Annotated in this window: 53 protein-coding genes (1 of these 53 only partly in view); 41 read left to right on the forward strand and 12 right to left on the reverse strand. The window is 60.3% G+C overall.

The window, feature by feature from the left end:
• Positions 1 to 253: 253 nt before the first annotated feature.
• The 14 genes from AEQ63_RS00845 to AEQ63_RS00910 all read left to right on the forward strand — a co-directional run bounded on the left by AEQ63_RS00845 (position 254) and on the right by AEQ63_RS00910 (position 14,787).
• A complete protein-coding gene (locus AEQ63_RS00845) occupies positions 254 to 892 on the forward strand; it encodes a TetR/AcrR family transcriptional regulator (RefSeq protein ID WP_016770981.1) in 639 nt (212 codons plus the stop codon).
• Between the two features lie 138 nt (positions 893 to 1,030).
• Positions 1,031 to 1,999 (forward strand): GTP 3',8-cyclase MoaA, encoded by a 969-nt coding sequence (locus AEQ63_RS00850; protein WP_041479439.1) that lies wholly within the window; start codon positions 1,031 to 1,033, stop codon positions 1,997 to 1,999.
• A 163-nt stretch (positions 2,000 to 2,162) separates the two neighbouring features.
• Positions 2,163 to 2,768: a DUF4823 domain-containing protein gene (locus AEQ63_RS00855; RefSeq protein ID WP_042610708.1), complete on the forward strand. Its 606-nt coding sequence runs from the start codon at positions 2,163 to 2,165 to the stop codon at positions 2,766 to 2,768.
• Between the two features lie 14 nt (positions 2,769 to 2,782).
• Positions 2,783 to 3,343 (forward strand): DUF1285 domain-containing protein, encoded by a 561-nt coding sequence (locus tag AEQ63_RS00860; protein WP_064361464.1) that lies wholly within the window; start codon positions 2,783 to 2,785, stop codon positions 3,341 to 3,343.
• A gap of 191 nt (positions 3,344 to 3,534) precedes the next feature.
• Positions 3,535 to 4,251 (forward strand): FadR/GntR family transcriptional regulator, encoded by a 717-nt coding sequence (locus AEQ63_RS00865; protein WP_039760144.1) that lies wholly within the window; start codon positions 3,535 to 3,537, stop codon positions 4,249 to 4,251.
• Between the two features lie 134 nt (positions 4,252 to 4,385).
• The gene (locus AEQ63_RS00870; RefSeq protein WP_064361465.1) at positions 4,386 to 5,261 is read left to right on the forward strand and encodes an SMP-30/gluconolactonase/LRE family protein; all 876 of its coding nucleotides are present in this window, start codon (positions 4,386 to 4,388) and stop codon (positions 5,259 to 5,261) included.
• A 270-nt stretch (positions 5,262 to 5,531) separates the two neighbouring features.
• A complete protein-coding gene (locus AEQ63_RS00875) occupies positions 5,532 to 6,350 on the forward strand; it encodes an SDR family oxidoreductase (RefSeq protein WP_064361466.1) in 819 nt (272 codons plus the stop codon).
• Positions 6,351 to 6,628: 278 nt separating this feature from the next.
• On the forward strand, positions 6,629 to 7,633 hold the full coding sequence (locus AEQ63_RS00880; RefSeq protein WP_064361467.1) for a substrate-binding domain-containing protein: 1,005 nt from the start codon (positions 6,629 to 6,631) through the stop codon (positions 7,631 to 7,633).
• Between the two features lie 53 nt (positions 7,634 to 7,686).
• Positions 7,687 to 9,237, forward strand: a complete 1,551-nt coding sequence (araG, locus tag AEQ63_RS00885; protein WP_042610712.1) for an L-arabinose ABC transporter ATP-binding protein AraG — start codon at positions 7,687 to 7,689, stop codon at positions 9,235 to 9,237.
• A gap of 12 nt (positions 9,238 to 9,249) precedes the next feature.
• Positions 9,250 to 10,218, forward strand: a complete 969-nt coding sequence (gene araH / locus AEQ63_RS00890; protein WP_039760239.1) for an L-arabinose ABC transporter permease AraH — start codon at positions 9,250 to 9,252, stop codon at positions 10,216 to 10,218.
• A gap of 268 nt (positions 10,219 to 10,486) precedes the next feature.
• Positions 10,487 to 11,200, forward strand: coding sequence for a GntR family transcriptional regulator (locus AEQ63_RS00895; protein ID WP_042610713.1), 714 nt, complete (start codon positions 10,487 to 10,489; stop codon positions 11,198 to 11,200).
• A complete protein-coding gene (locus AEQ63_RS00900; protein ID WP_064361468.1) occupies positions 11,197 to 12,195 on the forward strand; it encodes an ADP-ribosylglycohydrolase family protein in 999 nt (332 codons plus the stop codon). The genes AEQ63_RS00895 and AEQ63_RS00900 overlap by 4 nt, the downstream gene beginning before the upstream one ends.
• 203 nt (positions 12,196 to 12,398) lie before the next feature.
• Positions 12,399 to 13,865 (forward strand): purine-cytosine permease family protein, encoded by a 1,467-nt coding sequence (locus AEQ63_RS00905; protein WP_042610715.1) that lies wholly within the window; start codon positions 12,399 to 12,401, stop codon positions 13,863 to 13,865.
• Complete coding sequence (locus AEQ63_RS00910) at positions 13,858 to 14,787, forward strand: PfkB family carbohydrate kinase (RefSeq protein ID WP_064361469.1); 930 nt, start codon at positions 13,858 to 13,860, stop codon at positions 14,785 to 14,787. The genes AEQ63_RS00905 and AEQ63_RS00910 overlap by 8 nt, the downstream gene beginning before the upstream one ends.
• Positions 14,788 to 14,831: 44 nt before the next feature.
• On the opposite strand, the gene AEQ63_RS00915 is transcribed toward AEQ63_RS00910, so the two are convergent.
• The 4 genes from AEQ63_RS00915 to AEQ63_RS00930 form a co-directional block, all read right to left on the reverse strand.
• Positions 14,832 to 15,212: a Rho termination factor N-terminal domain-containing protein gene (locus AEQ63_RS00915; protein WP_064361470.1), complete on the reverse strand. Its 381-nt coding sequence runs from the start codon at positions 15,210 to 15,212 to the stop codon at positions 14,832 to 14,834.
• A 104-nt stretch (positions 15,213 to 15,316) separates the two neighbouring features.
• Positions 15,317 to 15,571 carry a hypothetical protein gene (locus AEQ63_RS00920; RefSeq protein ID WP_041479421.1) on the reverse strand — a complete coding sequence of 85 codons (255 nt, stop codon included), beginning with the start codon at positions 15,569 to 15,571 and terminating at the stop codon, positions 15,317 to 15,319.
• Positions 15,572 to 15,615: 44 nt separating this feature from the next.
• Positions 15,616 to 15,960, reverse strand: a complete 345-nt coding sequence (locus tag AEQ63_RS00925) for a hypothetical protein (protein ID WP_042610718.1) — start codon at positions 15,958 to 15,960, stop codon at positions 15,616 to 15,618.
• 107 nt (positions 15,961 to 16,067) lie between these two features.
• On the reverse strand, positions 16,068 to 16,721 hold the full coding sequence (locus AEQ63_RS00930; RefSeq protein ID WP_064361471.1) for an HD domain-containing protein: 654 nt from the start codon (positions 16,719 to 16,721) through the stop codon (positions 16,068 to 16,070).
• Positions 16,722 to 16,946: 225 nt separating this feature from the next.
• Here AEQ63_RS00930 and AEQ63_RS00935 point away from each other — a divergent pair, with 225 nt between their 5' ends.
• The 10 genes from AEQ63_RS00935 to AEQ63_RS00980 all read left to right on the forward strand — a co-directional run bounded on the left by AEQ63_RS00935 (position 16,947) and on the right by AEQ63_RS00980 (position 25,368).
• The gene (locus AEQ63_RS00935) at positions 16,947 to 17,426 is read left to right on the forward strand and encodes a GNAT family N-acetyltransferase (protein ID WP_064361472.1); all 480 of its coding nucleotides are present in this window, start codon (positions 16,947 to 16,949) and stop codon (positions 17,424 to 17,426) included.
• A 159-nt stretch (positions 17,427 to 17,585) separates the two neighbouring features.
• Positions 17,586 to 18,248 (forward strand): hypothetical protein, encoded by a 663-nt coding sequence (locus tag AEQ63_RS00940; protein WP_064361473.1) that lies wholly within the window; start codon positions 17,586 to 17,588, stop codon positions 18,246 to 18,248.
• Complete coding sequence (locus AEQ63_RS00945) at positions 18,245 to 18,739, forward strand: PAAR domain-containing protein (RefSeq protein ID WP_064361474.1); 495 nt, start codon at positions 18,245 to 18,247, stop codon at positions 18,737 to 18,739. Before AEQ63_RS00940 ends, AEQ63_RS00945 begins: the two co-directional genes overlap by 4 nt.
• Before the next feature lie 121 nt (positions 18,740 to 18,860).
• Complete coding sequence (locus tag AEQ63_RS00950; protein WP_236705227.1) at positions 18,861 to 19,484, forward strand: alpha/beta hydrolase; 624 nt, start codon at positions 18,861 to 18,863, stop codon at positions 19,482 to 19,484.
• Positions 19,477 to 19,971: a hypothetical protein gene (locus tag AEQ63_RS00955; RefSeq protein ID WP_133247420.1), complete on the forward strand. Its 495-nt coding sequence runs from the start codon at positions 19,477 to 19,479 to the stop codon at positions 19,969 to 19,971. Before AEQ63_RS00950 ends, AEQ63_RS00955 begins: the two co-directional genes overlap by 8 nt.
• A 209-nt stretch (positions 19,972 to 20,180) precedes the next feature.
• Positions 20,181 to 21,170, forward strand: a complete 990-nt coding sequence (locus AEQ63_RS00960; protein WP_064361476.1) for a 2-dehydro-3-deoxygalactonokinase — start codon at positions 20,181 to 20,183, stop codon at positions 21,168 to 21,170.
• Between the two features lie 19 nt (positions 21,171 to 21,189).
• Entirely contained in the window at positions 21,190 to 21,810 is a 621-nt protein-coding gene (locus AEQ63_RS00965) for a 2-dehydro-3-deoxy-6-phosphogalactonate aldolase (protein WP_064361477.1), read from the forward strand.
• Between the two features lie 62 nt (positions 21,811 to 21,872).
• A complete protein-coding gene (dgoD, locus tag AEQ63_RS00970; protein ID WP_016770960.1) occupies positions 21,873 to 23,021 on the forward strand; it encodes a galactonate dehydratase in 1,149 nt (382 codons plus the stop codon).
• A 171-nt stretch (positions 23,022 to 23,192) separates the two neighbouring features.
• Complete coding sequence (locus tag AEQ63_RS00975) at positions 23,193 to 24,503, forward strand: MFS transporter (RefSeq protein ID WP_064361478.1); 1,311 nt, start codon at positions 23,193 to 23,195, stop codon at positions 24,501 to 24,503.
• Positions 24,504 to 24,564: 61 nt separating this feature from the next.
• Positions 24,565 to 25,368, forward strand: a complete 804-nt coding sequence (locus AEQ63_RS00980; protein WP_042610724.1) for an IclR family transcriptional regulator — start codon at positions 24,565 to 24,567, stop codon at positions 25,366 to 25,368.
• An 11-nt stretch (positions 25,369 to 25,379) separates the two neighbouring features.
• Here AEQ63_RS00980 and AEQ63_RS00985 read toward each other — a convergent pair whose 3' ends face one another.
• Positions 25,380 to 26,432, reverse strand: coding sequence for an NAD(P)-dependent alcohol dehydrogenase (locus tag AEQ63_RS00985; RefSeq protein WP_039760107.1), 1,053 nt, complete (start codon positions 26,430 to 26,432; stop codon positions 25,380 to 25,382).
• Between the two features lie 191 nt (positions 26,433 to 26,623).
• On the opposite strand from AEQ63_RS00985, the gene AEQ63_RS00990 reads away from it, so the two are divergent.
• The gene (locus AEQ63_RS00990) at positions 26,624 to 27,514 is read left to right on the forward strand and encodes an AraC family transcriptional regulator (protein WP_016770956.1); all 891 of its coding nucleotides are present in this window, start codon (positions 26,624 to 26,626) and stop codon (positions 27,512 to 27,514) included.
• 184 nt (positions 27,515 to 27,698) lie between these two features.
• Here AEQ63_RS00990 and AEQ63_RS00995 read toward each other — a convergent pair whose 3' ends face one another.
• Complete coding sequence (locus tag AEQ63_RS00995; protein WP_064361479.1) at positions 27,699 to 29,363, reverse strand: electron transfer flavoprotein-ubiquinone oxidoreductase; 1,665 nt, start codon at positions 29,361 to 29,363, stop codon at positions 27,699 to 27,701.
• A 550-nt stretch (positions 29,364 to 29,913) separates the two neighbouring features.
• Between AEQ63_RS00995 and AEQ63_RS01000 the strand changes: the two genes are divergently transcribed.
• From AEQ63_RS01000 to AEQ63_RS01045, 10 genes are all read left to right on the forward strand, one after another.
• Positions 29,914 to 30,663: an electron transfer flavoprotein subunit beta/FixA family protein gene (locus AEQ63_RS01000; protein WP_007908338.1), complete on the forward strand. Its 750-nt coding sequence runs from the start codon at positions 29,914 to 29,916 to the stop codon at positions 30,661 to 30,663.
• A 2-nt stretch (positions 30,664 to 30,665) separates the two neighbouring features.
• Positions 30,666 to 31,595, forward strand: coding sequence for an electron transfer flavoprotein subunit alpha/FixB family protein (locus AEQ63_RS01005; protein ID WP_064361480.1), 930 nt, complete (start codon positions 30,666 to 30,668; stop codon positions 31,593 to 31,595).
• An 81-nt stretch (positions 31,596 to 31,676) separates the two neighbouring features.
• A complete protein-coding gene (locus AEQ63_RS01010) occupies positions 31,677 to 32,498 on the forward strand; it encodes a substrate-binding periplasmic protein (RefSeq protein WP_064361481.1) in 822 nt (273 codons plus the stop codon).
• A 9-nt stretch (positions 32,499 to 32,507) separates the two neighbouring features.
• Positions 32,508 to 32,870, forward strand: coding sequence for a DUF4398 domain-containing protein (locus tag AEQ63_RS01015; RefSeq protein WP_172667940.1), 363 nt, complete (start codon positions 32,508 to 32,510; stop codon positions 32,868 to 32,870).
• The gene (locus AEQ63_RS01020) at positions 32,867 to 33,679 is read left to right on the forward strand and encodes an OmpA family protein (RefSeq protein WP_064361482.1); all 813 of its coding nucleotides are present in this window, start codon (positions 32,867 to 32,869) and stop codon (positions 33,677 to 33,679) included. Before AEQ63_RS01015 ends, AEQ63_RS01020 begins: the two co-directional genes overlap by 4 nt.
• Positions 33,680 to 33,880: 201 nt before the next feature.
• Positions 33,881 to 35,320 (forward strand): aminotransferase-like domain-containing protein, encoded by a 1,440-nt coding sequence (locus tag AEQ63_RS01025; RefSeq protein ID WP_064361483.1) that lies wholly within the window; start codon positions 33,881 to 33,883, stop codon positions 35,318 to 35,320.
• 78 nt (positions 35,321 to 35,398) lie between these two features.
• The gene (locus AEQ63_RS01030; protein WP_042610731.1) at positions 35,399 to 35,872 is read left to right on the forward strand and encodes a hypothetical protein; all 474 of its coding nucleotides are present in this window, start codon (positions 35,399 to 35,401) and stop codon (positions 35,870 to 35,872) included.
• A 163-nt stretch (positions 35,873 to 36,035) separates the two neighbouring features.
• A complete protein-coding gene (locus tag AEQ63_RS01035; protein ID WP_042610732.1) occupies positions 36,036 to 36,290 on the forward strand; it encodes a YkgJ family cysteine cluster protein in 255 nt (84 codons plus the stop codon).
• 40 nt (positions 36,291 to 36,330) lie between these two features.
• Positions 36,331 to 36,936 carry an START domain-containing protein gene (locus AEQ63_RS01040; protein ID WP_042610733.1) on the forward strand — a complete coding sequence of 202 codons (606 nt, stop codon included), beginning with the start codon at positions 36,331 to 36,333 and terminating at the stop codon, positions 36,934 to 36,936.
• 314 nt (positions 36,937 to 37,250) lie between these two features.
• The gene (locus AEQ63_RS01045) at positions 37,251 to 39,344 is read left to right on the forward strand and encodes an LTA synthase family protein (RefSeq protein WP_064361484.1); all 2,094 of its coding nucleotides are present in this window, start codon (positions 37,251 to 37,253) and stop codon (positions 39,342 to 39,344) included.
• Positions 39,345 to 39,416: 72 nt separating this feature from the next.
• On the opposite strand, the gene AEQ63_RS27010 is transcribed toward AEQ63_RS01045, so the two are convergent.
• Positions 39,417 to 39,569: a DUF3309 family protein gene (locus tag AEQ63_RS27010; RefSeq protein ID WP_003183939.1), complete on the reverse strand. Its 153-nt coding sequence runs from the start codon at positions 39,567 to 39,569 to the stop codon at positions 39,417 to 39,419.
• Positions 39,570 to 39,900: 331 nt separating this feature from the next.
• Between AEQ63_RS27010 and AEQ63_RS01050 the strand changes: the two genes are divergently transcribed.
• The 3 genes from AEQ63_RS01050 (at position 39,901) to csrA (ending at position 41,432) form a co-directional block, all read left to right on the forward strand.
• A complete protein-coding gene (locus AEQ63_RS01050) occupies positions 39,901 to 40,716 on the forward strand; it encodes an SDR family oxidoreductase (RefSeq protein ID WP_064361485.1) in 816 nt (271 codons plus the stop codon).
• Between the two features lie 64 nt (positions 40,717 to 40,780).
• Entirely contained in the window at positions 40,781 to 41,113 is a 333-nt protein-coding gene (locus tag AEQ63_RS01055; protein WP_042607961.1) for a YnfA family protein, read from the forward strand.
• Between the two features lie 133 nt (positions 41,114 to 41,246).
• Positions 41,247 to 41,432: a carbon storage regulator CsrA gene (csrA, locus tag AEQ63_RS01060; RefSeq protein ID WP_024013891.1), complete on the forward strand. Its 186-nt coding sequence runs from the start codon at positions 41,247 to 41,249 to the stop codon at positions 41,430 to 41,432.
• A 5-nt stretch (positions 41,433 to 41,437) separates the two neighbouring features.
• On the opposite strand, the gene AEQ63_RS01065 is transcribed toward csrA, so the two are convergent.
• The 4 genes from AEQ63_RS01065 to AEQ63_RS01080 form a co-directional block, all read right to left on the reverse strand.
• Positions 41,438 to 41,665, reverse strand: coding sequence for a YheU family protein (locus AEQ63_RS01065; protein WP_003172962.1), 228 nt, complete (start codon positions 41,663 to 41,665; stop codon positions 41,438 to 41,440).
• A 170-nt stretch (positions 41,666 to 41,835) separates the two neighbouring features.
• Positions 41,836 to 43,032 (reverse strand): osmoprotectant NAGGN system M42 family peptidase, encoded by a 1,197-nt coding sequence (locus AEQ63_RS01070; RefSeq protein ID WP_042607960.1) that lies wholly within the window; start codon positions 43,030 to 43,032, stop codon positions 41,836 to 41,838.
• Positions 43,033 to 43,190: 158 nt separating this feature from the next.
• Positions 43,191 to 44,939, reverse strand: coding sequence for an N-acetylglutaminylglutamine synthetase (ngg, locus tag AEQ63_RS01075; protein ID WP_064361486.1), 1,749 nt, complete (start codon positions 44,937 to 44,939; stop codon positions 43,191 to 43,193).
• A gap of 3 nt (positions 44,940 to 44,942) precedes the next feature.
• Positions 44,943 to 46,715, reverse strand: a complete 1,773-nt coding sequence (locus AEQ63_RS01080; RefSeq protein ID WP_064361487.1) for an N-acetylglutaminylglutamine amidotransferase — start codon at positions 46,713 to 46,715, stop codon at positions 44,943 to 44,945.
• Between the two features lie 363 nt (positions 46,716 to 47,078).
• Here AEQ63_RS01080 and AEQ63_RS01085 point away from each other — a divergent pair, with 363 nt between their 5' ends.
• Entirely contained in the window at positions 47,079 to 51,902 is a 4,824-nt protein-coding gene (locus AEQ63_RS01085) for an NEL-type E3 ubiquitin ligase domain-containing protein (protein ID WP_064361488.1), read from the forward strand.
• A gap of 3 nt (positions 51,903 to 51,905) precedes the next feature.
• Here the strand turns inward: AEQ63_RS01085 and mnmC are convergent, their stop codons facing one another.
• Complete coding sequence (gene mnmC, locus AEQ63_RS01090) at positions 51,906 to 53,885, reverse strand: bifunctional tRNA (5-methylaminomethyl-2-thiouridine)(34)-methyltransferase MnmD/FAD-dependent 5-carboxymethylaminomethyl-2-thiouridine(34) oxidoreductase MnmC (RefSeq protein ID WP_064361489.1); 1,980 nt, start codon at positions 53,883 to 53,885, stop codon at positions 51,906 to 51,908.
• Between the two features lie 172 nt (positions 53,886 to 54,057).
• Here mnmC and pap point away from each other — a divergent pair, with 172 nt between their 5' ends.
• Together pap and AEQ63_RS01100 are read left to right on the forward strand one after the other, a co-directional pair.
• On the forward strand, positions 54,058 to 55,572 hold the full coding sequence (gene pap, locus AEQ63_RS01095; protein WP_064361490.1) for a polyphosphate:AMP phosphotransferase: 1,515 nt from the start codon (positions 54,058 to 54,060) through the stop codon (positions 55,570 to 55,572).
• A gap of 103 nt (positions 55,573 to 55,675) precedes the next feature.
• Positions 55,676 to 56,787, forward strand: the 5' portion of a protein-coding gene (locus AEQ63_RS01100; protein ID WP_064361491.1) for a thiolase family protein. The gene runs 73 nt beyond the window's last position; 1,112 of the gene's 1,185 nt are visible here — the first part of the coding sequence; its start codon is at positions 55,676 to 55,678; its stop codon lies beyond the right edge, outside the window.

Genomic DNA, 56,787 nt, shown 5'->3' on the forward strand with positions numbered 1-56,787 from the left:
CCTTTACCGGCGCGACACTTGGGGGAGATGTCGGCCGACAGTTCAAGTATTGATCAGTCTGGCGTTCAGTCCAGTGAGCCGGTCGGGGTTTTTAAACAAATTTGGAATACGTTTGCTTCAGTTGAGTTCTCATTGCGCTCAAATCGTTCTCGAAATGAACAAGAAACACAGATTTGGTCGATGAACCGTGCTTTTTTGTGCAAGTTAGGCATAATACGCGGCTTCGAATTTTGACCCTTCAGACCTTTTTCTTATGCATAAAGAACCTCGTAAGGTCCGTGAATTTCGTCGCCGCGAGCAGGAAATTCTCGATACCGCGCTCAAGCTGTTCCTCGACCAGGGTGAAGACAGTGTCACCGTCGAGATGATTGCTGATGCCGTGGGTATCGGCAAAGGCACGATCTACAAGCACTTCAAATCCAAGGCCGAGATCTACTTGCGCCTGATGCTCGATTACGAGCGCGATCTGAACGAGCTGCTGCATTCGGCCGATGTCGACAAGGACAAGGAAGCGCTGTCCCGCGCCTACTTCGAATTCCGCATGCGCGACCCGCAGCGCTATCGCCTGTTTGACCGCCTCGAAGAGAAAGTGGTCAAGGGCAATCAGGTGCCGGAGATGGTCGAGGAACTGCACAAGATCCGTGCCTCGAACTTCGAACGCCTGACCCTGCTGATCAAGGGTCGCATCAGCGAAGGCAAGCTCGAAGACGTGCCGCCGTACTTCCACTACTGCGCATCCTGGGCGTTGGTACACGGCGCGGTGGCGCTGTATCACTCGCCGTTCTGGAGCAATGTGCTGGAAGATCAGGAAGGCTTCTTCCAGTTCCTGATGGACATCGGCGTGCGCATGGGCAACAAGCGCAAGCGCGACCCGGAAACGCCGAGCACTTGAGCCATTCAGCGATCTGATTGCGCCATGTTTTCGCTACATGGCGCAGTAGCGCAGGAATATACTCAGGCATAGGGCTTGCTAAAACCTGATTTCTCAGTCAAGTTTTGCGCGCTCGACTTTCTTTCGCCGGAGTGTTTCATGATCGTTGACCGTCAAGGCAGGCGTTTTCGCAATCTGCGCATCAGCCTGACCTCTGCCTGCAACTACGCCTGTACCTACTGCGTGCCCAACGGCAAGCGGCTGGTGGCTGCGCAGGACGAGCTGTCGGCCGAAGCCATGGCGCGGGGCGTCGAATACCTGATCGAGGCGGCCGGCATCGAGCGCCTGCGCATCACTGGCGGCGAGCCGCTGGTCAGCCCCAAACTCGAATCGTTCATGACTGCCGTCGGCCAGATGGGCCTCGACGACATCAGCCTGACCACCAACGGTCAACTTCTTGCGAAAAAACTGCCGCTGCTGGTGGATGCCGGTCTGCGTCGAATCAACGTTTCCCTCGATACTCTTGATGCCGCTGCTTTTCGCAGCATCGCTCGTGGCGGCGATCTGGCCAGCGTGCTCGACGGCATGGATCAGGCTGCCGCTGCCGGGATGAAGATCAAGGTCAACATGGTGCCGTTGCGCGGGCAGAACCTCGACCAGGTCATGCCGCTGCTCGATTACTGCCTGGAACGCGGTTTTGAACTGCGTTTCATCGAGTTGATGCGCATGGGCCATCTGGCCAAAGACTCGAACGCCTTCCTGCAGCAGTTCGTCAGCCTTGAGCAGTTGCTCGGTCTGATCGGCGAACGTTATGAATACGCTCAGACCGACGCGCCTGTGGATGCCACGGCCGTACGCTACGCGATTCCCGGTCGCGGCACCTTCGGCGTGATCGCCAATGAAAGCGTGCCGTTCTGCCGCACCTGTTCGCGCTTGCGCCTGTCGTCGACCGGTTGGCTGCATGGCTGCCTGTCGTCGAGCAACCGTCACTACGTCGGCGATTTGCTCGACAAACCGCGGCATCAGGCGTTGCCGGCGCTGCAGCGTTTGCTGGTCAAGGCGTTGGGTGACAAGCAGGAGGTGGCGTTCTCTGGCGGCGCTACGGTCATGAAGATTATTGGCGGCTGATCGATCGCTCGCGAACAAGCTCGCTCCCACCTTGAAAATGCATTTCCCTGTGGGAGCGAGCCTGCTCGCGAATGCCTCTGTCACTGAATTCGCCGAGCTGGCGCAAAAGCTGCATCCAACGGCCATTCGCCGGTTTTCCGACACCGGCTTCTGGAGGAATAGGATGCGTAGCCTGGTTTTGCTGCTGGCCGTTTTGGCGCTTGGCGGCTGCATGAATGTCAGCGACATGGCCGAAGGCACTCGCTATCACATGAGCGATGCGGGACTTCTGGACCATAGCGACAGCCGCCGGGTGAACAATATCCGCATTCAGCCGGACTCGTTCATCTTCATCGCCCAGGGCGCATTCGCGCCGCCGGGTGGTTCCTATCCACGGCCGAATGTGGTCGCCGAAGAAGCCTTCAAGGGCTTCGTCGAATACTTCCCGATGGTCCGCCGCGCCCGTGCGCCGGAAGGCCTCGACCAGGCCATGGGCGAAGCCCGCGACGCCGGCGCGCATTACCTGCTCTACACACGTTTCGCCAAGGCAGACGACCGCATCGGCAACTCCGACGAGTGGCTGGATCAGGAAGCGGTGGATCGCCTCGGTATCGACGGCGGCGTGATTCAGATCATGTTGATCGAGACCAGCACCCAGTATTTGATTGATACTGCACGGATCAAGAGTCGTGGCGGTTTACTGACGTTCCATGACTCCAAACCCGAAGACCTCATCGGTCCGCCGCTGGCGCAGTACGCACGCCGCCTGCTGGGGATCGGCGACCAGTAATCAAGGAGTACGCCATGAGTGACCCGCAAACAGCCAATGACCTGCTGGGACAGATTCCCAAGACCAAAGGCCTGCCACCGGTGCATTTGTGGAACCCGGATTTCTGCGGCGACATCGACATGCGCATCGCCCGCGACGGCACCTGGTATTACCTGGGCACGCCGATCGGGCGCAAGCCGATGGTCAAACTGTTCTCCACCATCATCCGCCGCGACGGCGATGATTATTTCCTGATCACCCCGGTCGAGAAGGTCGGGATCAAGGTCGATGACGCGCCGTTCGTGGCGGTTGCCGGGGGAGGGGAGGGGGGGGGGGAGGCGCAGCTTTTTGGCTTCACTACCAATGTCGAGGAAACCACCGAGGCGGGACCCGAGCATCCGATTCGCGTCGAGATTGATCCTGAGACCCAGGAGCCTGCGCCTTATGTGCATGTGCGCAGCAATCTGGAAGCGCTGATTCACCGCAATGTGTTCTATCAGTTGGTGGAACTGGCGGTGAGCCGCGAGATTGATGGCCAGCGCTGGCTCGGCGTGTGGAGTGGCGGCGAGTTCTTTTGCATCGGTCTCGAACCCTGAATAAATCCCCTGTAGGAGTGAGCCTGCTCGCGATGGCGGTATGACGGTCGATATTTGCATTGACTGGTACACCGCTATCGCGAGCAGGCTCACTCCTACATCTGTTTCGTGTTCCAGCGGAAAATCCCGGTTGACTGTTATTCGTATGATGATTAGCGTAGTCACCCATCGCGATTCGCCTTGAGGTGTCCATGTCCAGCAGCTTTCATGCGTCGACCGTTGACTGGCTGGGCAGCTGGATTGCCGCTGGCCAGGTCAAACCTGGGCAGACCATCAAGGTCGAAGCGGATTTGGGCGAGCAACTCGGTGTCAGCCGCACGGTGATTCGCGAAGCGATCAAAACCCTCGTCGCCAAAGGCATGCTTGAAGTCGGGCCGAAAGTCGGCACGCGGGTATTGCCGGTGCGGCGCTGGAATCTGTTCGATCCGCAAGTGGTGGGTTGGCTGTCGCGCAATGGCTTGCCGGAAAATTTCGTCGATGACTTGCTGGATTTGCGCCGCACCATTGAGCCGATGGCGGTGCGCTGGGCCTGTGAACGGGCGACCCCGGAGCAGATCGAAGCGGTGCAACTGGCCTTCAATGCGCTGGAGCGTGCGGTCGACAGTGGCATCGATTACAACCGCGCCGACCAGGCTTTCCACGAATGCATCCTGGCCGCCAGCCATAATCAGTTCATCGAACAAATGGTCCCGGCCCTCGGCGCGTTGCTGGCGGTGTCGTTCGAAGTCTCCGCCGCCGACCCCGATGAACTGCGCCGCACCTTGCCGATCCATAAAGACATGGCCGACGCCATCGCCGCACGGGATTCGACCCGTGGCGTGTGGGCGTGCATGACCTTGATCGACAATGCCGATCTGGCGATAAAACGCTTTTACCCGAAAGTCATGGCCGACCGAAAAGCCAGCTGAACACCGAGATCCCCTGTAGGAGTGAGCCTGCTCGCGATAGCGGTGGTTCACTACCAATGATGTCGACTGATACACCGCTATCGCGAGCAGGCTCACTCCTACAATGCGAATAACAAGAACATGAAGGATTCCAGATGACCTGCACCGCCCTGACCCAACACCGCGCGCTACTCGGCGAAGGCCCGTTCTGGGATGCGCCGACCCAGGCGTTGTACTGGGTCGACATCGCTGGCAAACAAGCATTGCGCCTGATTGGCCAGAACGTGCAGATCTGGCAAATGCCTGAGCACATCTCCGCCTTCATTCCCTGCGCCAGCGGCGATGCGCTGGTCACGTTGAGCAGCGGTGTCTATCGACTGGATCTCGAATCTCCCGGGCTCGAGCCACGCTTGACCCTGTTCTGCGTTGCCGACCCGCAACCGGGCAATCGGCCCAACGAAGCCCGCTGTGATGCGCTGGGCCGCTTGTGGCTCGGCACCATGCAGAACAACATCGGCGAGCACGGCGAGGATCTGCCGATCGTGCGGCGTTCCGGTGGCCTGTTCCGCGTCGATCCCGATCAGCGCGTCACGCCACTGCTGCTCGGTCTGGGCATTCCCAACACCCTGCTGTGGAGCGACGACGGCACCACGCTGCTGTTCGGCGAAAGTCTCGACAGCACGCTCAATCGATATTTCATCCGCACCGATGGCAGTCTCGATGCGCCGCAGGTTTTCTACTCATCCGATCAGCACGGCGGCCCCGACGGCTCGGCCATGGATGCCGAAGGCTATGTGTGGAATGCGCGCTGGGACGGCAGTTGCCTGTTGCGCCTGGCGCCGGGCGGGCAGGTGGATCGCAGAATCGACCTGCCGGTCAGTCGCCCGACCAGTTGCGTATTCGGTGGTGAAGACCTGAGAACCTTGTACATCACCAGTGCAAAAAGTCCGCTCAATCATCCACTCGATGGTGCGGTGCTGAGCATGCGCGTCGATGTTGCAGGAAAACTCTGTACGCGTTTTGCCGGTTAAATCCCAAAATATGGGATGCAAAATTATATATTGAGATTATTTGCGGGTCGGGTTTATAGTCGGCTCCAGCAGTAACACGCACTCACACTTAAAAAGAACAAAACAGGTGAAGTGATGCAGCGAATTCTTGTCGCCCGCTTAGGCGGGATCCGCCTTTTGTCACGGCTCGATGCCGTTGGCGACGCTTGCCTGTTTCTTTTCCCAAGCCGTGAAAACCGGACATCGACCGATGCCCGGTTTTTTTGCGTCTGCGCGCGGGAGGCCTGAACCATGGGTGAAGCGCTCACATTGCCTGCCGTGCCGCCACCGCCAAAAGGCGAACGCCTGAAAAACAAGGTTGTGCTGCTGACTGGCGCCGCTCAGGGCATTGGCGAAGCGATCGTTGCCGCCTTCGCCTCACAGCAGGCCAGACTGCTGATCAGCGATATCCAGGCCGACAAGGTCGAGCAGGTCGCCGCCCATTGGCGTGCACAAGGCCATGACGTGCAGGCGCTGAAGGTCGACGTGTCGAATCAGCAGGATCTGCATGCACTTGCCAGACGCGCCGTGGAATTGCATGGCCGCATCGACGTGCTGGTCAACTGCGCCGGGGTCAATGTGTTCCGCGATCCGCTGCAGATGACCGAGGAAGACTGGCACCGTTGCTTCGCCATTGATCTGGATGGCGCCTGGTATGGCTGCAAAGCCGTGCTGCCGCAAATGATCGAGCAGGGCGTCGGCAGCATCATCAACATCGCCTCGACTCATTCCAGCCACATCATTCCTGGCTGCTTTCCGTACCCGGTGGCCAAGCACGGCTTGCTCGGCCTGACCCGCGCCCTCGGCATCGAATATGCGGCCAAAGGCATTCGCGTCAACGCCATCGCCCCGGGCTACATCGAAACCCAGCTGAACGTCGATTACTGGAACGGCTTTGCCGATCCCCACGCCGAGCGGCAGCGCGCCTTCGACCTGCATCCGCCCAAGCGCATCGGCCAGCCGATCGAAGTGGCGATGACCGCAGTGTTTCTGGCCAGCGATGAAGCACCGTTTATCAACGCCTCGTGCATCACCATCGATGGTGGTCGCTCGGTGATGTACCACGACTGAATAGAACGGATTTCCAGCGCTGAACTACGCTTGAAATCCAATCATCATACGATATGACTATTTTCAAATAGCTTTGCAGCAGTACGTGTCACGCCACCACACCTGTGGCGAGGGAGCTCGCTCTCGCTCGGCTGCGCAGCAGTCGTAAATTCGGGCTATGCGGTGTGTCTGATTGACCGAGGTAACCGGTTTTAGGGCCGCTTCGCAGCCCAGCGGGAGCAAGCTCCTTCGCCACAAGCTGTTTAATTTGCTCAAAAAAAATAACAAGGAGTCATCTGATGAAACGTCGTTTCGGGATTCGTACCCTGTGCAGCACTGCCCTGGCGGTCACTGCGTTCAGCCTGAGCAGTGCGCTGCTCGCCGCCGACGCGGTGAAGATCGGTTTTCTGGTCAAGCAGGCCGAAGAACCGTGGTTCCAGACCGAATGGGCTTTTGCCGAAAAAGCCGCCAAGGACAAGGGCTTCGAACTGATCAAGATCGCTGTGCCTGATGGCGAAAAAACCCTTTCGGCCATCGACAGCCTGGCTGCCAACGGCGCCAAGGGCTTCGTGATTTGCCCGCCGGACGTGTCCCTCGGCCCGGCCATCATGGCCAAAGCCAAGATCAACGATCTGAAAGTGATTGCCGTCGACGACCGTTTCGTCGACGCCAACGGCAAATTCATGGAAGACGTGCCGTACCTGGGCATGGCCGCGTTCGAAGTCGGCCAGAAGCAGGGCGCCGCCATGGCTGCCGAAGCGAAAAAGCGTAACTGGGACTGGAAAGACACCTACGCGGTGGTCAATACCTACAACGAACTCGACACCGGCAAGAAACGCACCGATGGTTCGGTCGATGCGCTGAAGAAGGCCGGCATGCCAGAGGATCACATCCTCTTCGCCGCGCTGAAAACCCTCGACGTACCGGGCAGCATGGACGCCACCAACTCGGCGCTGGTGAAACTGCCGAGTGCGGCGAAAAACCTGATCATCGGCGGCATGAACGACAACACCGTGCTTGGCGGCGTGCGTGCTACCGAAGCGGCCGGGTTTGCCGCGACCAACGTAATCGGCATCGGCATCAACGGCACCGACGCCATTGGCGAGTTGAAGAAACCTAACAGCGGCTTCTTCGGTTCGATGCTGCCTAGTCCGCACATCGAAGGCTACAAAACCGCCGAGATGATGTACGAGTGGATCACCGCCGGCAAAGAACCGCCGAAGTACACCGCCATGGATGACGTCACCCTGATCACCCGCGAAAACTTCAAGCAAGAGCTGGAAAAAATCGGCTTGTGGAACTGAGGCAGCGACGGCCCGGGCAGCCGGGCCGTTTTTCGGTGTGAAGAGGTGGCTTTATGCACGCGCAAGTACAGACACAAGAACAACAACATGGCGCCAGCGGCAGCCTGCGCTTCAACGGGATCGGCAAGACCTTTCCCGGGGTAAAAGCGCTCGATGGCATCAGCTTCGTCGCCCACCCCGGCCAGGTTCATGCCTTGATGGGCGAGAACGGTGCGGGCAAGTCGACGCTGCTGAAAATCCTCGGTGGCGCCTATATTCCGAGCAGCGGTGAACTGCAGATCGGCGAGCAGGCGATGGCGTTCAAGTCCACCGCCGACAGCATTGGCAGCGGTGTCGCGGTGATTCACCAGGAACTGCATCTGGTGCCGGAAATGACCGTCGCCGAGAACCTGTTTCTCGGTCATCTGCCGGCCAGTTTCGGTTTGATCAATCGCAGCGAACTGCGCCAGAAAGCCTTGAATTGCCTGAAAGGCCTGGCGGACGAAATCGATCCGCAAACCAAAGTCGGGCGCTTGTCGCTGGGCCAGCGCCAATTGGTGGAAATCGCCAAAGCGTTGTCTCGTGGTGCTCACGTCATCGCTTTCGACGAACCGACCAGCAGCCTCTCGGCGCGCGAGATCGATCGCTTGATGGCGATCATCGGGCGCCTGCGCGATGAGGGCAAAGTCGTGCTCTACGTGTCCCATCGCATGGAAGAAGTGTTCCGCATTTGCGACGCCGTGACGGTGTTCAAGGACGGCCGCTACGTGCGCACGTTTGAAGACATGAGCCAGCTGACCCACGATCAACTGGTGACCTGCATGGTCGGTCGCGACATTCAGGACATCTACGACTACCGCCATCGCCCCCGTGGCGCCGTGGCGTTGAAAGTCGACGGTTTACTTGGCCCGGGCCTGCGCGAGCCGATCAGTTTCGAAGCGCACAAGGGCGAGATCCTTGGCTTGTTCGGCCTGGTCGGGGCAGGACGCACCGAGCTGTTTCGTCTGCTCAGTGGCCTGGAGCGCAATACCGCCGGACGCCTTGAATTGCGTGGTCACGAACTGAAACTGCGCTCGCCCCGTGACGCGATTGCCGCCGGCATTCTGCTTTGCCCGGAAGACCGTAAGAAGGAAGGCATTATCCCGCTGGCCAGCGTCGCCGAGAACATCAACATCAGTGCCCGTGGTGCGCATTCCGGGCTTGGCTGCCTGATCCGTGGCCTGTGGGAAAAGGGCAACGCCGACAAGCAGATCAAGGCCCTGAAAGTGAAAACCCCGCACGCCGGCCAGCAGATCAAGTTCCTTTCCGGCGGCAACCAGCAGAAGGCCATTCTCGGCCGCTGGCTGTCGATGCCGATGAAGGTTTTGCTGCTCGACGAACCGACCCGTGGCATCGACATCGGCGCCAAGGCCGAGATCTACCAGATCATCCACAACCTCGCCGCCGACGGCATTTCGGTGATCGTGGTGTCCAGCGATCTGATGGAAGTGATGGGCATTTCCGACCGCATCCTGGTGCTGTGCGAAGGCGCCCTGCGCGGCGAAGTCAGCCGCGACCAGGCCAATGAATCCAACCTGCTGCAACTGGCTTTGCCACGCCACCGCGCTGACGGCGTGGCGAACTGAGAGGTGACTATGATGACTACCCAAAACGAAACCCTGCCGACCGAGCGCAAACCGCTGGACCTGCGGCGCTTCCTTGATGACTGGGTCATGCTGCTGGCGGCGATCGGCATCTTTGTCGCCTGCACGCTGTTGATCGATAACTTCCTCTCGCCGCTGAACATGCGCGGTCTGGGCCTGGCGATTTCCACCACCGGCATCGCCGCGTGCACCATGCTTTACTGCCTGGCGTCGGGACACTTCGACCTCTCGGTTGGTTCGGTGATTGCCTGTGCCGGCGTGGTCGCGGCGGTGGTGATGCGTGACACCAACAGCGTGTTTCTCGGGGTCAGTGCGGCGCTGGTGATGGGCCTGATCGTCGGGCTGATCAACGGCATCGTGATTGCCAAGTTGCGCGTCAATGCCTTGATCACGACGCTGGCGACCATGCAGATCGTTCGCGGTCTGGCTTATATCTTTGCCAACGGCAAAGCGGTCGGCGTCTCGCAGGAATCCTTCTTCGTCTTCGGTAACGGCCAGTTGTTCGGCGTGCCGGTGCCGATCCTGATCACCATTGTCTGCTTCCTGTTTTTCGGCTGGCTGCTGAACTACACCACCTATGGGCGCAACACCATGGCCATCGGTGGCAACCAGGAAGCGGCGCTGCTGGCGGGCGTCAACGTCGACCGCACCAAGATCATCATCTTCGCCGTGCACGGTGTGATCGGCGCGCTGGCGGGGGTGATCCTGGCCTCGCGGATGACTTCCGGGCAGCCAATGATCGGTCAGGGTTTTGAACTGACGGTGATCTCGGCTTGCGTGTTGGGCGGGGTTTCGCTGAGCGGCGGCATCGGCATGATCCGCCATGTGATTGCCGGGGTGTTGATTCTGGCGATCATCGAGAACGCGATGAACCTGAAGAACATCGATACGTTTTATCAGTATGTGATTCGGGGTTCGATCCTGTTGTTGGCCGTGGTCATTGACCGCCTGAAACAACGCTAACGTCAAGAACTACCCTCACCCCACCCCTCTCCCGGAGGGAGAGGGGGCCGACCGAGGTGTCTTGCGTAATCCGTCGACCTGAAAGCTCTCGTCGATTATGGATTCGGCGAAGCACTTTCAGGTCGGCATACTTCTTGAGCATCCCCCATTCAGTCCCCTCTCCCTCCGGGAGAGGGCTAGGGTGAGGGTGCTTTTGACTTTCAACCTTCTGTCTCTTCCCGGAGATTTTCCTTGCTCGCCCGCACCCGTTTCGGTTATCAATTTGTACATGATTAGACAGGTACGATTCGACAAGAAACAAAGGGTGGTCGACGAGCTCGTCCGACGCATCGAGAGCGGCCTCATGGAGGACGGCTTTCTGTTGCCCGGCGAACACCAGTTGGCTCAAGAATTCCAGGTCAGCCGTGGCACCTTGCGTGAGGCGCTGGCCGAGCTGAAGCGGCGCAAGTACATCGCCACGCAAAGTGGGGTCGGTTCCATCGTGACCTTCGACGGTGTCGCGCTGGATCAGCGCAGCGGCTGGGCGCAGGCGCTGGCCGACAGCGGGGCGCTGATCAACACCGAAGTGTTGCGCCTCGAAGCCGTAACCCGACCTGATCTGCTGGTGCGTTTCGGCACCGATCAATTCATCACCCTCGACCGTCGCCGGCGCGCCACCGACGGTACGCTGGTGTCTCTGGAACGTGCATTGATGCCGGCCAACGGCGGCCTGGAAAGCCTGCCCCGCGTCGGTCTGATCGACAATTCCCTGACCATCACCCTGGCCGCCTACGGCTACATCGGCGAACGCGGCGATCAGTGGATCGGCGCCGAGCCGCTGAGTGCCGAAGACGCCGAGTTGCTCGGTCGCCCGGCCGGCACGGTGTTCCTCAAGGCGCTGCGCACCACCTACGACCGACAGAACCGTTTCATGGAGCAGGTCGAAAGCCTGCTCGATCCAGTGCACTTTCGTCTGCACCTGCAATTTGGAGAATCGAAATGACCGCGCTCAACCGTGCGCTTGGCGCTTTCTACGGTCTGGCCCTGGGTGATGCGCTGGGCATGCCGACGCAGTCGCTCGATCGCGAAACCATCAAGGCGCGCTTCGGCCAGATCACTGATCTGCAGGATGCCGGTCCCTTGCAACCGATCGCTGCGAACATGCCCAAGGGCTCAATCACCGATGACACCGAACAGGCGATTCTGGTTGGCGAGTTGCTGGTCGAAGGTCAGGGCCGGATCGAACCCGCCGTGCTTGCCCAACGCTTGATCGAATGGGAAGCACAGATGCAGGCCAAAGGCTCGCAGGACTTGCTCGGCCCGTCGACCAAACGCGCCATCGAAATGATCCTCGCCGGGCACTCCCCGGAAGAAGCCGGGCGCTACGGCACTACCAATGGCGCGGCGATGCGCATCACCCCGGTGGGAATAGCTGCGAACGTGGCCGATCCGCAGCGCTTCATTGCGGCGGTGGTGCAAGCCTGTCAGGTGACCCACAACACCACGTTGGGGATTTCCAGCGCGGCGGCGGTGGCGGCGGTGGTCTCGGCCGGGATCAATGGCGTCGATCTGGGCGAGGCGCTGAACCTCGGCCAGCAGATTGCCCAGCAAGCCGAAGTCCACGGGCACTGGGTCGCCGGTGGGCGCATCGCCTCACGGATCAGTTGGGCGCGCAGCATCAGTGTCGACAGTGACAAAACACTGCTCGCCGATCTGCTCTATGACGTGATCGGTACATCGGTGGCGTCGCAAGAATCTGTGGTGGTTTCATTCGCGCTGGCGCAACAAGTGGCCATTGGCGAGATGAGCGCTTTTGACGCGGTGTGCATGGCCGCCAGCCTGGGTGGCGACACCGATACCATCGCGGCGATTCTCGGCGCCATGCTCGGGGCCTGCCTAGGGCTTGAGTGCTGGCCGGAACAGATGATCGAGATGGTGAAAGCGGTTAATCAACTCGAGCTCGAGCCATTGGTGCAGGGGCTTTTGGCCTTGCGTTGACTGGCTGGCCTTTTCGCGAGCAGGTTCGCTCCCACAATTGGAATGCATTTCCTTGTGGGAGCGAGCCTGCTCGCGAAAGGGGCGGCGCATTTCTAAAGAATTCACACAGCAATGGATCGCACAGACAGGCCTCGGAAGGCCGGTTGTCTTGTCGTTTTGCATCATTGCCACAACCACAAAAAAAGGCAAACAGGAGCATCTTCATGAGTTCATCAACCGCCGGGCAAAGCGTCGGGCAACTGGAAACCCGCGGCATCGAGCCGGTGCCGGAAGCCGAGTGCAACGGTCATCCGCTGCAGCTGTTCTGGGTCTGGTTTGCCGCCAATATTTCCATTCTCGGCCTGCCGCTGGGCGCCACGCTGGTGGCGTTTCGCGGGCTGGCGATCTGGCAGGCGATCATCGTCGCGATCCTCGGTGCCGCCGGTTCGTTTGCGGTGGTCGGCATCATTTCGATTGCCGGACGTCGTGGCCGCGCGCCGAGCCTGACGCTGTCGCGGGCGATCTTCGGCGTACGCGGCAACATCGGCCCGACGCTGGTTTCGCTGATGTCGCGTCTGGGTTGGGAAACCGTCAACACCACCACCGCGGCGTTCGTGCTGCTGTCGCTGTGTTCGATCCTGTTCGGCTCGCCGGTCGAGGCGAAGAGTGCGCCGGTACTGACGCTGATCTTTATCGCCATCTTCGTCCTGCTGACGTTGGCGGTCTCCGGCCTCGGCCACGCGACACTGCTGGTGATCCAGAAGTGGGCGACCTACGTGTTCGGTGCGCTGAACATTCTCGTCGGCGGCTTCCTCTGCGCGACCATCGACTGGAGTGCGGTGTTCAACGCCACGCCGGCGCCGCTGAGCGCGATGATCATAGGTATCGGCACCATGGCTGCCGGCACCGGCATCGGCTGGGCCAACGCCGGCGCCGACATGTCGCGCTATCAGCACCGCAGCGTCAAGGCTGTGCGTCTGGTAGCGTCGGCGGCATTCGGCGCGGGCATTCCGCTGGTGCTGCTGATCACCCTCGGCGGCTTGCTCTCGGTGGGCAACAATGACCTGGCTTCGGCGACTGACCCGATCGTGGCGATCCGCGACATGCTGCCCACCTGGATGGCCGTGCCGTACCTGATCACTGCGTTCGGCGGCCTGCTGCTGTCGAACAACCTGTCGGTGTACTCGGCCGGCCTGACCACGCTGACCCTGGGCCTCAAGGTCAAACGCGTCTACGCGGTGGTGGTCGACATCGTCGCGATCTTCGCCGGCTCGATCTACTTCATGCTCATCGCCGACAGTTTCTACGGCCCGTTCATCACCTTCATTTCCCTGCTGGCGGTGCCGATCACTGCGTGGGTGGGGATCTTCGTGGTCGACCTGATTCACCGTCACTACTACAGCCCCAAAGACCTGCTCGACGTCAGCCCGAGCAGCGCCTACTGGTATCGCGGCGGCATCGAGTGGCGCGCGTTCGGCGCCTGGGCGATCGCCATCGTGCTCGGCTTCAGCTTCACCACCATCGGCACCACGGCGGAAAACGTCTGGTTCAAGGGCTTTCTGTCCGACTCCTGGCTGGGCCACAACGGCCTCGGCTGGATCGTGACCTTCGTCGTCGCCGGTGGCCTTTACCTGATACTCGGCGGCGCGAAAGATCGCCGCGCCGCGCAACCCGAGAATGCTCATGCCTAAGATGTTGCACACCGGCCAGGTCATCATCGACCTGGTCATGGCCGTGGATAAATTGCCGCAGATTGGCGGCGACGTACTGGCGCAGTCGGCGGGATTCGAAGCCGGTGGCGGTTTCAACGTGATGGCGGCGGCGGTGCGTAACGGCTTGCCGGTGGTCTATCTCGGTCGCCATGGTAGCGGGCGCTTCGGCGATCTGGCACGCCAAGCGATGCAGGCGGAAGGTATCTGCATTGGCATCCGCGAACCGGCCGAGCGCGACACCGGGTTGTGTGTGGCGCTGACCGATGCCTCGGCCGAACGCAGTTTCATTTCCTACATCGGCGCCGAAGGCGAGGTGACGGAGGAGGATTTGAACAGCGTGCCGGCCGAGGCCGGCGATTACGTTTATCTGAGTGGTTACAGCCTGCTGCACGAGGGCAAGGCGCAGGCATTGCTCGACTGGACACTGGCGCTGCCGGGATCGGTCAATGTGGTGTTCGACCCGGGACCGCTGGTGGAATCGCCGGATGCGCCGATGATGCAAGCGTTGCTGCCGCGCATCGATGTGTGGACCAGCAACAGTGTCGAGGCGCTGCGCTTTACCGGCGCTGATGAGATTGGCGTGGCAATGGATCGTCTGGCGAAATTTTTGCCTGGAGATGTGCTGATGGTGGTGCGCGACGGGCCGCAGGGTTGCTGGATTCAACAGCGTGACGAGCGTCGTCGGGTGCCGGGATTTGCTGTGAGAGCGCTGGACAGTAATGGCGCCGGCGATGCCCATGCCGGGGTATTTGTGGCCGGATTGGCGCAGGGGCTGGATGCACTGGAAGCGGCGCGGCGGGCGAATGCTGCGGCAGCGCTGGCGGTGACGCGCTGGGGGCCGGCGACATCGCCGGGGACGGCTGAGGTTGATGAGTTTATCCGCGAGTCCTGTGGCGACTGATCCACGGCCATCGCGAGCAGGCTCGCTCCTACAGTGGGGGCGTTCTAGCCCGCTTTGCGCAACGCCTCGATCAACTCCTGCTTGCGCATCGACGAGCGCCCCGGAATATTCTTCGCCCGGGCTTCCTTCATCAGGCTGTCGACAGTCTGGGTGTCCTTCGAAGTTTCGCTGTTACGCGAATGCCCCTTGCGACTGGCCACCGCGCGGCGCGATGACTCTTTGCGCTCTTGCGACTTGGCGCTCGCAGGCTTTTTGCGCCCTGAGCCGCCGGACTTTTCACCGCCGCCGGATTGTTTATTCACCGTCGCCCAAGCGCGCGCCTCGGCTTCATCTTTCGACACGCCCTTTTTCTCGTAGCTGTCTTCGATGTGCTCGGCTTTGCGCTTCTGTTCTGTGGTGTATTTGTCTTTGCTTCCACGAGGCATGGGATTTCTCCTTGCGTCAGGATGTGGTGCGTTGCGCCGAGGGCTGCGAATCTCTCGAGACGAATCAAACGTCCGAAGTCGAAAGTCCGCAGCCCCATCCAGCGTCAGCTATCGAGTTTCTTCGCCGCTTCAACCCCGGCTGAACTGAGCTTGATCGGCAGGTTCAGCGAGTGTTCGCCCGCTTCACTGCATGTCACATGACCGTGGTGAATCAGCCCGCGATCCTGCAGGGCGGCGAGGGCGCTGGCCACGACTTTCTCGCCCCGGTAATTGTCAAGCACCTCCTTGCCCAGACCATTGGGATGCGCGTGGAGCAGACGGGTGAGAACTTCTTTTTCCAGGTCTTTGTCGACGTTCATGGTTACCTCTTCATGGGAGTGAATAGGGCGCTCGCGTCGGCGAACTACTGACCGGCACCTTCGGAACCGGAGCCACCGGTGGTGGTTTTCGAGCCGACACCCGGACCGGCATTGTCAGGCGTGGCGGCCGGGGAGTCTGGCGTGTTCATGCCGCCCTGACGTCCAGGATCGCTGCCCTGAGTGCGCGGATCGGTACCGGTGGCTGGTGGCTGATTGATCAGCGGCACACCGGAGCCATCGGTGTTCACTCCGGGGGCACTGTTGATGGCGGGCGCACGTGGCGGGGTCGGATCGGTAGGGCCAGTGCCTGCTGCCGTGGACGAGGCGGCGAACACCGCGGGGCAGAGCAGGGCGCTGAAGACAAGAGCGGTCAACCTTGACGAGATCATAGGGCTTCTCCAGTGATTGGAATCCATACACTTGGTTGGTCAGCCCTGGTGTCGGATTGGTGCCTGATGATCGACGAACGGTCTTCACCGAGGTATTTCTTTGCTGTTCAGGCGATGCCGATCTCTTCCTTGAACTGCTCCATGAAAGCCTTCAGGCGGTGATGACGAATCTGTGCCAGACGCTGGCCGGTCGCGGTCTGAAAGCCGTCGGCCAGATGCAGCAGTTTGGTCTGGAAATGATCGAGGCAAAAACGTCTGTCGTCGTATTCGCGTTCATGCGCTTCGGGATCTTGCGGATCGTACAGTGCCGAGCCCATGCGCCCGGCCACGTAGAAGGTTCGAGCGACGCCGAGCATGCCCAGCGAGTCGAGGCGATCGGCGTCCTGGACGATTTTCGCTTCGAGTGTCAGTGGGGCGATGTTGGCGGAAAAACTGTGGGCTTCGATGGCGTGGGCGACGTTGCTGATTTTCTCGCGGGGCCAGTTTTTTTCCTGCAGCACCGATGAAGCCTTGTCCGCGGCAAGACGTGAAGCCTGCGAGCGCAGAGCTGAGTTTTTCTCGACCGCGACGCAATCGTGCAGCAGCACGGCTGCGAGCAGTACCTCGAGATCGCCGCCTTCGGTTTCATGCAAGGTGCGTGCGTTGTGCCAGACCCGTTGCAGGTGAGCGAGGTCATGGGCGCCGTCGTTCGAGGGTTCCAGTGCGTGCCGAATCAGCGCTGATGCCATTGTTTCCATCGGCGCAAAACAGTTAACGGTCATAAGCATCCTTTCAGAATGTGCGGTATCAACTGTGGGAGCGAGCCTGCTCGCGAAGACATTATGTCAGTTGACTCGAGGCTGACTGGAAGGACGCTTTCGCGAGTAGGCTCGCTCCCACAGGGGTAGCAGTGTTCACCAAATTGGGCAGGTCAGGATGTTTTGCCATGTGACGAGCGCCGCTGCGCGCCTTAGTATGGCGCTTTAATTTGCACACAAGGCCCGTCCATGACGATCGAAATCCGCCCGGCGACCCCCAGCGATGCGCCGCAAATCCTCGCCTTCATCACCGAACTGGCAGATTTCGAGAAGGCCCGTCACGAAGTCATCGCCAGCGTCGCCGACATCGAACGCAGCCTGTTCGGCGACGGCGCCACCGCCCACGGCCTGATCTGCCTGCGTGACGGCTTGCCGATCGGTTTCGCGGTGTTCTTCTTCAGTTACTCGACCTGGCTGGGCAGCAACTGCCTGTACCTCGAAGACCTCTACATCACCCCGGAACAACGCGGCGGCGGAGCCGGCAAAACCCTGCTGCGCCACCTGGCGAAAATCGCCTGCGCCAACGACTGCGGCCGCTTCGAATGGAGTGTGCTGGAATGGAACACCCCAGCCATCGAATTCTACAAATCCCTCGGCGCGCAACCGCAGGAGGAGTGGGTGCGGTATCGCATGGATGGCAAGGTGTTGAGGGAGTTTGCCGAGGGGTGAACAGAATAAAAGCAATCTCATGCTGATTCGGTTGTAGGCATTGCTCTAGTCCGGCATTCTGTGCGCCATTTTTGCGCGCTCACGGACGACACCTGCAATGCTTCTGGCAACATTTCTCCGCGCCTGCGGAGCTCCCGCTGTGTCAATGAGTGACCTGCAATGAGCGGACTGCAGGCTTCCATGCGTCTGTATGGCCTGGTGAAAACCACCGGCTCTTCCGACGACCCGAAACGACAGGCTGTCGAAATTCTCTGCATGGCCCAGCGCACCGGTGGCCTGGCTATTCGGGCTTTCGTGTCGCGGCTCGACGCCGAGTTGATGTCGCGCAGCGCCGGCCTCGGCGAATACCGCGTGGTAGCGCTGAGAACCTTTGATCCAACTGCGATTATCGACGCTCATCAAGGCAGGCTGATGCTGCACATCTGTTGCGGCTTCGTCGCTCTCGCTGGCCATTCTCTATTGAAGAACGGTGCGTTGATACCGATGGGCTGGCACGTCTACTCCGAAGTGGGGCGCTGGACCTCCGGGCATCATCTGGACCTTGGCGTGCAAATGGGCGACTTGCTGCAATCGACTTTCGAGCGCAATCACCTGCGCAACTACAACGCCTGGCTCAATGAACTTGATGATGTAACGCCTGCCGAGTTGAGGTGGCAAGCCGACGAAGCCTGGCGTGCCATACAAACCGCCACATCGTCTGAAAGCCGTGAGCATTGTCATGCTCTGTTCGACCCGGTCGACAATCGCTGGCGCTTTGCCGCGACCGACATCGATATCTATCAGCCATCCCCGGCACCCCTTAAGCAAGGAGCTTTGAATTGAGTGGTAAACCCGCAGCTCGCGTCACCGACCCAACCGCCTGCCCACTGCCGGGTCACGGCACCAACCCGATAGTCTCCGGCTCGCCGGACGTGTTTTTCGATGGCCTCGCGGCTGCCCGCATGACCGATAAATCAGCGTGTGGCAGCCCTATCACCGGAGCGGTCTCCGGCACCGTTTTCATTAACGGCCTGAATGCCGCGATGCTCGACAGCACTGGTGGGCATGGCAATGTCGTGATCGGTGGCTCAGGCACGGTGATTATCGGCCAGAGCGGGGGAGGGGCCGCGTTTAGCGGGTTGCTGCCGATGCCGGTGCATTTCAACGATCGGATGCAAGTGATCAACGAGATCACAGGAGAGCCCATGCCGAATCATCCCTACGCGATTCAACGGGGTGACGGGCGCGTCGAACACGGCGTTACCGATGAAGCAGGTTTCACGCACACGGTGAGCTCGCACCTGCCTGAATCCATCAAATTGTTCGTAGAGTAAGAAGCTATGGCCGCTGAAAATTCAGAATTGAAAGGCTGTCAAAGACTGGTCGTGACACAAATTAACCTGTAAAACTGACGGGACCGTAAAACAGGCTACCGTTAGCCCGAAAAAAATTGTTTTGTTTTTCGTTGGAGGAGCGGGAGATAAAGAAAGTTATTACGGAACGGGCCCGAACAATAACGTGGCGGAGGCTCTGAAAATATTCATCAAGAATATGGACGCTGAAGGTCTTTGCCCTGATACCTACGACGCACACCACATCGGTTATAACGCCTTCACCAGTGATGAGGGACTTAATGCAAATGTGTTGGCGAAAATTCCCGACCTGACCACTCCGGTCTACATTATCGGGCATAGCCTGGGAGGCTGGAATGGAGCTCACTTGTCTAAAGTGCTGGCAGACAAAGGCTATCGGATCCCGGTATTGGTTACGCTGGACCCCGTCGGAGAGGGTCAGATCGTATGGGGCATATCAAATATTTATCAAACAGAGCCTACTCCCAAGGCTGAATATTGGGTGAATGTAAGAGCGGATGCCAAAGACTGGAATTTTTCTGATCTCGTGGCGGATTTTGGAGAGCAGTGGGACATGACAAGCGGCCCGAACATGAACGGCCGGGTTGATGTGAATCATGCCGATGCCTGGGCTATCTACATTGCCGTATTAGGTAGCGGAGTGTCAGCGAGGGATATTCTTATGCAGTCAGTGATACAGCACTTCAAAGGGAGGAAATGTGCGTAAATCTTTACTGATTTCAATGTTTTTGGTATGTGCGTCATGCGCTATCAGTCACGGGCGGCCGATTGCCCATATTGAATACATGAATACGGAGCGTTATCTCAATCGAAATATTTACCAAGTCACGTTCTCTTCTGATGTCGACGTGGAGCCATTGTTCAAATCTAAAATAAGCCAATCTCTTCTCTGTTCTTTCGACGAAGAAACAGATTTCGCAATGCCTCAAGATCTGAAGGAATATGGCGAGGGCTGGGTTGAGCCGGTGAAGTCAGGGGAGGGACTAGTCTTCAGAGCGGATCTGATGTTTTACAAGGTTAAGGATTCGACAAGTTATACGCTAATGAGCAGCGATGAATTAAGAGCCTTGGTGGCTCGTCAACAGTCTATAGCTTGTAAAGTCAGAATCAACTCTTACTCCTACAGGGTCTATTTATCGGAGGTCATGAAGATTCCAGTCAAAGATCTCATGAGAGAAGTGAATAAATACTGAGTCGGGGGCGCTTGATGAGTTACTTGAGAGTTTCGGTTCCCTAGGTCATCGACCGATGCGCTAACGCAACTGAGCCATCCCCCCATCAAGTCCAAAGCAGGGCGATTACTCATCCCAAAATATGGGATTGGTATTTATATATTGAGATTTTGACCCGCCCAGGTTTATAGTCCGTCGCACTCACTGCCAAAAACAAAACAGGTGAAGCGATGCAGGCGCAATTGATCGCGCTCGATTGGGGGACAACCTCATTACGTGCTTACAAACTCGCGGCGGACGGTGTGGTGCTGGAGCAGCGTGCGCTGTCGTCCGGGATCATGCAGTTGCCCAAGACTCCGCGAATCATCCACGGTCGTGAATGCGCCGATGGTTTTGAACTGGCCTTCGACGAAGCCTGCGGTGACTGGCTCGACGCGCAGCCGGATCTGCCGGTGATCGCTTGCGGTATGGTCGGCAGTGCCCAGGGCTGGCGCGAAGCGGCTTACTGCGAGACGCCGGCCGACGTCGCCCATCTCGGAAATTCCCTACAGAGCGTTATCAGTCTTCGCGGCACGCCAGTGCATATCGTCCCGGGCGTGATCCAGCGTTCGCGGCTGCCGAATGTGATGCGCGGCGAAGAAACCCAAGTCCTCGGCGTGCTGCAAAGTCTGCCGGCCGAGGCGGGTAACGATCTGTTGATCGGCCTGCCCGGCAGCCACTCGAAATGGGTGGAAGTGGTCGATGGCCGCATCACGCATTTCGACACCTTCATGACTGGCGAAGTCTTCGCCGTACTCAGCGAACACAGCATTCTTGGCCGTACCCAACAGCCGAGCCTGACTTTCGACGCACAGGCATTTGACCGTGGCGTGCAAATCGCGCTGTCGGCGGATGCCGAGCTCGGTGTGCTCTCGACCCTGTTCAGCGCCCGTACCCTCGGCCTCACTGGTGAACTGATCCCGACTGCTCAGGCGGATTATCTGTCCGGTCTGATGATCGGCCACGAGTTGGCCGCGCTCGCCAATGTGCAGCGGCGCCGGCGCAATCAAGCGAATCTTCCATCGATCGTACTCATCGGCAATGCGCAACTGTGCACGCGTTATCGCCGTGCCCTCGACGCCTGCGGCTTTGCTCGGGTGACGCTGGCCGAGCAGGCGACCGAGCGTGGCCTGTGGCAACTGGCGCGTGCCGCCGGACTGATCGATTCCTCATCCCGTTAACCCTGACTGGAGGCCTGACATGCTCAAGCAAGCACTGGCACAAAACGGTCTGATCGCGATTCTGCGTGGCCTGCAACCGCAGGAAGCGGCGGCTGTCGGAGAAGTCCTTTATTCCGCCGGATTTCGCGTCATCGAAGTACCGCTCAATTCCCCATCGCCGTACGACAGTATCCGCATTCTGCGTGATGCGCTGCCCGCCGATTGCCTGATCGGTGCCGGCACGGTGCTCACCCCCGAGCAGGTCGAGCAGGTCAAAGCTGCTGGCGGACAAGTGATCGTTATGCCCCACTGCGATGCCAAGGTGTTGCGCGCGGCGAAAGCGGCGGGGCTGTACTTGTCGCCGGGCGTGGCGACGCCGACCGAAGCCTTCGCCGCGCTGGCCGAGGGTGCGGACATTCTCAAGCTGTTCCCGGCCGAGCAGATGGGGCCGGCAGTCGTCAAAGCCTGGCTTGCGGTGTTGCCGGCCGGCACGGTGCTGGCGCCGGTCGGCGGCATTACCCCGGACAACATGCAGGCCTTTATCGACGCTGGCGTGAAAGGTTTCGGCCTCGGTTCCGGCCTGTTCAAACCGGGCATGACGCCCGAGCAGGTGGCGGTCAATGCCAAGGCCTACGTGGCTGCCTGGAAAGCCCTGCGTTAAAGACTTTTTGGCGCTGTGTGCGCTGCATCTAATAAAAGCTGCATTTACAAAAGAGAGCAGAGATGAAAATCACCAAACTCACGACCTTCATCGTTCCGCCGCGCTGGTGCTTCCTCAAGGTCGAAACCGACGAGGGCGTGACCGGTTGGGGCGAGCCTGTGGTCGAAGGGCGCGCGCACACGGTCGCCGCTGCGGTGGAAGAATTGTCCGACTACCTGATCGGTAAAGACCCACGCAACATCGAAGACATCTGGACCGTGCTCTATCGCGGCGGCTTCTACCGCGGCGGCGCGATCCATATGAGTGCGCTGGCCGGTATCGACCAGGCCCTGTGGGACATCAAGGGCAAGGCCCTCGGCGTCTCGGTCAGCGACCTGCTCGGTGGCCAGGTGCGCGACAAGATCCGTGTCTACTCGTGGATCGGCGGCGACCGCCCGGCTGACACCGCGCGTGCGGCGAAAGAGGCGGTGAGCCGTGGTTTCACTGCGGTGAAAATGAACGGCACCGAAGAGCTGCAGTTCCTCGACACGTTCGAAAAGGTCGATCTCGCCTTGGCCAACGTTGCCGCCGTGCGTGACGCGGTCGGGCCGAACGTCGGCATCGGCGTCGACTTCCATGGCCGCGTGCACAAGCCGATGGCCAAGGTGCTGATGAAGGAACTCGACCCTTACAAACTGATGTTCATCGAAGAGCCGGTACTCAGCGAAAACTACGAAGCGCTGAAAGAACTGGCGCCGCTGACCAGCACACCGATTGCCCTCGGCGAGCGGCTGTTCTCGCGCTGGGATTTTAAACGGGTGTTGAGCGAAGGCTACGTCGACATCATCCAGCCGGACGCGTCCCACGCCGGCGGCATCACCGAAACCCGCAAGATCGCCAACATGGCCGAAGCCTACGACGTCGCGCTGGCGCTGCATTGCCCGTTGGGGCCGATTGCGCTGGCGGCGTGTTTGCAACTCGACGCGGCTTGTTACAACGCGTTTATCCAGGAGCAGAGCCTGGGCATCCATTACAACGAGAGCAATGACTTGCTCGACTATGTGAAGGACCCGCGGGTGTTCGACTACGATCAGGGCTTCGTGAAAATTCCGAACGGCCCGGGGCTGGGCATCGAGATCAACGAGGAATACGTGATCGAACGCGCCGCCGTCGGCCACCGCTGGCGCAACCCGATCTGGCGCCATGCCGATGGCAGCTTTGCCGAGTGGTAAGTCGTCTGCGAAACACCACAATCCCAATGTAGGAGTGAGCCCGCTCGCGATTCGGTTTTACATCCGGAATGTTTGTGACTGACAGAGCGCTATCGCGAGCAGGCTCACTCCTACAGGGATTTGTGCAAGGCCTCAGGCCGACCTCAATAAACATAAAAAGAGGCTCTCCTCATGCAAACGCACACCCTCTCCGGGCAGGCGTCTTTAGTCACGCCCAGCCGCAAGCGGTTTTTCATCATGGTGTTGCTGTTCATCACCGTGGTCATCAACTACCTCGACCGCAGTAACCTGTCGATTGCCGCACCGGCGCTGACCAGTGAGCTGGGCATTGATCCGGTACACGTCGGGCTGATCTTCTCCGCTTTCGGCTGGACTTATGCCGCGATGCAGATCCCCGGCGGCTGGCTGGTCGATCGCGTGCCGCCTCGGATCCTTTATAGCGTCGCGCTGCTGCTGTGGTCGGTGGCCACGGTGATGCTCGGTTTCGTCAGCAGCTTCATCGCACTGTTCGTGCTGCGCATGGCCGTCGGTGCGCTGGAAGCGCCGGCCTATCCGATCAACAGCCGCGTGGTCACCACCTGGTTTCCCGAGCGCGAACGCGCCACGGCGATCGGTTTCTACACCTCCGGGCAGTTCGTCGGTCTGGCCTTCCTGACGCCAGTGCTGGCGTGGCTGCAACATGAATTCGGCTGGCACATGGTGTTCGTCGCCACCGGCGCCGTGGGTATTCTGTGGGCGCTGATCTGGTACGCGGTGTATCGCGAGCCGCGCGATTTCAAAGGCGCCAATGAGGCGGAAATCGATCTGATCCGCGAGGGTGGCGGGCTGGTCGATATCCAGGCTGACGCGGCCAAGGTCAAAGCCAGATTCAGCTGGACCGATCTGGGCATCGTCCTCAGCAAACGCAAGTTGTGGGGCATCTACCTCGGCCAGTTCTGCCTGAACTCGACCCTGTGGTTCTTCCTCACCTGGTTCCCGACCTACCTGGTGAAATATCGCGGCATGGACTTCATCAAGTCCGGCCTGCTCGCGTCGCTGCCGTTTCTCGCCGCGTTCGTGGGGGTGTTGTGTTCGGGATTCTTTTCCGACTTCCTCATCCGCCGTGGCTACACCGTGGGCTTCGCGCGCAAGTTGCCGATCATTGGCGGGCTGCTGATTTCGACCTCGATCATCGGCGCCAACTTCGTCGAGTCGACGCCGCTGGTGATCGCCTTCCTGGCCTTGGCATTTTTCGGCAACGGTCTGGCCTCGATCACCTGGTCGCTGGTGTCGACGCTGGCGCCGGCGCGTTTGCTCGGCTTGACCGGCGGCGTGTTCAACTTCATCGGCAACCTCTCGGCGATCGCGACGCCAATCGTGATCGGCTTCCTCGCCAGCGGCGATTCGTTCGCGCCGGCGATTACCTACATCGCCGTGCTCGCGCTGGTCGGTGCCCTGTCCTACGTGCTGCTGGTGGGCAAGGTCGAGCGTATCGAGTTGTAGTGCCCTGCGTCGGGCGACCATAATGCCGCCCGTTCCTTCGCTCAACGGTAAAAGGCTGGATATGCAGGAAGACGCCCCGGAAAAAACCAAGGACGCCGCGCCCACCGGCACCCAGACGCTGCTGCGCGGCCTCGGTGTAGTCCAAGCGGTGGCCAGCGGCGCACGTGATCTCAAGGAGATCGCCCGGCTGATCGGCACCACGCGCAGCACCACCCATCGGCTGGCCAGTTGCCTGGTCGACGAGCGTTATCTGCGCGTGGTCCCGCAAATCGGTTATCTGCTTGGGCCGAAGCTGATCGAACTGGGCTTTCAGGCCCGCGAAGAGTTGCCGCTGGTGACCCTAGCCGGGCCGTATCTGGACGAGTTGTCGGCGCTGACCGGCGATACCGTGCATCTGGGCATTCGCGAAGGCGACGAGGTGTTGTATCTGCTGAAGAATCCTGGGCGCAACGGCCCGGAAATGCGCTCTCGGGTCGGCCATCGCATGCCGCTGGTGCGCACCGGGATCGGCAAGGCATTGATGCTCGATGACTCGCCGCAGGATTGGCGGCGGCTGTATGACATCAGCCTTCCGGCGGGTGGCAAAAGTCAGTTCTGGCCGCAGCATCCCCAGCAGTCGTGGGAACAGCTCGAGCAGCGCATGGGCGAGTACGTCACCGGTGGCTACGCCTTCGATCTGGAAGACAACGAACCGTCGATCCGCTGCGTGGCGGCGCCGATTCGCGATGCGAGCAAGGGCATTGTCGCCGCGATCAGCATCGCCAGCACCGTGCCATACATGCCGCTGGAAAAAATGGCCGAGTTGATCCCCCTGCTCAAAGGGGTCACAACCCGGCTGTCGGCGGAGCTTGGCTTGAAGGTGTAAGCCGTGAAGGTTTAAGCCTTCAGCGTCGCCATGTCGATGACGAAACGGTACTTCACGTCACCGGCAATCATCCGCGCGTAGGCTTCGTTGATATTGCGGATGTCGAGCATTTCGATGTCGCAGGTGATGTTGTGCTCGGCGCAGAAATCCAGCACCTCCTGGGTTTCGGCGATACCGCCGATCAGCGAGCCGGCCAGTACGCGACGGCTCATCACCAGTTTGCCGGCGTGGACCGGCGGGTTCACCGGCTCGATCAGACCGACCAGAATGTGCACGCCATCGAAGCGCAAGGTGTCGAGGTACGGGTTGAGGTCGTGCTGTACCGGAATGGTGTCGAGCAGAAAGTCGAAATAACCGGCCGCGGCCTTCATCTGTTCTGCGTCGGTGGAGACGATGACGTGATCGGCGCCCTGACGGCGACCTTCTTCAGCCTTGCTTGCCGAGCGGGTAAACAGCGTGACTTCCGCGCCCATGGCTTTGGCGAACTTGATGCCCATGTGACCGAGGCCACCCATGCCGAGAATCCCGACCTTGTCACCGGCCTTGACGCCGTAGTGCTTGAGCGGCGAGTAGGTGGTGATGCCGGCGCAGAGAATCGGTGCGGCGCTGGCCAGCGCCAGGCGTTCCGGGATGCGCACGACAAAGTGTTCGCTGACCACGATGCTGTCCGAATAACCGCCCATGGTGTTGCTGCCATCGACCCGGTCCGGGGTGGCGTAAGTCATGGTCGGGCCTTCGAGGCAATATTGCTCGAGGTTCGCCTGGCACGCTTCGCAACTGCGGCAGGAATCGACCATGCAGCCGACGCCAACCAGATCGCCTACCTTGTGACGGGTGACATTCGCACCGACAGCGGTGACTTTTCCGACGATCTCGTGGCCGGGCATCAGCGGATAAACGGCGATGCCCCATTCGTTGCGGGCCTGATGGATGTCGGAGTGGCAGACGCCGCAGTAGAGAATTTCGATCGCCACGTCGTCCGCGCGCGGGCTGCGGCGTTCGAATTTCATCGGGGCGAGGGGAGTGGTGGCCGATTGGGCGGCATAGCCGATGGCGGTGTACATGAGTGACCTCGCAAAAACAGTGACAAGTGAGGCGGTGAATTCTGGGCGCCGGGCGCGGGTGCGGCCATGACGATTTCTCCGGGTCTCATGCCTAATCCTCCGGGATGCGGGTTGCGGCGGTCGTATTGGCCAGCAGATCTGCGATCATGTTTTCATCCCCTTTTCCTGATTTTTTTACGAAGACCTATTCGATGCAGTTGACCCGTCATCTTGATGCCAATGCCCGGCTGGTTTCGCTGATCGAACCGCTGGCGCTGCGCGATGGCTACAGCCAGACCGGCCTGCCCGGTGTGCAGATTTTGCGCGCCAGTTGCGACGTCGCCCGCGGCCCGCACATTTACGAGCCGAGCCTGATGATCATCGCCCAGGGCAGCAAACTGGCGTTTCTCGGCCCACGCACCATGGAATACGGGGCTGGGCATTACCTGATCCAGGCGCTGCCGGTGCCGTTCGAATGCGAAACCTTTGCCTTGCCCGATGCGCCGTTGCTTGGGGTCTCGGTGGCGATCGATCGCGTACTGCTCGGCGAACTGGTGCTGGCCATGGGGCTGGCGCCGGGGCGGCATATTCCGGCGCAGACACCGGAGTCGATGACCTCGGTGGTGCTCGATGACGGCATGCGCGGTTGCGTCGAACGCCTCCTCAGCTGTCTGCACGATCCGCTGGAATGCCAGATTCTCGGCCCGGCGCGGGTCCGCGAATTATTGTTCGTCGCGCTGCGCGGGCCGCAAGCAGATGTGTTGCGCGCGCTGGTCGAGCAACAAGGGCAATTCGCCCGGGTGGCGGCGTCGATCAGCCATCTGCATGCGCACTACACCGAGCCGCTGAATGTCGAGACCCTCGCCGGTTGCGCGAACATGAGCGTGTCGACCTTCCACGAGCATTTCAAACGCAGCACGTTGTTGTCGCCGGTGCAGTATCTCAAGCGTTTGCGCTTGTTGAAGGCGCAGACGCTGCTGGTGGCGGAAGGGCTGGGGGTGGCACAGGTGGCGCATCGGGTGGGGTATCAGAGCACGTCGCAGTTCAGCCGCGAGTACAAGCGCTACTTCGAACGTAGCCCGGGCGATGAGCGCGCTGCTTGAGCCGACGATAATCCCCTGTGGGAGTGAGCCTGCTCGCGATAGCGGTGTATCAGTTGACGATGATGCTGACTGAAGCACCGCTATCGCGAGCAGGCTCGCTCCTACATTGGTTCGGCGGTGTTGCAGGAATTTTGGGCAACAAAAAGGCCCCCATTTCGGGAGCCTTGTTGTTCAGCGCGTCGACTTACATGTTCGGATAAGTCGGGCCGCCGGCACCTTCCGGCGCCACCCAGGTGATGTTCTGCGCAGGGTCCTTGATGTCACAGGTCTTGCAGTGCACGCAGTTCTGGGCGTTGATCTGGAAGCGCTTCTCGCCGTCTTCCTTGGTGATCACTTCGTATACGCCGGCCGGGCAGTAGCGCTGCGCCGGTTCGTCGTACAGCGGCAGGTTCTTGCTGATCGGGATGCTCGGGTCGGTCAGCTTCAAGTGGCACGGCTGTTCTTCTTCGTGGTTGGTACCGGAGATGAACACCGAGCTGAGTTTGTCGAAACTCAGTTTGCCGTCGGGTTTCGGATAGTCGATCTTCTTGCAGTCGGCCGCGAGCTTGAGGCAGGCGTAATCCGGCTTGGTGTCGCGCAGGGTGAACGGCAGTTTGCCGCCGAAGATGTTCTGGTCCAGCCAGTTGAAACCGCCGCCGATGATCGCGCCGTACTTGTGAATCGCCGCGCCGAAGTTGCGGCTGGCGAACAGTTCTTCGTGCAGCCAGCTGTTCTTGAACGCGTCGACGTAAGTCGTCAGTTCGACCGTGCAATCCTGCTCGGCGAACAGCGCATCTGCCACCGATTCAGCCGCGAGCATGCCGGACTTCATCGCAGTGTGGCTGCCTTTGATCTTGGCGAAGTTCAGGGTGCCGAGGTCGCAACCGATCAGCGCGCCGCCCTTGAAGACCATTTTCGGCAGCGAGTTCAGGCCGCCCTTGGCGATGGCGCGGGCGCCGTAGCTGACGCGCTTGCCGCCTTCCAGGTATTGCTTGAGCACCGGGTGATGCTTGAGGCGCTGGAATTCGTCGAATGGCGACAGGTAAGTGTTGCTGTAGGACAGGTCGACGATCAGACCGACCACTACCTGATTGTTTTCCAAGTGATAAAGGAACGAGCCGCCGGTGTTCTCGGTGCCCATGATGTCCAGCGGCCAGCCTGCGGTGTGCACCACCAGGCCTGGCTGATGCTTGGCCGGGTCGATTTCCCAGATTTCCTTCAGACCGATGCCGTAATGCTGAACGTCCGCATCGCTGTCGAGGTTGTAGCGCTTGATCAGTTGCTTGCCGATGTGGCCACGGCAGCCTTCGGCGAACAGCGTGTATTTGCCACGCAATTCCATGCCCGGGGTGTACAGGCCTTCTTTCGGATGGCCTTCGCGATCGACGCCCAGATCACCGGTGATGATCCCGCGCACCACGCCGTTTTCATCAATCAGCGCTTCCTGAGCGGCGAAGCCCGGGTAGATTTCCACACCGAGGTTTTCGGCCTGTTGAGCCAGCCAGCGGCACAGGTTGCCGAGGGAGATAATGTAGTTGCCTTCGTTGTGCATGGTCTTGGGCACAAAGAAGTCGGGGATCTTCTGCGCGCTGTCGGCGTTTTTCAGCACGAAAATGTCATCGCGCGTGACTGGCGTGTTCAGCGGTGCGCCGAGTGCTTTCCAGTCTGGAAACAGTTCGTTCAATGCGCGGGGTTCGAACACCGCACCGGAGAGGATGTGCGCGCCGACTTCGGAGCCTTTTTCGACCACGCAGACGCTGATTTCCTTACCGGCGTCAGCGGCCTTCTGCTTCAAGCGGCAGGCGGCGGACAGACCAGCGGGGCCGGCACCGACGATGACGACGTCGAATTCCATGTATTCGCGTTCCACAGGCTATCTCCTACTCAAGGCTCAACAGTTTTTTTTCTGATTTGGAGGTTTGATGTCGCTTCCGTATTGCCTTTACGTTAACGTCAAAGGGAATATTGGCGAATCTACCTTTCTCTCTAGGCGGCGCATTATATCTACACCACTCCTAGCGTCCAATACAAACGTTTGTTTGAATCGCCTCCAGCCCTGATAAATCAAAGAAGCGCGGCTTATGACAGGGCATTTTGGCGTATTGACCAGAATGGGCGTTCCGGTCAAGATACGGGCGGTTTTGCGCTCGCCGTAGGCAGACTGGCGGTTTCAAGAGCACCTCTAAAGACAGGGCACAGGCAGTAGACGGTGATGCGCAGCGCAAGTCCGGCGCGCAGTTTACACAGCGTGGGAATGAATGACCCGGCAGTCACCCCTGACGAACGGTCATCTCCCTTCGCCAAGTGAATCACCTCACATTCAAGCCGGCGTTTTTAGAGGTGCCCTTGTCGCCCGATGAGCATCATCCGCCAGGTTCGCCTAGGCGACTTTCTTTTCACCGGAGAGTAACGAGGAATCCATGAAGGTTCTTGTAGCTGTCAAACGCGTTGTGGATTACAACGTCAAGGTCCGCGTCAAGGCGGACAATTCCGGCGTCGACCTCGCCAACGTCAAGATGTCGATGAACCCATTCTGCGAAATCGCCGTGGAAGAAGCCGTTCGCCTGAAAGAGAAGGGCGTTGCGACTGAAATCGTCGTCGTCTCGATCGGCCCGACCACCGCTCAGGAGCAGCTGCGTACCGCACTGGCTCTGGGTGCCGACCGCGCCATCCTCGTCGAATCCGCTGAAGACCTGACTTCGCTGGCCGTGGCCAAGCTGCTCAAGGCCGTCGTCGACAAGGAACAGCCTCAGCTGGTGATCCTTGGCAAACAGGCGATCGACAGCGACAACAACCAGACCGGTCAGATGCTCGCTGCACTGAGCGGCTACGGTCAGGGCACGTTCGCTTCGAAAGTCGAAGTCTCCGGCGACAGCGTTGCCGTGACCCGCGAGATCGACGGCGGCGCGCAGACCGTTTCGCTGAAACTGCCGGCCATCGTCACCACCGACCTGCGTTTGAACGAGCCGCGCTATGCGTCTCTGCCAAACATCATGAAAGCCAAGAAGAAGCCTCTCGAAGTGCTGACTCCGGACGCTTTGGGCGTTTCCACCGCCTCCACCAACAAGACTCTGAAAGTCGAAGCGCCGGCAGCACGCAGCGCAGGCATCAAGGTCAAGTCGGTGGCTGAACTGGTCGAGAAACTGAAAAACGAAGCGAAGGTAATCTAAAAATGACTATCTTGGTAATCGCTGAACACGACAACAAAGTGCTGGCCCCGGCCACACTGAACACCGTGGCCGCCGCTGCCAAAATCGGCGGCGACATCCACGTGCTGGTGGCAGGTCAGGGCGCTGGCCCGGTGGCCGAAGCCGCGGCGAAAATCGCTGGCGTGAGCAAGGTCCTCAACGCTGACAACGCCGCCTACGCGCATCAGTTGCCGGAAAACATCGCGCCGCTGGTAGCCGAACTCGGCGCTGGCTACAGCCACATCCTGGCTGCCGCGACCTCCAACGGCAAAAACATCCTGCCGCGCGTTGCTGCTGCGCTGGACGTTGACCAGATATCCGAGATCATCTCGGTGGAAAGCTCTGACACCTTCAAGCGTCCGATCTACGCCGGTAACGCCATCGCTACCGTGCAATCGACTGCTGCGATCAAAGTGATCACCGTGCGCGCCACCGGTTTCGACCCGGTTGCCGCTGAAGGTGGTTCGGCTGCCGTTGAAGCGGTTGGCGCTGCCCACGACGCCGGTACGTCGAGCTTCGTCAGCGAAGAGCTGGCCAAGTCCGATCGTCCTGAGCTGACCGCTGCAAAGATCGTCGTTTCCGGCGGTCGTGGCATGCAGAATGGCGACAACTTCAAACACCTGTACGCTCTGGCCGACAAGCTCGGCGCAGCTGTTGGCGCTTCCCGCGCTGCGGTCGACGCAGGTTTCGTACCGAACGACATGCAGGTCGGTCAGACCGGCAAGATCGTTGCGCCGCAGCTGTACATCGCCGTCGGTATCTCCGGCGCGATCCAGCATCTGGCCGGTATGAAAGACTCCAAAGTGATCGTTGCGATCAACAAGGACGAAGAAGCGCCGATCTTCCAGGTGGCCGATTACGGTCTGGTGGCTGATCTGTTCGAAGCAGTACCTGAGCTGGAGAAGCTGGTCTAATCCGGCGGCTTCACTTATAAAGAGCCCGGCCTGTTGGTCGGGCTTTTTTTTGTCTCGGATTTGAGTGGGGAGCGGTTTGCCATGGATCTGCGCTGCGGATGGTTGTTGGGATTGATGCTGTTGCCAGGTCTGGCCACGGCCGCTGGCAAGTGCGAGCGCCTGGTCGTCACCGGCAGCCCGGATGCGCCGCCGTACCTGTGGCAGGACCCGCAAAACCCCAAGCGCTTGATCGGTGCCAGTGCCGATCTGTTGCAGCAAGTGGCCAAGGACCTCGGCATCAAAGTCGATCTGCTGTATGCCGGTAAACGCTCGCAAGCGCTCGATGAAGTGCGCAGCGGGCGCATGGACATGCTCGCCGACGCACCGCTGACCGTGAATGAGCTGGAAAACCTCGACTTCATTCATCCGCCACTGCTGGAAAACGACTATCTGGTGTGGACGCGCAAAGGCTCGACGCTGACCTATGCCGAGGCGGTCGATCTGAAAGGCCATACCGGCGCGGTGTCGGAAAAGTCTCGGATGACCCAGGCATTCGGCACTTTCGCCGAGCAGAATCTGACTCTGACGCGGACAGCCAACCTTACCCAGGCCCTACAGAAACTTCTGTTGGGCGAGGTGGAATATGTCCTCGCCGGACGTTACTCAGGCCTGGCCGCCGCGCAGACATTGGGCATGACCAGCGATCTGTTGGCGTTCGAGCAACCCATTGATCGTCCGGGGCTGTTCCTCGCGGTTTCCCATAACTCGGCCTGCAACGATCCGTGGTTGCGCGGACAGCTCGCCAAAAAGATGACAGAATTGCCCGCGTCCGGACTGACGGAAGCCGCGCTGCAACGCAACATCGAGCGCTGGAAGGCGCAACAGCAACAGCCGCCACAACCTGTCAGTGCCCCAAAACAGTAGGGATTCTTAGTGAGTATTCGACCTCTTTTCGCGGCTGTGGCCGTTCTGGCCCTGGCCGGGTGCGCAACCGATCCGGCACCCAGTGAACAAATGCGTCTGACCGAACAGGCCATCGTGCAGGCCAAGGCAGTCGGCGCCACCGCTGACGAAGTGCCGGAAATGCAACTGGCCGAAACCAAGTACAACCGCGCCAAAGGCAACATGGCGGACGAGTCCTATCGCAATGCGCGCATGCGTGCCGAGCAGGCCGAACTGGATGCACGTCTGGCCGAAGCCAAGGTGCTGACGAAAAAAAGCGAAGAGCAACTCAATGTGCTCAATACCCGCATTGTCCGCCTGCGCAAGCAGCTGCAACTGGGGGAAGCGCAATGAGCCTCAGATCCAACGCTATTGGCATTCTGCTGCTCGCCGGGTGCGCGAGCCTTTACGGCTGCGCCGGCCAGCACAGCGAGGCGGCGCTGCAACAGGCCGGGGCTGATTTCCAGAAGGTCAAGGAAGATTCCAACGTGCTGCGGATTGCGCCGAAAGACGTGATCCGCGCCGGTGAATCCCTGGCCCGCGCCGATCGTCTGTCGACTTATTGGGGCAGCGGCGCTGACGTTGTGCATTACGCCTACCTGAGCCAGCGCTACAGCGAAATCGCTCGCGAGCACACCAACCAGGCACTCAACGAGGAGCAGGCGGCCAGGCTCGAACTGGAGCGGCAGCGCCTGCAACTGGCCCTGCGCGAGTCGAAACTGCTCAGCGTGCAGCAGCAAGGCAAGTGGCTGGAGGAACAGATCGTGGCGCTGGCCACCACGCAGACCGATCGTGGTCTGGTGATGACTCTCGGTGATGTGTTGTTCGACACCGGCGAAGCGGAACTGAAAAACTCCGCCAACCGTGTCGTGTTGAAGATCGTTCAGTTCCTGCAACTGAACCCCAAGCGCGTGGTGCGCATCGAGGGCTATACCGACAGCACGGGCGGCAAGCAGGAAAACCTCAAACTGTCCCGCGACCGCGCGCAATCGGTGGCTGACGTGCTGGTCGATCTGGGTGTCGATGAAAAACGCATTCAGGTCGAAGGGTACGGCGACCAGTTCCCGGTCGACGCCAACGCTTCCGAGCGCGGCAGGGCACAGAACCGCCGGGTGGAAATTGTTTTCTCCGACGAAAAAGGCCAGCTCGGCGCCGCCCGCTGAGGGTTGCGTCTCTGGGAAGCCCGGCCTGTCATGCAGTGCCGGGCTTTTTTACGTCTGTCGATTGCCGCGCAAAACCGTACAGATGGGGCAGACACCGCACTGTACGGTCGAGTAATCTGGCAACTGTCCCAGTACACTTCTAAACTGTTCCGGTATTGTTTCACACAAGAATAAAACGCCCGTGAAATCGAGTGCTGCGTCATGACCAATCTCTTGCTCTACCAACGTATTGCTCAGCAACTGGCCGAGGACATCCGCCGTGGTGTCTATCAACCCGGCGAGCGCGTGCCTTCGGTGCGCAAGATGAGTTCGCAGCTCAATGTCAGCCACGCGACGGTGTTGCAGGCGTATGCCAACCTCGAAGACCAGGGCCTGATCCGCGCGCGTCCGCAATCGGGTTATTACGTGCACCAGACCCCCGCGCTGACCGCGCCGACCCCGGACATCGCTCGGGTCGAGCGGCCGGGGCTGGTCACGCGCAGCAGCATCATTCAACAGGTGCTGGTCGAGTCCCGCCGCGAAGGTGTGTTTCCCCTGGGTGCTGCGGTACCGAGTGTCGATTATTTGCCGGTGCGTGCCCTGCATCAGCAGCTCGCCAAGGTCACCCGATTCCACAGTCCGCGGGCGTTCAGCTACATGTTCAGCCCCGGTTTCGAACCGCTGCGCCGGCAGGTCGCGATCCGCATGCGTGACGCCGGCGTGGTGGTCGATCCGTCGGAAGTGGTGATCACCCACGGCTGTGTCGATGCCCTGCAGATGTCATTGCGCGTGCTGACCCGGCCGGGCGATCTGATCGCTGCGGAATCACCGACCTATTACGGCCTGCTGCAACTGGCCGATCTGCTTGGCCTGAAAGTCATCGAAATTCCCAGCGACCCCGCTACCGGCATGAGCCTGGAAGCCTTGCAACTGGCCGCCAACCAATGGTCGATCAAGGCACTGGTGCTGACCACGCGATTGAGTAATCCCCTCGGCGGAACCATGCCGGAAGAGCGGCAGAAACAGTTGCTGCGGCTGGCCTCGGATTTCGACATTCAGATTGTCGAAGACGATATCTACGGCGAACTGATGTTCGAGCAAGGCCGCACCAAAGCGCTGAAAGCCTATGACCGGCTGGATCGGGTGATCTACTGCTCGAGCTTCTCCAAAACCTTGTCGCCAGGTGTGCGCATCGGCTGGATGATCGCTGGCAAGTACCAGCAGGAAATCCAGCGACTGCAAACCTTCAGCACCCATTCGGCGTGCAGCGTTACGCAAATGGCGATCGCCGCCTATCTGGAAAACGGCGGTTATGACCGGCATTTACGGTACATCCGCCAGGAATACCGAAAAAACCTCAGCGCGTTCCAGCTGGCGGTGCAGCAGCACTTCCCCGAGGGCACGCAAATGTCCCGGCCCACCGGCGGTTTCATCCTGTGGGGGAGCTTGCCGGGACGGGTCAACACCCAGGAGTTGCATGTCCGCGCGCTGCAACAAGGCATCAGCATCGCGCCGGGGCTGATCTTCAGTAACACCGAGCAGTTCAACCACTGTATCCGCCTCAATTGCGGCATTCCGTGGAATCGCGAGGCGGAGCGGGCACTGATGACGCTGGGTCTGTTGGCGACGCAACTGTGTCAGGAAACCGCTGGCGGTTTCTGAACGAGGGGGCAGGTGATGCTTGTCATGTGACGCACAACAGGCGAGCATGTGGCCCTCTGCCGTTAGTTCGTTGGGTCCATGAAAGCCATTGTTCCTGCCGCGTGGGTATTGTTGGGTTGGCTGATGATCGGTCAGGTACCGGGTGTCATGGCGGCCGCAGCCCAGGAAAAACCGGCAGCGACGAGTACGACGAACAAAACCGTGAAAACCGCGGCTCCAGCAAAAAAAGCCCAGGCAAAAAAAAACGCCACAGTGAAGAAGCGCCGCCCGGTTGCCTCGAAATCGAAATCCGCCAGCGAAGTGGCGAAGACCAAATTGCCGCCGGCAAAACTCGATCTCAGCCTGCCCAAGGATATGGTTGAAGAGTTGAAGCCCAAGGGCACGGTGGAGCTGCCCAAGCGCGAGGCGATCCTGCCGCAGATGTTCGGTGAGAAGGACGCCGGTTTCCAGCTCAACGGCCGCTTGCTCAGCAACGAAATGCAGTTGCAACTGCGCAATGAAGCGCGACGCGATGTGGAAGGCGCCGCGCTGGATTTTGAATTCAAACAATAGAACGGGTCATCTGTGATGCGCAGACCAGACGCTTCGTCGGAGACTGCCCGGTCACTTTTACTTATCGTTGAAAACCCGCTTCCAGCAATTTGAAACAGCCGTTTTAGCGGTTACTCTGTTCCCCGTCTCTTTACACATCGCCCGTCCCGAGGATCTGTACGTCATGAAATGCCGCGAAGGCTGTGGCGCTTGCTGCATTGCCCCCTCCATCAGTTCACCGATCCCCGGCATGCCCCAAGGCAAGCCCGCCGGCGAACGTTGCGTGCAACTGTCGGTCGATAACCTGTGCAGCATTTTCGGCCGTCCGGAACGTCCGCCTGTGTGCTCGGGTTTCGCTGCGGATGTCGAGGTCTGCGGCAGCAGCTCGGAAGAAGCGATCAGATTGATCGGCTGGTGGGAGCAGATGACGGCGGCGTGATGTGTTCACCAACGGAACTTCAACAATAAGGAATAACACTATGGGTTCGCTGCATCGTATCGCTGTGTTGTGTGGTCTGACTGCCGTACTTGCTACTTCGGTCGCCCAGGCGGAAGACTGGAAGGTCGCCAAGAACGAAGACGGTATCAAGGTTTCCCTGAGTGAAATACCCGGTTCGGACTACAAGTCCTATCAGGGCGTCGCGCTGATGAAGACCACCATCGCCAAACTGCGCGCCTTGCAGGAAGACGTCTCCGGCGCCTGCGCCTGGATTCACGAGTGCAAGAGCCAGAAACTGCTCAAGCATGAAGGCGATCTGAGCTGGACCTATTCGCAATTCAATACACCATGGCCGGTGACCCCGCGTGATTCGGTGTTGAAGATCACCACTGTTGAAGGTGCCGATGGCAGCCTGACGCGGAATCTTGAAGGCGTGCCGACCTATCTGCCGGAAGAAAAAGGCTTCGTCCGGGTTCAGCAAGTCAAAGGCTTCTGGAAGTTCGTGCCTAAAGGCGATCAGGTCGAAGTGACCTATCAAGTACACACCGAGCCAGGTGGCAGCGTACCGGCGATGGTTGCCAACAAGTTCGTCGTCGATGCGCCATTCAATACGCTGAAAGCGCTGAAAGAACGCGCCGAGAAATAATCTTCGCGCTCTAAGCAAAACGCCCCGACCGGTTCGGGGCGTTTTGTTTTGTCTCTAAATTGTATTTCCAGATATGCGTTGCACGAAATTTTCACAAAGCCTTCAAGACAATTCGCCCGCACTTGTTGCCTGCAACAGCGCTGTCAGCCCTTTGAATGAAAGTCTCGAAGAGCAGGGCAGTAATCAATGGCAATGGTGTGAACGATCGTGCAACATTTGCGCACCGCGCACGCCCCGGGGTCTGGAATGACCAATAGAGGGCCTGGCGCCGCTGTATTTTTGCAACTTCAACTTCCAATGGGTCCTAAAACGACATGGCAAACCCGGACGCCCTGAATCAGCAGCGATCTTCTGCTCGCCTGCTGCAACCGACCGTCAAATCGCATCTGGCCTACACGCTGCTGTGCGCACTGGTCATGATGGTCATGTTTTCCGCGCTGCGCCTCGCGCTGCTGGTCTACAACCGCGAGATGATCCTCGACACCCCGGCCGCGACCTTCCTCGAAGCGTTCGTCAACGGTCTGCGTTTCGACCTGCGCCTGGTGGTGTACCTGTGCATTCCGCTGGTGCTGGCGCTGTTCAGCGCCCGGGCCATGGCCGCGCGCGGCTTCTTTCGCCTGTGGCTGACCATCGCCTCGAGCATCGCGCTGTTCCTCGGCCTGATGGAGATGGACTTCTACCGCGAGTTTCACCAGCGCCTCAACGGTCTGGTGTTCCAATACGTGAGAGAAGATCCGAAAACCGTGATGAGCATGCTCTGGTACGGTTTCCCGGTGGTGCGCTACCTGCTGGCGTGGGTCATCGGCACGGTCATTCTGACCCTGGCATTCAAGGGCGCCGACCGCGCCACCCGCCCGCGCGGCCCGTTCAGCGGCGGCAGCGTCAGCTCCCGTCAGGTTGCGCCGTGGTACACCCGCCTGGCGGTGTTTGTGGTCTGCCTGCTGATCTGCGTGGTTGCCGCCCGTGGCACCCTGCGTCAAGGCCCGCCAATGCGCTGGGGTGACGTGTACACCACTGATTCCAACTTCGCCAACCAGCTCGGTCTCAATGCCACGCTGTCGCTGATCGAGGCCGCCAAGTCGCGCAGGGGCGAAGATCGCGACAACATCTGGAAAGCCACGCTGCCGCAGGAACAGGCGCAGAAAATCGTGCGTGACATGCTGCTGATGCCTGACGACAAACTGGTCGACGCCGATATTGCCGCCGTGCGCCGTGATTACATGCCGCCAGCCGACAAGACCCTGCCGATCAAGAACGTTGTCGTGATCCTGATGGAAAGCATGGCCGGTCACTCGGTTGGCGCCCTGGGTGCTCCGGGCAACATCACCCCTTACCTGGACAAGCTGTCCAAGGAAGGCCTGCTGTTCGACCGTTTCTTCTCCAACGGTACGCACACCCACCAGGGCATGTTTGCGACCATGGCCTGCTTCCCGAACCTGCCCGGCTTCGAATACCTGATGCAGACTCCGGAAGGCAGCCACAAGCTGTCCGGCCTGCCGCAGGTGCTCAGTGCCCGCGACTACGACGACGTGTACGTCTACAACGGCGATTTCGCCTGGGACAACCAGTCGGGCTTCTTCAGCAACCAGGGCATGACCAACTTCGTTGGCCGTAACGATTTCGTCAATCCGGTTTTCTCCGATCCGACCTGGGGCGTGTCCGACCAGGACATGTTCGATCGTGGCCTGCAGGAGCTCAAGGCGCGGGAAAACGGCAAGCCGTTCTACGCCCTGCTGCAAACCCTGTCCAACCACACGCCGTACGCCTTGCCGACACCGTTGCCGGTCGAGCGCGTGACTGACCGTGGCAGCCTCAACGAACACCTGACCGCCATGCGTTACTCCGACTGGGCGCTCGGCCAGTTCTTCGAGAAGGCGCGCAAAGAGAAGTACTTCAACGAAACCCTGTTCGTCATCGTCGGCGACCACGGCTTCGGCAACGAGCGCCAGATCACTGAAATGGATCTGGGCCGCTTCAACGTGCCGATGCTGATGATCGCCCCGGGCATTCAGCAGAAGTTCGGTGCCCGTGACCATACCGTGGGCACGCAGATCGACATCGTGCCGACCATCATGGGCCGTCTCGGTGGTGAAGTGCGTCACCAGTGCTGGGGCCGTGACCTGCTCAACCTGCCGGAGGGCGACACCGGTTTCGGTGTGATCAAGCCATCGGGCAGCGAGCAGACCACCGCCATCGTCACCGCTGACCAGATTCTGGTGCTGCCGCGCGACAAGGACATGGGTCCGAAAATCTGGCAATACCAGCTCGGTGCCACTCCGCACGCCGAAGTTGTGCCAAATGCGCCGCGTACTGCCGAACTCAAACTCAAACTCGAGGCGTTCCTGCAAACCGCGACCAAAAGCCTGCTCGATAACACCGCCGGTGTGATTCACGGCAAGCCGGATTGATGACTCGTTGAAGTCCACGCAATAAAAAAGAGGCCCTTGAAAAAGGGCCTCTTTTTTTACAGCTTCAAATCGTCATATCTTGCCGAGTAACAACAGCACCAGCAGCACGACCAACACCACGCCGATAATGCCCGACGGGCCATAACCCCAACTTCTGGAGTGCGGGAAGACCGGCAGACCACCGATCAGCAACAGGATCAGGATGATGATTAGAATTGTGCCCATGGGTGATTTCCTTGTTCAGAGTCTGGAAGAGTCTTGACGCTCAGTGGGCAGCTGGATAGCAACTAAATTCCAGCCGGCTTACATGTTCCGACTTGCGCGAATGAAAAAAAATTCAATGTTTTTTTAATGTATTTGGATTGCTCTATTATTTCCTTTCCAGCGAAAAGATCGCAGCCTCGTTGCACTCGTCAGCTCCTACGGGATTGGATGGCGAAGTTGGCGGGGGCAGCAATCTTTTGATCCTCCATTCAGCAACTGGATGGAGCGTGGGCCGACGCAGTTCCTTCGCTACACTCGGCGCATCTCTCCCGGAACAACAAGGCTGTCCGCTATGCAAAATCGCATGATGATCACTGGTGCAGGCTCCGGCCTGGGTCGCGAAATCGCGCTGCGCTGGGCCCGTGAAGGCTGGCGGCTGGCCTTGTCCGATGTCAGTGAACCCGGCCTGCAGGAGACCCTCAAACTGGTGCGCGAGGCGGGCGGCGACGGTTTCATCCAGCGCTGCGATGTGCGTGATTACAGCCAGCTGACCGCGTTCGCCCAAGCCTGTGAAGAGAAGTTCGGCGGCATCGACATCATCGTCAACAATGCCGGGGTCGCCTCGGGTGGGTTTTTCAGCGAACTGTCCCTGGAAGACTGGGACTGGCAGATCGCGATCAACCTGATGGGCGTGGTCAAAGGCTGCAAGGCGTTCCTGCCACTGCTGGAACAGAGCAAGGGCAAGATCATCAACATCGCTTCCATGGCCGCGCTGATGCAAGGTCCGGCGATGAGCAACTACAACGTCGCCAAGGCGGGCGTGGTGGCATTGTCGGAAAGTCTGCTGATCGAACTGGCGCAGCAGGAAGTGGCGGTGCACGTGGTCTGCCCATCGTTCTTCCAGACCAACTTGCTCGATTCCTTCCGCGGCCCGACCCCGGCAATGAAAGCGCAGGTCGGCAAGTTGCTGGAAAGTTCGCCGATCAGTGCAGCCGATATTGCGGAATACATCTATCAGCAAGTCGCCGCCGGCGAGTTCATGATCCTGCCCCACGAACAAGGGCGCATGGCCTGGGCGCTCAAACAGAAAAATCCGCAACTGCTCTACAACGAGATGACTTCGATGGCGGAGAAAATGCGCGCCAAGGCCCGACAAAACAACGCGTGATCTTGTTCGTTGCCCGCCGCGTGGTTAGGGTGGCCGCCATGGTCACCCTGTCGAGACGCATTCCATGCTTAATTACCTGTGGTTCTTCCTGGCGGCGCTGTTTGAAATCGCCGGCTGTTTTGCTTTCTATTTGTGGCTGCGCCAGGGCAAAAGTGCGTTGTGGGTGATTCCCGCTTTACTTAGCCTGACCCTGTTCGCACTGTTGCTCACCCGTGTTGAAGCGGCCTACGCCGGGCGCGCCTATGCCGCGTATGGCGGGATCTACATCGTCGCTTCGATCGGCTGGCTCGCGGTCGTCGAACGGGTGCGCCCGCTGGGCTCGGACTGGATCGGCATGGCGCTGTGCGTGGTCGGTGCGAGTGTGATTCTGTTGGGGCCGCGCTTTTCCGCCGCCTGATACCTTTGTGCGAAGCGTCTGACGGCTGCGGGCGTGGGAGGCTGTAGGGCAAGACTGATTTGCTCGTCATGCATTGTGGAGCCGCTGTAAGCCGCGCATCTTCAGGGTTTGCCAGTCCTGAAGGATGAATCCCATGCTTGTACTCAGCCGTGTGGTCGGTGAGTTGATTTCAATCGGTGACGACATCACCCTGCGTGTTCTGTCGGTGAATGGCTCCAGCGTGCGCTTCGGCGTCGAGGCGCCGAAGAAAGTCCATGTGCACCGCGCCGAGGTCTATGACCGGATCAAGCGCAAGGAGGCCGCAGCGAAGGCTGGCTGACGGTTTCAGTCGAACAGATGCTTGGGTACGTCGTGCTTGAGCATCAACTGGCACTGTTCGCTTTCCGGGTCGAACACGATCAGCGCCTGACCTTTGGTCAATGCCTGGCGCACGCGCAGTACGCGGGTTTCCAGCGGGGTGTCATCGCCGTTGTCGGTACCGTCGCGGGTGACGAAATCCTCGATCAGGCGGGTGAGGGTGTCGACTTCAAGCGCGTCGTGGGGAATGAGCATGGGCACCTCGGTCAAATCAATGTCGGGATGCTACGGGGATTGGGTTTTGCCTGCCAGTTTTTGTAGTGCCTCGACCGGCGCCATCGCGAGCAGGCTCACTCTTACAGGGGAACGCATTCCCAATGTAGGAGTGAGCCTGCTCGCGATAGCGATGTTTCAGGCAACCAGTCTTAACTGTCGGAACGCTGCCCAACCAGACTGTCCACCGGCGGTACGCGGGTCTCGCTTTCCATCTGCGTGTCATGTTCGATCTGGTGGCTGAAGCGGTCCAGGGAGGCATTGGCCGGCGCCGCATCGCTGGCGAACACCGGCGGGCTCAGAATGTACGCGCCGAGCAAACGGCTGAGCGCCGCCAGGCTGTCGATGTGCGTGCGTTCGTAACCATGCGTGGCATCGCAGCCGAAAGCGAGCAGGGCGGTGCGGATGTCGTGGCCAGCGGTGACCGCCGAGTGCGCATCGCTGAAGTAATAGCGGAACATGTCGCGGCGCACCGGCAGTTCGTGTTCATCGGCCAGGCGCAACAGATGCCGGGACAAGTGATAGTCATACGGGCCACCGGAATCCTGCATCGCCACGCTCACTGCATGTTCGCTGGAATGCTGGCCCGGCGCGACCGGCGCAATGTCGATGCCGACAAATTCGCTGACGTCCCACGGCAATGCCGCCGCCGCGCCGCTGCCGGTTTCCTCGGTGATGGTGAACAGCGGATGACAATCGATGTTCAGTTCCTGGCCGCTGTCGACAATCGCCTTCAGTGCGGCGAGCAGTGCGGCAACGCCGGCCTTGTCGTCGAGGTGGCGCGCGCTGATATGGCCGCTTTCGGTGAACTCCGGCAGCGGGTCGAACGCCACCACGTCACCGACATGAATGCCCAGGGATTCGCAATCGGCCTTGGTCGTGCAGTAGGCGTCCAGACGCAGTTCGACGTGATCCCAGCTGATCGGCATTTCATCGACCTGAGTATTGAACGCATGCCCGGAAGCCATCAGCGGCAGCACGCTGCCGCGAATCACGCCGGTGTCGGTAAAAAGGCTGACCCGGCTGCCCTCGGCAAAGCGGCTCGACCAGCAACCGACCGGGGCGAGGGTCAGGCGACCGTTGTCTTTCACCGCACGGACGGCGGCACCGATGGTGTCCAGGTGCGCAGACACCGCGCGGTCAGGACTGCTCTTTTTGCCCTTCAACGTCGCGCGAATGGTGCCGCGCCGGGTCATTTCGAACGGAATGCCCAGCTCTTCAAGACGTTCGGCGACGTAGCGCACGATCGTGTCGGTGAAGCCGGTGGGGCTGGGAATGGCGAGCATTTCCAGCAGGACTTTTTGCAGGTAAGCCAGATCCGGTTCAGGGATGTGTGGGGTCTTGGTCATGGAAACTCCTGATGGGTTGAGCACACCGATGGTTTCGATGAGAGAAATTTGTGATGACGTTCGGGCCTCTTCGCGAGCAGGCTCGCTCCCACGGGGAAACGCATTCCAAATGTGGGAGCGAGCCTGCTCGCGAAGGCGTCAGCCGGAACAATGAAGGTTCAAGAGGCAGCCGGCTGACTGTGCGGAAACAACAGATCGACAAAGCGCTCCGCCGTCGGCTGCGGTTCATGGTTGGCCAGGCCGGCACGTTCGTTGGCTTCGATGAAAACGTACTCGGGCTGATCCGCCGCCGGCACCATGAGATCGAGGCCGACCATCGGAATGTCCAGCGCTCGCGCCGCACGCACCGCCGCGTCGACCAGGGTCGGATGAAGAATCGCCGTCACGTCTTCCAGCGTCCCGCCGGTGTGCAGATTGGCCGTGCGCCGCACGAACAGATGCTCGCCGGCCGGCAGAATGCTGCTGTAGTCATAGCCGGCGGCGTGCAGCGTGCGTTGGGTTTCGTGGTCCAGGGGAATCTTGCTTTCGCCACTGGTGGCCGCTTGCCGACGGCGGCTTTGCGCTTCGATCAGCGCACCGATCGAATGCTGACCATCGCCAACCACTTCCGCCGGACGGCGAATCGCTGCCGCAACCACTTCGAAACCGATCACCACAATTCGTAGATCAAGGCCTTCGTGGAAGCTTTCCAGCAGCACGCGACTGTCGAACTGCTTGGCGGTTTCGATGGCCTTCTGCACTTCTTCAATGGTGCGCAGATCCACAGCCACGCCGTGGCCCTGTTCGCCGTCGAGAGGTTTGACCACTACACGCTGATGCTCATCGAGAAAGGCCAGATTATCGTCGGCATTGCCCGCCAGTTGCTGGGCCGGCAGTTTCAGGCCTGCGGCCTTCAGCACTTTATGGGTCAGGCTTTTGTCTTGGCACAGGGTCATGCTGATCGCGCTGGTCAGATCGCTCAGCGACTCGCGGCAGCGCACGCGGCGGCCGCCATGGCTGAGGGTAAACAGCCCGGCGTCGGCGTCATCCACTTGCACATCGATACCGCGCCGATGCGCTTCTTCGACAATGATCCGTGCGTAAGGATTGAAATTCGCCTCCGGCCCCGGACCGAGAAACAGCGGCTGGTTGATACCGTTCTTGCGCTTGATGGCGAAGGTCGGCAGGTTGCGGAAGCCCAGTTTGGCGTAAAGGCTTTTCGCCTGACGGTTGTCGTGCAGTACCGACAGGTCCAGGTAGGCCAGGCCGCGACTCATGAAGTGCTCGACCAGGTGCCGCACCAGCACTTCACCGACGCCCGGACGCGAGCAATGCGGATCGACCGCCAGGCACCACAGGCTGCTGCCGTGTTCCGGGTCGTTGAAGGCATTCTGATGATTTAGGCCCATGACACTGCCGATCACCGCGCCGCTGTCCTCGTCTTCCGCCAGCCAGTACACCGGGCCGCCCTGATGATGCGGGGTGAGCAGCTCCGGATCGATCGGCAACATGCCGCGCGCCTGATACAAACGGTTGATGCCCTGCCAGTCGGTTTCGCTCTGCGCACGACGAATGCGGAAGCCGCGAAACACCCGTGTCGCCTGACGATAATCGCTGAACCACAGGCGCAGGGTGTCGGATGGATCGAGAAACAGCTGAGTCGGCTCGAGGCCGAGAATCTGCTGCGGTGCGGCGACGTACAGGGCGATGTCGCGCTCGCCGGGCTGCTCGTTGAGCAGTTCCTGCGCCAGTGACGCCGGGTCGGGAAAGGTGTGACCAATCAGCAGCCTGCCCCAACCGCAATGCACGGCAATCGGGGCGGTAGCAGGTTCGCTGCCGTCTTCGGCCAAGCGCGCCTGCAAACGTTCATACGAGGGGGCCTGACCACGCAACAAGCGTTGGTTGATGGACGTGGCATGGGGTTTCATCAATCAGATTCCTTGTTCACTGAGCCACAGGTTCAGGGCCGCCAGTTGCCACAATTTCGAACCGCGCAACGGGGTCAGCTGGCCTTGTGGATCAGTCAAAAGCTTGTCGAGCATGGTCGGGTTGAACAGGCCGCGATCCTGGCTCGGATCGAGCAGCAGCTCGCGCACCCAATTGAGCGTGTCGCCCTGCAGATGCTTGAGGCCCGGCACCGGGAAATAGCCTTTCTTGCGGTCGATCACTTCGCTTGGAATGACCCGACGCGCGGCTTCCTTGAGCACTTGTTTACCGCCATCGGGGAGCTTGAATTTGCCGGGCACGCGGGCCGACAGTTCGACCAGTCGATAGTCGAGGAACGGCGTACGCGCTTCCAGGCCCCAGGCCATGGTCATGTTGTCGACGCGTTTGACCGGGTCATCGACCAGCATCACCGTGCTGTCCAGACGCAAGGCTTTGTCCACCGCGGCATCAGCGCCAGGCTGGGCAAAATGCTCTTTGACGAAGTCGCCTGCTGCGTCGTGACCGACCAGCCATTTCGGCTGCACGGTTGCGGCATAGTCGTCATAGCTGCGGTCGAAAAACGCATCGCGGTAAGCCGCGTAAGGATCGGCCGCGCCGTCGACTTGCGGATACCAGTGATAGCCGGCAAACAACTCGTCGGCACCCTGGCCGCTCTGCACCACTTTGCAGTGCTTGGCCACTTCCCGGGACAACAGGTAGAAGGCAATGCAGTCGTGGCTGACCATCGGCTCGCTCATCGCGCGGAACGCGGCGGGCAGTTGCTCGATGATTTCTTTCTCGTCGATGCGCAATTGGTGGTGGCGGGGGCCGTAGTGCTTGGCGATCAGGTCCGAGTACTGGAATTCGTCGCCGCGTTCGCCGCCGGCGTCCTGAAACCCGATGGAGAAGGTCGAGAGATTCTCTACACCGACTTCGCGCAACAGGCCGACGAGCATGCTCGAATCGACACCGCCCGAGAGCAACACACCGACATCAACCGCCGCACGCTGACGAATTGCCACCGCTTCGCGGGTGCTGTCGAGAACGCGATCGACCCAGTCTTCGAGGTTGAGGTTTTTCTCATCCTCATGCGGGCCGTAGGGCAGGGTCCACCAGGTCTTCTGTTCGGTGCGGCCATCGGCTTCAACGCGCATCCAGGTGGCGGGCGGCAGTTTTTCGATGCCGGCCAGCAATGTGCGCGGCGCAGGCACGACTGCGTGGAAATTCAGGTAGTGGTTGAGCGCCACCGGATCGAGGATCGGGTTGATATCGCCGCCCTTGAGCAGGGCTGGCAGTGCCGAGGCAAAGCGCAAGCGCTGGCCGGTGCGCGACAGGTACAACGGCTTCACGCCGAGACGGTCACGGGCGATGAACAGGCGCTGGGCATCGCGCTCCCAAATGGCAAAGGCGAACATGCCGTTGAGTTTCGGCAGCAGCGCCTCGCCCCAGGCGTGATATCCCTTGAGCAGCACTTCGGTGTCGCCGCCGGAATAGAAGGCATAACCCAGCCCTTCGAGCTCTTCGCGCAATTCCGGGAAGTTGTAGATCGCGCCGTTGAAGGCCAGGGACAGGCCCAACTGGCTGTCGATCATCGGCTGCGCCGAGCCGTCCGACAGGTCCATGATTTTCAGGCGTCGATGGCCCAGGGCAATCGGCCCTTGGGCATGGAAGCCCCACGCGTCAGGGCCGCGAGGGGCCAGGTGATGGGTGATTCTCTCGATCGCTGCAAGGTCTGCAGGTTGTTGATCAAAACGTAACTCGCCAGCTAATCCGCACATAAAGTCCTTACCGGTTTTTCCGTTGGGGAAGGTCAAGCCGTACCACGCGGAAAGTGCGGGTACTCAGAAACTGACCTGTCTCGGTAGGTGGAGTTTTAGATCGATAAGTTATAAGTCAGCCGCGCTGCCTCCTGTCGTCACGCTATCAGCGCCGATCGAGCGCCGGATTTGCCTGCGTGCCTTTACACTTTTTGTGCATAAGCCCCCGCTGGGCGTCGACGTTCCGCGCGGGTGGTGCAGGGCTATTTTTTCCATACAAAAACACGGTTGATCTGCGCGGATTCGGCCCAGGAATTTGAACTGTTATTGGCCGTCCGGCATCGCTAGGGTCGAGGGTTCAAATCGCAATAAAGGACTATTGCCATGCCCACCCAAGACAAGACAAATCCACCGATTCAGGCGTCAGTCCTGAGCACCCTGTATGACGCCACAGGCGACCTCGACACCGCTGAAGTCCTGGAAAAACGCTTGCCGGCGTATTTGCTCAAGGCGTCCACGGCCACGCTGGTCAAGCTGGACGAAATCAATCGTGAGCTGCACACCCTGCAACTCAAGGTCGATAAGCAATTGACCCGGCTCAAACCCTTGCACAGCTTCTGCATCAGCGAACTCGACGCGGCGCTGAGCGCGAAATGGCCAGCGGTCTATGACGCAGGCGAGGATGTGCTCAGTCTGCCGGGCGTCGATTGCGGCTGCGATGCGACGGCGACGGATCAGGCCGGTATCGACCTGGTCAGACACGCAACCCAGACCCTGTTGCAAGCAGCCATGCAGAATTTCACCGAAGACGAGGAACTGGCCGACGGTTTCCCCGCCGGCAGTCTGGTGCGCATCAAAAGTGCGCCCGCTGGCGTGAAAGATCTGACGCCGGCAGCGTTCGCAGCGTTTTGCCGCAAGCTGGATCTGGGCAAGAAGTACCAGGAGCATCTGCAGCAAGTGTTCGGTCTGCGTGATGACAGCGGCAAAGTCGTCGCGACCAGTGCCATGACCCGCGATATCGCCGCATTGAAGCAATCGCTGCTGGAACTGGACGCCCATCTGGCCGCGCTCAAGGGCGATATCACTACGGCAGGCCTGCGCATGCTGCAGGATCTGATGGTGGCCGAGGGCGTGGCGTCGGCGCAAAACCTGCGCTACGGCAAAGACCCGGTGATCATGCAGGGCATCAAAATCCTCGACAGTTGCGTGTGGGGCGTGGTCGTGTTTTCCAAACGCTCCGTGCAGCAACACCCTGAGGACGGATGCATGGTGTACATGCCCGGCGAGCCCGAGCGAGCGGTGTATGAATATCCGAGTTTCAACGCGTTCAAGCGCTACCTCGCGCAACAACTCAAGAGCACCGAATATCAGGGGTATTTCGCCGGCAGCCTCGATGAAGATGACAAGGCCGACTTCTTCAAGTCGCTTGCCGAAAAACCTGATCTGGGGTTGGTCGAACAGTGGCCGATCAACGTGCCGCTCTTCGATTTCATGGTGCAGAGCCATGTCGGCAAGCTGCAGATCGACGCGCGCAAACTGGCGGTGCCGACGGCTGATATCGATGAAGCGGCGCGGCAGAAACGTCTGTTGGATTTCGTTCAGCGCGGGGTGAGCGTGGCGTCGGTGGCCGGGCTGTTCGTGCCGGTCCTGGGGCAATTGATGATGGGCGTCGCGGTCGGGCAATTGCTCGGCGAAGTGTATGAAGGCGTCGAGGACTGGCGTCGCGGTGATCATCAACAAGCGCTGTCACATCTGCTCAGTGTGGTCGAGAACGTCGCATTGATGGGCGTCTTTGCCGGGGGGCAGAAAGCGCTGGGAACACTGGGCAAAAAACTGCTGCGCGAGCATCCGCAGTTCTTCGCGCAGTTCACCGCCATTCTCGGCCAGGCCGGCAAGCCACGCCTGTGGAAGGCTGATTTGAGCCCGTACGAGCATTCTCTGCCGGCCGGATTCACCATCGATGCCGGCTCCAAGGAGTTCTACCAGATCGGCAGCAAGACTATCGGCCGCCTCGAGCACCGCCTGTTGGCCGGCAACTTTGATACCGACACCCAGCGCTGGCGCCTGGAACACGCCGGCCGCGCACAAGCCTATGCCCCCGAACTGATCCGCCACGTCGAAGGCGGCTGGCGGCTCCCTGCCGAGGAGCCCGAAGAATGGGGCAGTTCCGCCTACACGCTCAAGCGCATCGATCCGCAGTTGAGCGAATTTGCCGACAGTGATCTGGACATGCTGCGCCGGCTGAGCGACACCTCGCAGCAGACCCTGCTCGACACGTTCAATGACAATCTGAAGTTGCCGGTACGCCTGCGCGATACCGTCGAGCGCGTGCGCATCGGGCGGCAGCTGCGGGAGCTGACGACGGAGCTGGCCAATGGCGAGTTTCACTCCGGGCAACCTGTCGAGGAACAGATGCATGCCTTGACGCAACTGCCGGGCTGGCCGACTGACCGCTACATCAAGGTCGCCGGTCATGAAGGCGACGTCGACACCACTTATCCTGCAAACAGCACGCTCGACGAAACCCTGCAAGTGCCGGTCACTCAAGGCCAGTTGGCACTCGGACGCTTGCTGCAAACCGTGATCGGTGGCCTTTACCCGCATGAAGTCGAGGCCATGCTCGGCGGCCAAGTCGCGAAAACCACCCAGGCTTCTGCGCTGGCGAAAAAACTGGCTGCTGCGCTCAAGGCGGATTACCGCGCGGCGTTCGAGCGGATGTACAAGCGCTACGACCACAGTGACGCGCAGGATCTGGACAAATTGCGCAAGGTCTTCGCCGACATTCCGGCGCGCCTTGGCCAAAGGCTGATTGACCGCGCTCCGAGTGTCGAGCGCCTGCACCTGCGTTCGACCGGGCGCGTGCCATTGCGCCTGGGGCAGCGGGTTCGGGCCGGTGTGGCCGAGGTGCGGCTTGACCGGGCGCTGAGCGGGTTGCACTGGTCGCGACTGGCCAATGCCGACACAGACAAGCTGGCCGTGAAATTGCTGCCGCGCCTCAGCGGATGGGACGCTCAACTGCGTCTGCAGGTACGCGACAAGGCCTTGACCGGACCGTTGCTCGAAGAGGTCGGCGATGCGTCGGCGACCTCCGACAATACCGGCTATCTGGTGAAGTCCACTGAGGGCTATGAAGCCTTTGGCGGCGACAGGAAATCCCTGGGCAAGGTGAAATCCGGCCCCGGCGCGTTATACATGGCCATCCTCAAGGCGCTGCCGTCACGTCAGCGGGCAGCGCTCGGATTTGCCGACGCCGGACAGGTCAGTACGCAACAGTTACGCAAAAAGCTGCTCAATGTTGCCCTCGACGAACGCGAGGTCACTGCGCGGACATTGCTCGGCGACAGCATTGAACCATCGGCTGTCGAGCCGGCCTGTGTGCAAGGCGATCAGGTCCCCGCGACAGCTCATTCACGCAAGCTGCTGCGCAAAGTGCGCAAACTGTTTCCACGCTTGGACGACACCCAGGCCGGCCAATTGCTCGATGAACTGGGCGACGATTCGCTGAGCCGCGCAACCCGGGTCAAAGCCTTGCGCGAGGACGTGAAAACCCTGCGCGACGCGCTGTTTACCTGGAGTGAGGATGGCGTTGCCCTGGCGGCCATGGGCGGTGATCGGGCAGAGGCGCGACACAGCCGCAAAATGGCCGCTGAACTGATCGAGGAGGGCTTTCGTCGATTCAATTGGATCAATGATGAGCAGGGCGACCGGGTCTGCGCCCTCAATCTTGACGGCATGCGGGTCGGTAAACTGCCGACCCTGCCAACGGGTTTGAGCTTTGCCCATATCCAGCACCTGTCGATGAGAAACATGGAGCAGGATGACGATATCGTGTACTTCCTCAAATCCTTCAAACAGCTCGAGTCGCTGGAACTCGACAACAATAAAATCACCCGTCTCCCTGAAGTGCTCTCGTATATGCCCAGGCTCAAACGGTTGAGTCTGCCGGGCAATAAGCTGAAGTTGACCGAGCAGACACTGGCGAAACTGAATCGGCTGCGGACGGTGCGGTATCTGAATCTGGACAGTAATCCGTTGGGCGCTACCCCTGATGTCAGTCAGATGACCGACCTGCGTCGATTGACGCTGCGCGAGACAGGCATCACGGAATTGCCCGAAGGCCTCAACAATGCTGCGCACATTGAATGGATGGATCTGAGCAAAAACCAGATCAGGGAACTGCCCGACTGGCTGTTTGAAAAAAATCGACGATTCACCGGCGTGCTCGACCTGGGGCTGAATCCCTTCAACGAAACAAGCAAAACGCATCTGGATGACTATCGCGAAAATTTCGGTATCGGAATGGGCTATTCCGCCGATGACATTCCCCGCCTCAACGAGCAGACTGCGCGATCGTTATGGTTGACCAGAACGTCCGCTGCAGACTCGGCCGAGCAGGCGCGAATCTGGGCGGCATTTCGTGACGATACCCGCGCCGAAGGCCTGTTTCATTTGCTCGCGCAACTGGGCGACACGGCCGACGCCACCAAGGGCAGCGCAGACATGCAGCGACGGGTCTGGAGAGTGTTGAAGGCGGCGGAGGCTGACGGTGCTCTGTGCGATCAGTTGCTCGATCTGGCCGCCAACCCGATCAACTGCATTGACAGCGCGGCGCTCAATTTCAGTCACCTGGAAGTCGCCGTTGAAGTTGATCAGGTCACCAAGGGGGCAGGCGGCAGAGTCACGGCCAAACCGCTGCTCAATCTGGGGCGCGGCCTGTTCCGGCTGGATCGGTTGAACGCGATTGCCCGCGAACATGCCGTCAAGGCTGTGAAGTCGGATCCGTTGGAGGTCAATCTGGCGTATCGCGTCGGGCTGGCCAAGGCGCTGGAGCTGCCCGGCCAGCCGCAAAGCATGCTGTTCAATGCGCAGAGCGGCGTCACTGCAACGGATCTGGAAACCGCAAAAAACCGCATCACGACCGCCGAACTCTCGCCTCAGTGGCTGAAATTCATCCAGGCGCAAACGTTCTGGCGTGACTACCTGAAGCGTACGTTTACACGCAAATTTTCGCTGATCGATGAATCGTTCGCCCCGCGAATGAGCGCGCTGGATGAGCAGGCGGACACACTGCTCAGTGCCGACTATGTGAGTCAGGCGGATGCCCTCAAACTTGAGAAGGAACAGGCGCAAGAGGCCGTGATCAAGCGCCTGACCGAAGAATCGATCCGCTTGATGGACCTCGGCCTCTGCGCGATGCCCGATACGTGAGGTTCACTTGCCGCGAATCAACTGCCGTAATGCGAAACGGTTGGGATGGCAGGCTTCGGCCACGTTGCGTGGCAACGGCAGCGGCTCGTTGTCCAGCCACGCGGCGAGCAGTTCGCCGGACAGCGGCGCGGTGATCAGTCCGCGAGAACCGTGGCCGCTGTTGACGTAGAGTCCGTCGAGCCATGGGCAGGGATTGTCTGGCACTTGCCGGGCATCCTTGCTCAGGGCCGCGTAGGTCTGGACAAAGGCTGCGCGATCGGCGAGCGGGCCGACGATCGGCAGGTAGTCCGGGCTGGTGCAGCGGAAGGCGGCGCGGCCCTCAAGGTGCTCAAGCGGCTGCTCGCTGATGTTCAGACGTGCCAGCAGATCGCTGGAGATCTCTTCGAGCATTGCCAGATTGCCTTGATGCTCGGCAGTCGTGGGCGTCAGATCGTCGCTGTTGAAGTCGAAACTGGCGCCCAGGGTGTGCTCGCCCAGACGCGCCGGGGCGACGTAGCCTTCGGCGCACACCACCGTCGCCAAGGCATGACTTTCTGCGGTTTCAGCCAGACGCGTGATCTGTCCGCGAATGCGCTTGAGCGGCAATTCGGCGCTCTGGGCAAAGCGTTGGATGTCTGCGGCTCCGGCCAGTACCACAACCGCTGCACTGGCGAGCAGGCGTTCGCCGTCGAGGGCTTGCCACTGGTCAGCGACCTTGCGCAGCTCCAGGGCATGGTGATGGCTGAGCAGTTCGATGTTGACGTGCATCGCCTGGGCCTGACACAGCGCCGGCGGATGCACCCAACCGCCCTCGGGATAGAACAAACCGCCATGGGCCACGCCGACACCGGCACGCGCCTGGGCTTCGGGCTGTTCCAGCCATTGCAGAAGATCTTCGGGAAACGCCGCCGCCAGTTGCCCATGACGTTCGGCTTCCTTGGCATTGAACGCCAATTGCAGCACGCCGCAGTCATCCCAGTCAGTACCGCGCTGCAGCGTTTCGAGCAGTCGCCGGGTGTAACCGAAGCCGCTGACAATCAACTGCGACAACGCGGTGCCATGGGCGGACAGCTTCAGATAGAGCACGCCTTGCGGATTGCCCGAGGCTTCTTGCGCCACCTCAGCATGACGCTCGAGCAGACTCACGTGCCAGCCACGTGCCGCCAGGCTCGACGCCGTTGCGCAGCCGGCGAGACCGGCGCCGATCACCAACGCCCGGCGTTCGCCGCGCAACGGAGCAGGGCGGGCAAACCAGGGTTTTGCCGGCACCGGCGCCGCCACCTCGGCGGGCCAGCCGAGAAACTCGCCACGCAGGATTTCCCATTTGTGGCCAATGCCCGGCGTGCGTTTCATCTTGAACCCGGCAGCATTGAGCAAGCGTCGCACCCAACCGGTGCTGGTAAAGGTGCTGATGGTCGAGCCCGGCGCGGCCAGACGCGCCAGTTCGACGAACAGTTCAGCCGTCCACATGTCGGGGTTTTTCGCCGGGGCGAAACCGTCGAGAAACCACGCGTCGATCTGCGCATCGAGTTGCGGCAGTTGCTCCAGTGCATCGCCAATCAGCAAGGTCAGCGTCACCCGACCTCCGGCCAGCGTGATGCGCTGAAAGCCTGGATGAATCGCTACGTAGTGCTTGAGTAACTGATCGGCCAACGGCTTGAGCTCCGGCCACAATGCCAAGGCTCGGTGCATGTCCGCAGGCGCCAGCGGGTACTTCTCGACGCTGACAAAATGCAGGCGCGCGCCCGCCACTGCGTGTTGCTCGAACAGCTGCCAGGCACAGAGAAAATTCAACCCGGTGCCGAAGCCGGTTTCGCCAATGACCAGGCGCCCATTGGCCGGCAGCGCAGCGAAACGCTCGGCCAGGCGGTTCTGTTCGAGGAACACGTAACGGGTTTCCTCCAGCCCCGACTGGTCGGAAAAATACACGTCATCGAACACCCGCGAACGTGGGCGTCCGTGGTCATCCCAGTCGAGTTGGGCGTGGGGCATTTCGGCTTTCATGGCAGGCTCGGCAAACACAAGGCGGCCATTCTAGCCGATCGCGCGAGGGCTGCCTGATCCAGCGCAAGGTCCAGCATCGACCGCTCGGGGACAATCGTTGAACACAGGGAATTTCTGCGCCGCGCCCGTGCCCAATCCGCTAGTCTTGCTGAACCCTGGAAGGAGCCGTCCCATGTTTGAATCCGCTGAAATCGGTCACGCCATCGACAAAGACACTTATGAGGCGGCGGTCCCTGCGCTGCGTGAAGCCTTGCTGGAAGCGCAGTTCGAGTTGCAGCAGCAGAAGCGCTTCCCGGTGATCATCCTGATCAACGGCATTGAAGGCGCGGGCAAGGGCGAGACGGTCAAACTGCTCAATGAATGGATGGACCCGCGCCTGATCGAAGTGCGCACCTTCGACCAGCAAACCGATGAAGAACTCGCGCGGCCACCGGCCTGGCGCTACTGGCGGATGCTGCCGGCCAAGGGGCGGATGGGGGTGTTCTTCGGCAACTGGTACAGCCAGATGCTGCAGGGCAGGGTTCATGGGTTGTTCAAGGATCCCCGACTGGATCAGGCCATTGCCGGCGCCGAGCGTCTGGAAAAGATGCTCTGCGATGAAGGTGCGCTGATCTTCAAGTTCTGGTTTCACCTGTCCAAAAAGCAGATGAAAGCGCGGCTCAAATCACTGGCCGACGACCCGCTGCACAGCTGGCGCATCAGTCCGCTGGACTGGCAGCAATCGCAGACCTACGACAAGTTCGTCAAATACGGCGAGCGCGTGTTGCGCCGTACCAGTCGCGATTACGCGCCGTGGCACATCATTGAAGGCGCCGACGCCAACTACCGCAGCCTGGCGGTGGGCAAGATCCTCCTTGAAGGACTGCAAAGTGCGCTCAAACGCGCCGAGGTCAATCCGCGTGAGGTGAGCGCCGCGCCGCTGGGGGCGCCGGTCGATCAGTTGAACCTGCTCGACAGCCTCGACCTGACACAGCGTCTGGACAAGAAAGCCTACGAAGAACAACTGATCAGCGAGCAAGCGCGCCTGTCCGGGCTGATGCGCGATAAACGCATGCGTCGCCATGCGCTGATTGCGGTGTTCGAAGGCAACGATGCGGCCGGCAAGGGCGGTGCGATCCGGCGGGTGGCGGCGGCGCTCGACCCGCGTCAGTACAGCATCGTGCCGATTGCCGCGCCGACCGAAGAAGAGCGCGCGCAACCGTACCTGTGGCGGTTCTGGCGACACATTCCGGCACGGGGCAAATTCACCGTGTTCGACCGCTCGTGGTATGGGCGGGTGCTGGTCGAGCGCGTCGAAGGCTTCTGCACCCAGGCCGACTGGTTGCGCGCCTATGGCGAGATCAATGATTTCGAGGAGCAGCTGACCGACGCCGGGGTCATCGTCGTCAAGTTCTGGCTGGCCATCGACAAGGACACCCAGATGGAACGCTTTCAGGAGCGCGAAGAGATTTCCTTCAAGCGTTTCAAGATCACTGAAGACGACTGGCGCAATCGGGAAAAATGGGACGCCTATCGTGCGGCGGTCGGTGACATGGTCGATCGCACCAGCACCGAGATCGCGCCGTGGACCCTGGTCGAGGCCAACGACAAGCGCTGGGCACGGGTGAAAGTCCTGCGCACCATCAACCGTGCGCTGGAAGATGCGTTCGAGAAATCCGACAAGAAGGCCCGGAAGCACAAGGACTGAGACGATGGCCGCGCATACGCCGGGTGAATGATCCTCGCGGTCGGCAAGAAGGTGGACTTATGCTCAGGTCCACTTTCAACCGACAACAACAATGAGGTATGCCATGCGTGAAGTGGTGATCGTCGACAGCGTGCGGACCGGCCTGGCCAAATCCTTTCGCGGCAAGTTCACCCAGACCCGCCCCGATGACATGGCGGCCCACTGCGTCAATGCGCTGCTGACACGCAACGATATCGACCCGGCCAGCGTCGAGGATTGCATCATTGGCGCCGGCTCCAACGAAGGCGCGCAGGGCTACAACATCGGCCGCAACGTCGCGGTGCTCTCGCGATTGGGCCCCGGCACCGCCGGCATGACCCTCAACCGCTTCTGCTCGTCGGGCCTGCAGGCGATTGCGATTGCCGCCAACCAGATCTCCTCCGGTTGCAGCGAGATCATCGTTGCCGGCGGCGTCGAGTCGATCAGCCTGACCCTGAAAAGCGTCAACACCGATCACCTGATCAACCCTCTGCTCAAGCAGCAGACCCCCGGCATCTACTACACCATGGGCCAGACCGCAGAAGTGGTGGCGCGCCGTTACGGTGTCAGCCGCGAAGCGCAGGATCGTTATGCGCTGCAAAGCCAGATGCGTACGGCGCAAGCGCAAGCAGCCGGCCTATTCGATGACGAAATCGTGCCGATGGCGGTGAAATACCGCGTCGAGGACAAGACCAGCGGTGAGGTGCAGATTGTCGACGGCGTCGTCGAGCGCGACGACTGCAACCGTCCGGACACGACCTACGAAAGCCTTGCCGGTTTGAAGCCGGTATTCGCCGACGACGGTTCGGTGACGGCGGGCAATTCATCACAGCTGTCCGACGGTGCGTCGATGACGCTGGTGATGAGTCTGGACAAAGCCCTGGAGCTGGGGCTCAAACCCAAAGCGTTTTTCCGTGGCTTCACCGTGGCGGGTTGCGAGCCGGACGAAATGGGCATCGGCCCGGTATTCTCGGTGCCGAAACTGCTCAAGGCCAAGGGCCTGCAAGTGGCGGATATCGATCTGTGGGAATTGAACGAGGCGTTCGCCTCGCAGTGCCTGTACAGCCGCGACCGGCTGGAGATCGACAACGAGAAGTACAACGTCAATGGCGGCTCGATTTCCATCGGCCACCCGTTCGGCATGACCGGCTCGCGCCAGGTCGGGCATCTGATTCGCGAGTTGCAGCGGCGCAATCT

Origin of the sequence: Pseudomonas sp. RIT-PI-o, from assembly GCF_001297215.1 — a bacterium.
In the GTDB taxonomy this organism is placed as follows: domain Bacteria; phylum Pseudomonadota; class Gammaproteobacteria; order Pseudomonadales; family Pseudomonadaceae; genus Aquipseudomonas; species Aquipseudomonas moraviensis_A.

Excerpts from the sequence above, each read along its gene's own strand:
- AEQ63_RS00845 (WP_016770981.1), top strand. The coding sequence starts at position 254 with ATGCATAAAGAACCTCGTAAGGTCCGTGAATTTCGTCGCCGCGAGCAG.
- AEQ63_RS00850 (WP_041479439.1), top strand. The coding sequence starts at position 1,031 with ATGATCGTTGACCGTCAAGGCAGGCGTTTTCGCAATCTGCGCATCAGC.
- AEQ63_RS00855 (WP_042610708.1), top strand. The coding sequence starts at position 2,163 with ATGCGTAGCCTGGTTTTGCTGCTGGCCGTTTTGGCGCTTGGCGGCTGC.
- AEQ63_RS00860 (WP_064361464.1), top strand. The coding sequence starts at position 2,783 with ATGAGTGACCCGCAAACAGCCAATGACCTGCTGGGACAGATTCCCAAG.
- AEQ63_RS00865 (WP_039760144.1), top strand. The coding sequence starts at position 3,535 with ATGTCCAGCAGCTTTCATGCGTCGACCGTTGACTGGCTGGGCAGCTGG.
- AEQ63_RS00870 (WP_064361465.1), top strand. The coding sequence starts at position 4,386 with ATGACCTGCACCGCCCTGACCCAACACCGCGCGCTACTCGGCGAAGGC.
- AEQ63_RS00875 (WP_064361466.1), top strand. The coding sequence starts at position 5,532 with ATGGGTGAAGCGCTCACATTGCCTGCCGTGCCGCCACCGCCAAAAGGC.
- AEQ63_RS00880 (WP_064361467.1), top strand. The coding sequence starts at position 6,629 with ATGAAACGTCGTTTCGGGATTCGTACCCTGTGCAGCACTGCCCTGGCG.
- araG (WP_042610712.1), top strand. The coding sequence starts at position 7,687 with ATGCACGCGCAAGTACAGACACAAGAACAACAACATGGCGCCAGCGGC.
- araH (WP_039760239.1), top strand. The coding sequence starts at position 9,250 with ATGACTACCCAAAACGAAACCCTGCCGACCGAGCGCAAACCGCTGGAC.
- AEQ63_RS00895 (WP_042610713.1), top strand. The coding sequence starts at position 10,487 with ATGATTAGACAGGTACGATTCGACAAGAAACAAAGGGTGGTCGACGAG.
- AEQ63_RS00900 (WP_064361468.1), top strand. The coding sequence starts at position 11,197 with ATGACCGCGCTCAACCGTGCGCTTGGCGCTTTCTACGGTCTGGCCCTG.
- AEQ63_RS00905 (WP_042610715.1), top strand. The coding sequence starts at position 12,399 with ATGAGTTCATCAACCGCCGGGCAAAGCGTCGGGCAACTGGAAACCCGC.
- AEQ63_RS00910 (WP_064361469.1), top strand. The coding sequence starts at position 13,858 with ATGCCTAAGATGTTGCACACCGGCCAGGTCATCATCGACCTGGTCATG.
- AEQ63_RS00915 (WP_064361470.1), bottom strand. The coding sequence starts at position 15,212 with ATGCCTCGTGGAAGCAAAGACAAATACACCACAGAACAGAAGCGCAAA.
- AEQ63_RS00920 (WP_041479421.1), bottom strand. The coding sequence starts at position 15,571 with ATGAACGTCGACAAAGACCTGGAAAAAGAAGTTCTCACCCGTCTGCTC.
- AEQ63_RS00925 (WP_042610718.1), bottom strand. The coding sequence starts at position 15,960 with ATGATCTCGTCAAGGTTGACCGCTCTTGTCTTCAGCGCCCTGCTCTGC.
- AEQ63_RS00930 (WP_064361471.1), bottom strand. The coding sequence starts at position 16,721 with ATGACCGTTAACTGTTTTGCGCCGATGGAAACAATGGCATCAGCGCTG.
- AEQ63_RS00935 (WP_064361472.1), top strand. The coding sequence starts at position 16,947 with ATGACGATCGAAATCCGCCCGGCGACCCCCAGCGATGCGCCGCAAATC.
- AEQ63_RS00940 (WP_064361473.1), top strand. The coding sequence starts at position 17,586 with ATGAGCGGACTGCAGGCTTCCATGCGTCTGTATGGCCTGGTGAAAACC.
- AEQ63_RS00960 (WP_064361476.1), top strand. The coding sequence starts at position 20,181 with ATGCAGGCGCAATTGATCGCGCTCGATTGGGGGACAACCTCATTACGT.
- AEQ63_RS00965 (WP_064361477.1), top strand. The coding sequence starts at position 21,190 with ATGCTCAAGCAAGCACTGGCACAAAACGGTCTGATCGCGATTCTGCGT.
- dgoD (WP_016770960.1), top strand. The coding sequence starts at position 21,873 with ATGAAAATCACCAAACTCACGACCTTCATCGTTCCGCCGCGCTGGTGC.
- AEQ63_RS00975 (WP_064361478.1), top strand. The coding sequence starts at position 23,193 with ATGCAAACGCACACCCTCTCCGGGCAGGCGTCTTTAGTCACGCCCAGC.
- AEQ63_RS00980 (WP_042610724.1), top strand. The coding sequence starts at position 24,565 with ATGCAGGAAGACGCCCCGGAAAAAACCAAGGACGCCGCGCCCACCGGC.
- AEQ63_RS00985 (WP_039760107.1), bottom strand. The coding sequence starts at position 26,432 with ATGTACACCGCCATCGGCTATGCCGCCCAATCGGCCACCACTCCCCTC.
- AEQ63_RS00990 (WP_016770956.1), top strand. The coding sequence starts at position 26,624 with ATGCAGTTGACCCGTCATCTTGATGCCAATGCCCGGCTGGTTTCGCTG.
- AEQ63_RS01000 (WP_007908338.1), top strand. The coding sequence starts at position 29,914 with ATGAAGGTTCTTGTAGCTGTCAAACGCGTTGTGGATTACAACGTCAAG.
- AEQ63_RS01005 (WP_064361480.1), top strand. The coding sequence starts at position 30,666 with ATGACTATCTTGGTAATCGCTGAACACGACAACAAAGTGCTGGCCCCG.
- AEQ63_RS01010 (WP_064361481.1), top strand. The coding sequence starts at position 31,677 with ATGGATCTGCGCTGCGGATGGTTGTTGGGATTGATGCTGTTGCCAGGT.
- AEQ63_RS01020 (WP_064361482.1), top strand. The coding sequence starts at position 32,867 with ATGAGCCTCAGATCCAACGCTATTGGCATTCTGCTGCTCGCCGGGTGC.
- AEQ63_RS01025 (WP_064361483.1), top strand. The coding sequence starts at position 33,881 with ATGACCAATCTCTTGCTCTACCAACGTATTGCTCAGCAACTGGCCGAG.
- AEQ63_RS01030 (WP_042610731.1), top strand. The coding sequence starts at position 35,399 with ATGAAAGCCATTGTTCCTGCCGCGTGGGTATTGTTGGGTTGGCTGATG.
- AEQ63_RS01035 (WP_042610732.1), top strand. The coding sequence starts at position 36,036 with ATGAAATGCCGCGAAGGCTGTGGCGCTTGCTGCATTGCCCCCTCCATC.
- AEQ63_RS01040 (WP_042610733.1), top strand. The coding sequence starts at position 36,331 with ATGGGTTCGCTGCATCGTATCGCTGTGTTGTGTGGTCTGACTGCCGTA.
- AEQ63_RS01045 (WP_064361484.1), top strand. The coding sequence starts at position 37,251 with ATGGCAAACCCGGACGCCCTGAATCAGCAGCGATCTTCTGCTCGCCTG.
- AEQ63_RS27010 (WP_003183939.1), bottom strand. The coding sequence starts at position 39,569 with ATGGGCACAATTCTAATCATCATCCTGATCCTGTTGCTGATCGGTGGT.
- AEQ63_RS01050 (WP_064361485.1), top strand. The coding sequence starts at position 39,901 with ATGCAAAATCGCATGATGATCACTGGTGCAGGCTCCGGCCTGGGTCGC.
- AEQ63_RS01055 (WP_042607961.1), top strand. The coding sequence starts at position 40,781 with ATGCTTAATTACCTGTGGTTCTTCCTGGCGGCGCTGTTTGAAATCGCC.
- csrA (WP_024013891.1), top strand. The coding sequence starts at position 41,247 with ATGCTTGTACTCAGCCGTGTGGTCGGTGAGTTGATTTCAATCGGTGAC.
- AEQ63_RS01065 (WP_003172962.1), bottom strand. The coding sequence starts at position 41,665 with ATGCTCATTCCCCACGACGCGCTTGAAGTCGACACCCTCACCCGCCTG.
- AEQ63_RS01070 (WP_042607960.1), bottom strand. The coding sequence starts at position 43,032 with ATGACCAAGACCCCACACATCCCTGAACCGGATCTGGCTTACCTGCAA.
- ngg (WP_064361486.1), bottom strand. The coding sequence starts at position 44,939 with ATGAAACCCCATGCCACGTCCATCAACCAACGCTTGTTGCGTGGTCAG.
- AEQ63_RS01080 (WP_064361487.1), bottom strand. The coding sequence starts at position 46,715 with ATGTGCGGATTAGCTGGCGAGTTACGTTTTGATCAACAACCTGCAGAC.
- AEQ63_RS01085 (WP_064361488.1), top strand. The coding sequence starts at position 47,079 with ATGCCCACCCAAGACAAGACAAATCCACCGATTCAGGCGTCAGTCCTG.
- mnmC (WP_064361489.1), bottom strand. The coding sequence starts at position 53,885 with ATGAAAGCCGAAATGCCCCACGCCCAACTCGACTGGGATGACCACGGA.
- pap (WP_064361490.1), top strand. The coding sequence starts at position 54,058 with ATGTTTGAATCCGCTGAAATCGGTCACGCCATCGACAAAGACACTTAT.